Annotated in this window: 47 protein-coding genes and 1 tRNA gene; 21 read left to right on the forward strand and 27 right to left on the reverse strand. The window is 36.3% G+C overall.

The window, feature by feature from the left end; translation table 11 throughout:
• Positions 1-154: 154 nt before the first annotated feature.
• Positions 155-817: a CBS domain-containing protein gene (locus J0M08_09180; protein MBN8703227.1), complete on the reverse strand. Its 663-nt coding sequence runs from the start codon at positions 815-817 to the stop codon at positions 155-157.
• 121 nt (positions 818-938) lie between these two features.
• Here J0M08_09180 and J0M08_09185 point away from each other — a divergent pair, with 121 nt between their 5' ends.
• On the forward strand, positions 939-1,664 hold the full coding sequence (locus tag J0M08_09185) for a pyridoxine 5'-phosphate synthase (GenBank protein MBN8703228.1): 726 nt from the start codon (positions 939-941) through the stop codon (positions 1,662-1,664).
• Positions 1,665-1,704: 40 nt separating this feature from the next.
• Here the strand turns inward: J0M08_09185 and J0M08_09190 are convergent, their stop codons facing one another.
• The 9 genes from J0M08_09190 to J0M08_09230 form a co-directional block, all read right to left on the reverse strand.
• Positions 1,705-6,024 (reverse strand): gliding motility-associated C-terminal domain-containing protein, encoded by a 4,320-nt coding sequence (locus J0M08_09190; protein MBN8703229.1) that lies wholly within the window; start codon positions 6,022-6,024, stop codon positions 1,705-1,707.
• Positions 6,025-6,116: 92 nt separating this feature from the next.
• On the reverse strand, positions 6,117-7,241 hold the full coding sequence (locus J0M08_09195; GenBank protein ID MBN8703230.1) for a TlpA family protein disulfide reductase: 1,125 nt from the start codon (positions 7,239-7,241) through the stop codon (positions 6,117-6,119).
• Between the two features lie 16 nt (positions 7,242-7,257).
• Positions 7,258-8,718, reverse strand: a complete 1,461-nt coding sequence (gatB, locus tag J0M08_09200; protein MBN8703231.1) for an Asp-tRNA(Asn)/Glu-tRNA(Gln) amidotransferase subunit GatB — start codon at positions 8,716-8,718, stop codon at positions 7,258-7,260.
• A 37-nt stretch (positions 8,719-8,755) separates the two neighbouring features.
• Complete coding sequence (gene lpxK, locus J0M08_09205) at positions 8,756-9,781, reverse strand: tetraacyldisaccharide 4'-kinase (protein MBN8703232.1); 1,026 nt, start codon at positions 9,779-9,781, stop codon at positions 8,756-8,758.
• Between the two features lie 31 nt (positions 9,782-9,812).
• Positions 9,813-10,118: a nucleotidyltransferase domain-containing protein gene (locus J0M08_09210; GenBank protein ID MBN8703233.1), complete on the reverse strand. Its 306-nt coding sequence runs from the start codon at positions 10,116-10,118 to the stop codon at positions 9,813-9,815.
• On the reverse strand, positions 10,102-10,536 hold the full coding sequence (locus J0M08_09215; protein ID MBN8703234.1) for a nucleotidyltransferase substrate binding protein: 435 nt from the start codon (positions 10,534-10,536) through the stop codon (positions 10,102-10,104). Before J0M08_09215 ends, J0M08_09210 begins: the two co-directional genes overlap by 17 nt.
• Before the next feature lie 49 nt (positions 10,537-10,585).
• The gene (odhB, locus tag J0M08_09220) at positions 10,586-11,842 is read right to left on the reverse strand and encodes a 2-oxoglutarate dehydrogenase complex dihydrolipoyllysine-residue succinyltransferase (protein ID MBN8703235.1); all 1,257 of its coding nucleotides are present in this window, start codon (positions 11,840-11,842) and stop codon (positions 10,586-10,588) included.
• Between the two features lie 5 nt (positions 11,843-11,847).
• Positions 11,848-14,610, reverse strand: coding sequence for a 2-oxoglutarate dehydrogenase E1 component (locus J0M08_09225; protein ID MBN8703236.1), 2,763 nt, complete (start codon positions 14,608-14,610; stop codon positions 11,848-11,850).
• A 120-nt stretch (positions 14,611-14,730) separates the two neighbouring features.
• Positions 14,731-16,176 (reverse strand): hypothetical protein, encoded by a 1,446-nt coding sequence (locus J0M08_09230; protein ID MBN8703237.1) that lies wholly within the window; start codon positions 16,174-16,176, stop codon positions 14,731-14,733.
• Positions 16,177-16,273: 97 nt separating this feature from the next.
• On the opposite strand from J0M08_09230, the gene J0M08_09235 reads away from it, so the two are divergent.
• Together J0M08_09235 and J0M08_09240 are read left to right on the forward strand one after the other, a co-directional pair.
• Positions 16,274-17,647 (forward strand): redoxin domain-containing protein, encoded by a 1,374-nt coding sequence (locus J0M08_09235; protein MBN8703238.1) that lies wholly within the window; start codon positions 16,274-16,276, stop codon positions 17,645-17,647.
• Between the two features lie 3 nt (positions 17,648-17,650).
• Positions 17,651-17,965, forward strand: coding sequence for a (2Fe-2S) ferredoxin domain-containing protein (locus J0M08_09240; GenBank protein MBN8703239.1), 315 nt, complete (start codon positions 17,651-17,653; stop codon positions 17,963-17,965).
• 110 nt (positions 17,966-18,075) lie between these two features.
• Here the strand turns inward: J0M08_09240 and J0M08_09245 are convergent, their stop codons facing one another.
• Positions 18,076-18,945 carry a glycerophosphodiester phosphodiesterase gene (locus J0M08_09245; protein ID MBN8703240.1) on the reverse strand — a complete coding sequence of 290 codons (870 nt, stop codon included), beginning with the start codon at positions 18,943-18,945 and terminating at the stop codon, positions 18,076-18,078.
• 54 nt (positions 18,946-18,999) lie between these two features.
• On the opposite strand from J0M08_09245, the gene J0M08_09250 reads away from it, so the two are divergent.
• A complete protein-coding gene (locus tag J0M08_09250) occupies positions 19,000-19,356 on the forward strand; it encodes a hypothetical protein (GenBank protein MBN8703241.1) in 357 nt (118 codons plus the stop codon).
• 107 nt (positions 19,357-19,463) lie between these two features.
• Positions 19,464-19,928, forward strand: a complete 465-nt coding sequence (locus J0M08_09255; GenBank protein ID MBN8703242.1) for a hypothetical protein — start codon at positions 19,464-19,466, stop codon at positions 19,926-19,928.
• Positions 19,929-19,973: 45 nt separating this feature from the next.
• Here J0M08_09255 and J0M08_09260 read toward each other — a convergent pair whose 3' ends face one another.
• Together J0M08_09260 and J0M08_09265 are read right to left on the reverse strand one after the other, a co-directional pair.
• Positions 19,974-21,332, reverse strand: coding sequence for a hypothetical protein (locus tag J0M08_09260; protein ID MBN8703243.1), 1,359 nt, complete (start codon positions 21,330-21,332; stop codon positions 19,974-19,976).
• Complete coding sequence (locus J0M08_09265) at positions 21,329-21,916, reverse strand: thymidine kinase (protein MBN8703244.1); 588 nt, start codon at positions 21,914-21,916, stop codon at positions 21,329-21,331. The genes J0M08_09260 and J0M08_09265 overlap by 4 nt, the downstream gene beginning before the upstream one ends.
• A 238-nt stretch (positions 21,917-22,154) precedes the next feature.
• On the opposite strand from J0M08_09265, the gene J0M08_09270 reads away from it, so the two are divergent.
• The 3 genes from J0M08_09270 to corA are packed head-to-tail and all read left to right on the forward strand — an operon-like array spanning position 22,155 to position 24,389.
• Positions 22,155-22,661: a hypothetical protein gene (locus J0M08_09270; protein ID MBN8703245.1), complete on the forward strand. Its 507-nt coding sequence runs from the start codon at positions 22,155-22,157 to the stop codon at positions 22,659-22,661.
• 15 nt (positions 22,662-22,676) lie between these two features.
• Positions 22,677-23,351, forward strand: a complete 675-nt coding sequence (rsmI, locus tag J0M08_09275; GenBank protein MBN8703246.1) for a 16S rRNA (cytidine(1402)-2'-O)-methyltransferase — start codon at positions 22,677-22,679, stop codon at positions 23,349-23,351.
• Between the two features lie 3 nt (positions 23,352-23,354).
• A complete protein-coding gene (gene corA, locus J0M08_09280; protein MBN8703247.1) occupies positions 23,355-24,389 on the forward strand; it encodes a magnesium/cobalt transporter CorA in 1,035 nt (344 codons plus the stop codon).
• A 140-nt stretch (positions 24,390-24,529) separates the two neighbouring features.
• On the opposite strand, the gene J0M08_09285 is transcribed toward corA, so the two are convergent.
• On the reverse strand, positions 24,530-25,246 hold the full coding sequence (locus tag J0M08_09285) for a hypothetical protein (protein ID MBN8703248.1): 717 nt from the start codon (positions 25,244-25,246) through the stop codon (positions 24,530-24,532).
• 169 nt (positions 25,247-25,415) lie between these two features.
• Here J0M08_09285 and J0M08_09290 point away from each other — a divergent pair, with 169 nt between their 5' ends.
• Positions 25,416-26,921: a HAMP domain-containing histidine kinase gene (locus J0M08_09290; protein MBN8703249.1), complete on the forward strand. Its 1,506-nt coding sequence runs from the start codon at positions 25,416-25,418 to the stop codon at positions 26,919-26,921.
• A complete protein-coding gene (locus J0M08_09295; GenBank protein MBN8703250.1) occupies positions 26,922-27,608 on the forward strand; it encodes a response regulator transcription factor in 687 nt (228 codons plus the stop codon).
• A 31-nt stretch (positions 27,609-27,639) separates the two neighbouring features.
• Here J0M08_09295 and J0M08_09300 read toward each other — a convergent pair whose 3' ends face one another.
• Positions 27,640-29,718 (reverse strand): hypothetical protein, encoded by a 2,079-nt coding sequence (locus J0M08_09300; protein ID MBN8703251.1) that lies wholly within the window; start codon positions 29,716-29,718, stop codon positions 27,640-27,642.
• A 14-nt stretch (positions 29,719-29,732) separates the two neighbouring features.
• The gene (fabG, locus tag J0M08_09305; protein ID MBN8703252.1) at positions 29,733-30,479 is read right to left on the reverse strand and encodes a 3-oxoacyl-[acyl-carrier-protein] reductase; all 747 of its coding nucleotides are present in this window, start codon (positions 30,477-30,479) and stop codon (positions 29,733-29,735) included.
• Between the two features lie 92 nt (positions 30,480-30,571).
• Between fabG and J0M08_09310 the strand changes: the two genes are divergently transcribed.
• The gene (locus J0M08_09310) at positions 30,572-31,321 is read left to right on the forward strand and encodes a hypothetical protein (protein ID MBN8703253.1); all 750 of its coding nucleotides are present in this window, start codon (positions 30,572-30,574) and stop codon (positions 31,319-31,321) included.
• Here the strand turns inward: J0M08_09310 and J0M08_09315 are convergent.
• A complete protein-coding gene (locus J0M08_09315) occupies positions 31,310-31,912 on the reverse strand; it encodes a pseudouridine synthase (GenBank protein MBN8703254.1) in 603 nt (200 codons plus the stop codon). The two genes, J0M08_09310 and J0M08_09315, sit on opposite strands and share 12 nt — an antisense overlap.
• Before the next feature lie 30 nt (positions 31,913-31,942).
• On the opposite strand from J0M08_09315, the gene udk reads away from it, so the two are divergent.
• Genes udk through J0M08_09340 form a run of 5 tightly spaced genes read left to right on the forward strand, consistent with a single transcriptional unit; the run spans position 31,943 to position 35,413 of the window.
• A complete protein-coding gene (gene udk, locus J0M08_09320; protein ID MBN8703255.1) occupies positions 31,943-32,572 on the forward strand; it encodes a uridine kinase in 630 nt (209 codons plus the stop codon).
• Between the two features lie 5 nt (positions 32,573-32,577).
• Positions 32,578-33,792 (forward strand): DegT/DnrJ/EryC1/StrS aminotransferase family protein, encoded by a 1,215-nt coding sequence (locus J0M08_09325; GenBank protein ID MBN8703256.1) that lies wholly within the window; start codon positions 32,578-32,580, stop codon positions 33,790-33,792.
• A gap of 9 nt (positions 33,793-33,801) precedes the next feature.
• Positions 33,802-34,395 (forward strand): sugar transferase, encoded by a 594-nt coding sequence (locus J0M08_09330; GenBank protein MBN8703257.1) that lies wholly within the window; start codon positions 33,802-33,804, stop codon positions 34,393-34,395.
• On the forward strand, positions 34,392-34,904 hold the full coding sequence (locus tag J0M08_09335; protein ID MBN8703258.1) for a C40 family peptidase: 513 nt from the start codon (positions 34,392-34,394) through the stop codon (positions 34,902-34,904). The genes J0M08_09330 and J0M08_09335 overlap by 4 nt, the downstream gene beginning before the upstream one ends.
• Positions 34,905-34,909: 5 nt before the next feature.
• The gene (locus J0M08_09340; protein ID MBN8703259.1) at positions 34,910-35,413 is read left to right on the forward strand and encodes a phosphoribosyltransferase; all 504 of its coding nucleotides are present in this window, start codon (positions 34,910-34,912) and stop codon (positions 35,411-35,413) included.
• Positions 35,414-35,428: 15 nt separating this feature from the next.
• On the opposite strand, the gene J0M08_09345 is transcribed toward J0M08_09340, so the two are convergent.
• The 3 genes from J0M08_09345 to J0M08_09355 are packed head-to-tail and all read right to left on the reverse strand — an operon-like array spanning position 35,429 to position 37,433.
• The gene (locus J0M08_09345) at positions 35,429-36,487 is read right to left on the reverse strand and encodes a trypsin-like serine protease (protein MBN8703260.1); all 1,059 of its coding nucleotides are present in this window, start codon (positions 36,485-36,487) and stop codon (positions 35,429-35,431) included.
• Complete coding sequence (locus J0M08_09350) at positions 36,474-36,977, reverse strand: shikimate kinase (protein MBN8703261.1); 504 nt, start codon at positions 36,975-36,977, stop codon at positions 36,474-36,476. The genes J0M08_09345 and J0M08_09350 overlap by 14 nt, the downstream gene beginning before the upstream one ends.
• Positions 36,978-37,433, reverse strand: coding sequence for a hypothetical protein (locus J0M08_09355; GenBank protein ID MBN8703262.1), 456 nt, complete (start codon positions 37,431-37,433; stop codon positions 36,978-36,980).
• A 135-nt stretch (positions 37,434-37,568) separates the two neighbouring features.
• Between J0M08_09355 and J0M08_09360 the strand changes: the two genes are divergently transcribed.
• Positions 37,569-37,641 (forward strand) — tRNA-Lys (locus J0M08_09360).
• Between the two features lie 65 nt (positions 37,642-37,706).
• Here the strand turns inward: J0M08_09360 and J0M08_09365 are convergent.
• From J0M08_09365 to J0M08_09390, 6 genes are all read right to left on the reverse strand, one after another.
• On the reverse strand, positions 37,707-38,534 hold the full coding sequence (locus J0M08_09365) for a universal stress protein (GenBank protein MBN8703263.1): 828 nt from the start codon (positions 38,532-38,534) through the stop codon (positions 37,707-37,709).
• 60 nt (positions 38,535-38,594) lie between these two features.
• Positions 38,595-39,101: a histidine phosphatase family protein gene (locus J0M08_09370; GenBank protein MBN8703264.1), complete on the reverse strand. Its 507-nt coding sequence runs from the start codon at positions 39,099-39,101 to the stop codon at positions 38,595-38,597.
• Between the two features lie 9 nt (positions 39,102-39,110).
• Complete coding sequence (locus J0M08_09375; GenBank protein ID MBN8703265.1) at positions 39,111-40,610, reverse strand: transglycosylase SLT domain-containing protein; 1,500 nt, start codon at positions 40,608-40,610, stop codon at positions 39,111-39,113.
• A gap of 148 nt (positions 40,611-40,758) precedes the next feature.
• Positions 40,759-42,168 (reverse strand): Asp-tRNA(Asn)/Glu-tRNA(Gln) amidotransferase subunit GatA, encoded by a 1,410-nt coding sequence (gatA, locus tag J0M08_09380; protein MBN8703266.1) that lies wholly within the window; start codon positions 42,166-42,168, stop codon positions 40,759-40,761.
• A 26-nt stretch (positions 42,169-42,194) separates the two neighbouring features.
• Positions 42,195-42,389, reverse strand: a complete 195-nt coding sequence (gene tatA / locus J0M08_09385) for a twin-arginine translocase TatA/TatE family subunit (protein ID MBN8703267.1) — start codon at positions 42,387-42,389, stop codon at positions 42,195-42,197.
• Positions 42,390-42,864: 475 nt separating this feature from the next.
• Positions 42,865-43,917 carry a rhodanese-related sulfurtransferase gene (locus J0M08_09390; protein ID MBN8703268.1) on the reverse strand — a complete coding sequence of 351 codons (1,053 nt, stop codon included), beginning with the start codon at positions 43,915-43,917 and terminating at the stop codon, positions 42,865-42,867.
• A gap of 62 nt (positions 43,918-43,979) precedes the next feature.
• Here J0M08_09390 and J0M08_09395 point away from each other — a divergent pair, with 62 nt between their 5' ends.
• The 4 genes from J0M08_09395 to J0M08_09410 all read left to right on the forward strand — a co-directional run bounded on the left by J0M08_09395 (position 43,980) and on the right by J0M08_09410 (position 49,488).
• Positions 43,980-44,930 (forward strand): NAD-dependent epimerase/dehydratase family protein, encoded by a 951-nt coding sequence (locus J0M08_09395; protein MBN8703269.1) that lies wholly within the window; start codon positions 43,980-43,982, stop codon positions 44,928-44,930.
• 109 nt (positions 44,931-45,039) lie between these two features.
• Positions 45,040-45,876 carry a hypothetical protein gene (locus J0M08_09400; GenBank protein MBN8703270.1) on the forward strand — a complete coding sequence of 279 codons (837 nt, stop codon included), beginning with the start codon at positions 45,040-45,042 and terminating at the stop codon, positions 45,874-45,876.
• Positions 45,877-45,969: 93 nt separating this feature from the next.
• Positions 45,970-47,439, forward strand: coding sequence for a cysteine--tRNA ligase (locus J0M08_09405; GenBank protein MBN8703271.1), 1,470 nt, complete (start codon positions 45,970-45,972; stop codon positions 47,437-47,439).
• A gap of 78 nt (positions 47,440-47,517) precedes the next feature.
• A complete protein-coding gene (locus tag J0M08_09410; GenBank protein MBN8703272.1) occupies positions 47,518-49,488 on the forward strand; it encodes a DUF1736 domain-containing protein in 1,971 nt (656 codons plus the stop codon).
• 16 nt (positions 49,489-49,504) lie between these two features.
• On the opposite strand, the gene glmS is transcribed toward J0M08_09410, so the two are convergent.
• Positions 49,505-50,637 (reverse strand): glutamine--fructose-6-phosphate transaminase (isomerizing) (gene glmS / locus J0M08_09415; protein ID MBN8703273.1); only part of this gene is annotated, 1,133 nt, incomplete at its 5' end.

The following is a 50,637-nucleotide window of genomic DNA, read 5'->3' on the forward strand; positions in this document are numbered from 1 at the left end:
ATAGTGCGGTGCTCAGTGTAATAAATACACTAAGAATAGCCAATTTAAAGTATGTTGCCCTGGTAAACACGCACGGCAAAAATACAATCATTTTAAAAAACAAGAAGTGTTGGGGCTATTATTTCTTTACCTTAAAAAAAATAAAAAATCGGACTTACAACTTAATATAATTCATAAATAGCTCGTATCGCTTTTTAAGTTCTTCATCAAAATCGCTTTTATGAAATGTAGCGGTAACAGTATAATTGTACCTGTGAAAGGTTTGTACTACCGCAGAAAGATCTTCTTTATTTATTTTAAGCACCACATCTATTTGAGTAGAATTGGGATGTGCCCATAAAAAACACGACAACACCTTGGCATCGTTACCTTCAACTATCTGTGCTATTTGCGAGAGGCTATAATCATGTGCATTTATCTCCAACACTACCACCCCGCCAGGCTGCTGAACAGCATTTAGTTGCGTTAAATAATCTATCATTTGCTTATACGTAATTACCCCTAAATACTGATTATTCTCTGTAATTACAGGCAAAACAGAAACTCTAAAGTCTGCAATCGTTTTTAATACCTCGAAAATATGCTGTGTCTCGTACACAAAAGGACGTATCAACGAAATGCCTAAATGACCGATATCGCTTTGAATATCGTTCAAATCTAAAATTTCGTGATCGGAAATTAACCCTAAATATTCTTTCCCTTCTACAATAGGCAAATGCGTAACCTTAAACTCTTCCATCCAATTAAGAGCTTTCACTCCCAAATCGGATCTTTTGAGAGGAGGTATTTCATCTGTTATTAAAACTTTTGCTAGCATCTTATAAAGGTATCATCAAATTGCGTGCCCTAGTGCATAAATATAGTATTTCCAAGTAAAATATCTAAATTGTGCTTGTGTAACTACTAACAAAGAACGCTTTATTTTGTTTATTTAGTGTATGGCAACTCAATTAAGTGTAAATATTAATAAAATAGCTACTCTCCGAAATTCGAGAGGGGGCTCAACTCCCAATGTAGTGCAAGTGGCCCAAGATTGCGAACGATTTGGTGCGCAAGGCATTACGATACATCCTCGTCCGGATGAGCGACATATTAGATATCAGGATGCACACGATTTAAAACCACTACTCACAACCGAATTTAACATTGAAGGATACCCATCTAAAAAATTTATGGATTTGGTATTGGCTTTAAAACCCGCTCAAGCCACATTAGTGCCAGACCCACCGAATGTGCTTACCTCCAATGCCGGATGGGATACGTTTAAAAACGAGTCTTTTTTGAAAGAAATAATTTCGGAGCTAAAACGCAGTGGAATACGCACTTCTATTTTTATAGAAACGGATTTAAATAATATTGAGAATGCCGCAAAAACAGGAACAGACCGTATAGAACTATATACTGAGGCGTATGCAAAAGACTATCCTGTAAATAAAGAGAAAGCTGTAGCTCCTTATGTTGCAGCAGCAAAGATGGCTAAACGCGTGCATTTGGGCATTAATGCCGGGCACGATTTAAGTTTGCAGAATTTAGAATTTTTCGCAAAACAAATTCCCGATTTATTGGAAGTGTCCATTGGTCATGCACTTATATCGGACGCATTGTATTTTGGGCTAGAAAATACAATACAGATGTATTTAAGAAAACTCAAAGCTGCTCACTAAAATTGAGCACACACAATTTCAGAGAAACAACACAAAATGCTTATTTTAGAAGCGTTACGGTTCCTTTAAATGTATAATCGTTTCCTTGGTAATCTTTTGTGTTTATTACCCACACATATACATCTTGTTGTAATACATTGCTTCCGTTGTTTTCAAATGTTCCGTTCCACGCTCTAGTTGGCAATTGTGTATAGAACACTACAATTCCCCATCTGTCGTAAATTGTTATTTCGTAATTATTAGGATCTATACCCACTCCCATTGGAATAAACACATCATTTAATCCATCTCCGTTAGGAGTAAAAGCAAATGCAGTACCGTCAGCAGTAACTTGTAAGGCAAAATCAGGATTTACTGTAACAGTTTGCGAGGCAGTACTTGTGCAACCGTTATTATCAGTTGCCAGTAAGGTAATTACATAAGATCCGGTGTCAGTATAAACATAGCTTGGATTCACTTCCGTTGAGATTGATTTTACACCATCTCCAAAATTCCACAACCAAGTAGTAAAGGCTGTATTGTCTGGATTAGCCGTAACTGTAGCATCTACTAAAGTTGCTGGATTAGGCGTTGGAGCAAAGTTAACACTAGCACCCGCAGTGGCTACATTTATAGTAGCATTATACATTGCCGATGCAGTACCACAATTATCCGTAACAGAAACCGAATACGAAGTAGTACCGGTTACGCTAGTAGAAATCACCGCACCGCTTGTACTAAAAGGAGTCCAGCTGTATGTATAATTACCATCACCTCCGGAAGCAGTAGCAGTAAGTGTTACAACACCACCGCCACAAGGCGCATCGGATGCAAGTGCGCTAACTGTTAATGGCGCATTTACATGAATTAATACGGTTTGAATATTTGATGTGCAATTTTTTGAGTCAGTTACCGCTACCGAATAGGTTGTTGTTGTTGTTGGAGAAACCGCAACAGAATAGGAGTTCACAGAACCCGGATTCCAGGTGAAATTAGCCCCTCCATTTCCTCCGGTGGCAGATGCAGTAAGCGTAACACTTTGTCCTATACAGATAGTGCTACCAGCAACAGACGCAACAACCAATGGTGAAGGCTGTAATACTTGAACTGTTTTGCTAACCATACAACCCAACGAATCTGTAACTTGCAATGTATAGGTGTTGGCAATAAGTCCTGTGATACTATCGTTGGTTGATGTATTGTTCCACAAGTATTGATAGGTTGAGCCAACTCCACCTGTAATTGATGTCAGGTATGCTTTCCCGTTAATACCTCCGTTACACGAAACAGAATCGCTTGCGAGCGCAAATATAATTTGACTAGGTTGCGAGATTGTATCTGTAAAGGTTGCTGTACAAGCATTTCCATCTGTTATTACAACAGAATAGGTATTAGGCACAAGACCCGATAAAGATTGAGTTGTGTATGTTCCATTATTCCAGTTAAAGGTATAAGGCGCGCCATTGCTACCTGAAACAGAAAGTGCAATAGTACCATTGGCATCTCCAAAACAAGTAATATCAGCCACTACTGCGGTTACCGTATATTGCGTAGGCTCAACCAGCGTTTGAACATCTGTTGCAACACATCCATCGTCATCTGTTACGGTTGCGGAATAAACCCCTGCCGAAACACCAGTTAGTGCTTGAGCTGTAGCAGAAGTATTCCACGCGTAAATATAAGGGCTGTTTCCACCTGTTTCCACTACGTTTACCATTCCATCGCTGTATCCGTTGCAAGTAACAGATGTGGTTGCAATACTAATAGAAAAGCCTGAAGTATTAGTAACAGTTACCGTTTTTGTTACGGGGCAATTATTCAAATCTTTAACCGTAGCATTGTAATTGGCAGCTGTTAATCCAGTTGCTGTTGCAGTTGTTTGTCCTGTTGGAGACCAAGAATAGGTGTATCCACCCATGCCTCCGGACACATTAAAAATACTGGCTGTTCCGTCAGGACTAACACAAGTAGACGGAGAAATAGAATGGCTAAAAATTATTTCTGTAGGTCCAGTCAACGAAAAAGAATTTATTGCTTTGCAGCCTTTGCTATCAGTAAGTGTTACGGTGTAAACAGTATTCGTATCTAAACCTGTTCTGTTGGCTGTGGTAACAGCATCGTTCCAAAGGTAGGTGTAACCACCGTTTCCACCAACTGAACCCGAAGTTGCAGTTCCATTGGATGTGCCAAAACAAGTAACACTAGTAGTAGTAATGTTGTTTACCAATAAGGCAGGCTGCGTAACAGATGTAGTGGCTGTTTTCAAACAGCTGTTGCCATCAGTTACAGAAACAGTATAAACCGTACCATTTAAAAGCCCGGTAGCTGTGTTTGTTGCAGAACCAGTACTCCAAGAATAGCTATAGCTAGAATTATTACCTCCACTTGCAGCAACAGTAGATGTTCCATCAGACAAGCCAAAGCAGGATACATGGGTATTGGTAAGAGTTAGTGTTATTGCACTTGGTTGCGTTACGGAAATACCTGTAATTGTTTTAGTACAAGCATTTGCATCTGTAACCAACAATGAATAAGTTGTGGCCGCAACTCCAGATAAATCTTGTGTTGTTGCGCCATTGCTCCATGCATAGGTATAGTTTGTGGTTCCTCCGGATGGGGTAACGTCTATTGCTCCGGTTAAAGCACCATTACACAGAACATTGGTGCTTGCTGTTACCACGGCATTAAGCGCAGTTGGCTGAGTAATGGTAAATGTAGAAATAGTAGTGGTGCAACTGTTGGCATCTGTTACCAATAAAGAATAAGTATTTGCTACAATAGCGGTCAAATCTTCGGTGGTAGCTCCATTGCTCCATGCAAACGTATAGGTTGGAGTTCCCCCTACTGTAAGCACATTAACCGACCCCGTGGAGTTTCCGTTACATGCAACGTTTACACTACTGGTTACGGAAGCGCTTAAGGCTAATGCAGGCTCTGCAATCGTAATATTATTAATTACCGCAGTACAAGAGTTTCCGTCTGCAACCAACACTGCATAAGTTGAAGCTGGCAATCCGGTTAAATCCTCTGTGGTAGCAAAATTATTCCATAAAAAGCTATATGAACCAACCCCTCCGGAGGCAGTTATATTTATTGAACCTGTTGGAACTCCTTTACACAAAACATTTGTACTTGCTGTAACCACAGCACTAACAGCAGTTGGTTGTGTTAAAGAAATATTTGTTATGGTAGTTGTACAAAGATTTGCATCTGTTACAAGCAGCGAATACGTTCCTACCGGAATACCCGTTAAATCTTCGGTTGTAGCTCCATTACTCCAAGCATAAGTATAACCGGCTGTTCCTCCTGTTCGAGTAATATTTATTGCACCTGTCGACTGCCCATTACACAATACGTTGGTGCTAGCTGTTACCACTGCCGTTAAAGGCAGTGCCGGTTCTGTAATAGAAAAATTGGAAATAGTGGATGTACACAAATTTGCATCTGTTACAAGCAGCGAATATGTTCCTGCCGGAATACCCGTTAAATCTTCTGTTGTAGCTCCATGGCTCCAAGCAAATGTGTAGCTTCCAGTTCCTCCTGCTATAAGCACATCAACAGAACCTGTAGATTGTCCGTTACACAATACATTTACACTTGAAGTGACTGCAGAACTCAATGCCAAAGCAGGCTCTGAAATAGTAAAATCAGGAATACTTGCGGTACAACTATTCGCATCCATCACAAGCAACGAATATGTTCCTGCCGCCAAGCTGCCTAAATCTTCTGTAGTTGCAGAGTTGCTCCATCCAAATGTATAACTTCCCGTACCTCCTGAAACCGTAACATTCACGGCACCCGTAGATTGTCCATTACATGCAACATTGGTACTAGCCGTTACCACAGCAGTTAACGTTGCGGGTTCAGCAATAGTAAATGTTGGAATTGTTGCAGTACAAGCGTTTGCATCTGTAACAAGTAGTGAATAGGTTCCTGCCGGAATAGCGGCTAAATCTTCTGTAGTAGCGGAGTTGCTCCATGCAAATGTATAACTCCCCGTACCTCCTGATATCGTAACATCAACAGCACCTGTAGATTGTCCGTTACATGCTACATTAGTAGAAGCTGAAACCACTGCGCTTAATAGAGCCGGCTCGGCAACTGTAAAACTCTGAACAACAGAACCAGGAGACGAATCGGTAAGTGTAAGTGTATAAACACCCGCTGTCAGACCAGTAATATCTTCATCGGTAGAAGCATTATCCCACAAATATGTAAAGGGGGGTGTTCCACCCGGAGTAATATATATAGACCCAGTAGCTCCACCAAAACAAGACACCGGATTTACCGAATCTGTAGTAATTGATTGGGAATAAGAACCAAGAGAAAAAACGAAGGCTATAATAAATAGAAAAAATAATCTAGTGTACGTATTTTGCATGGCTATAGAAATATATTAATATCCTCAATATATAAAAAATAATATACTTTTTAATAATTGGAGCCTATTTTATTTCGATAGCAAACGAACGATTATTCCCCTAAAAGCTCTTTTACTTTGTTTTCCAAATCGGTATCGTGTAGATTTTTTGCAACTATCTTGCCATCCTTTCCAATAAGCACATTGTAAGGAATTGATTTAAAGTTGTATTGCTCAACAACTGCCGATTTCCACGATTTGAGCTCGCTCACATGCTTCCATGTCAACCTATCCTTTGCAATAGCTTCTATCCATTTGTCTTTATTTTCATCTAACGAAACAGCATAAATTTCAAAATCTTTATTTTTAAATTTGTCGTACAGTGCTACAACTTGCGGATTTGTTGCTCTACAAGGAGCACACCAAGAAGCCCAAAAATCGAGCAACACGACCTTCCCTCTCAAACTGCTTAATGCCAAAGGCTTACCGGACGGCTCGTTTAAAACTATCTCAGGAGCATCGGACCCGGCTCTTAATTTAGATGCCTTTTCAACAGACTCGGAAAAAAGTTTTATATACGAAGATGTAGGGTACTTATTTTTTAATGCTTGATTTACCTTTTCGAATTGCTCAAAATTATTATCGGAGCTTAATTGTTGAATGGCTGCAATAGCGCTTAACGATTGAGGATTTTTAGTAACAAAATCAATAAGATAATTGGTGTGTTTTTGCACGAGTCCATTAAACTCCTTATCAATTACATTACTCAACGAATCAATCATCGTTTGGGATGCTTTACCTCCATTTAAAAATGCTTGAAACACTTGTGTAAGCGAATCTCTGCTTCTGTAATTATTTTTTGAGGCTTCATTCATTTGCCAAAACAACTCAGCATCTAAAGAACCTTTTACACGATGGGTATTCCCAAGATCTTTTGCATTGCCGGTGATCTCTACCTGCTGCGCACTATCCAAAACGATGGTTGCAAAATTTTGTTCGGAGATGAACACTTGGTAAAACCCCACTCTATCAATTGGCTTAACGAATGAAAAGTTCCCATTTTCATCAATAGTTGTAATTTCAATAGTTTGTGGACCTTCCGGAGTTAGCGCATTTAGGGTGATTGACTCTCCACTGGAATTACTGAGTGTGCCATACACACTTTTGGTGGTAGTTTTTTTACTACATCCCCCAATCAACAAACTAACTACAACGAGTACACTAACAAGCCTTTTCATTATTCTACAATTTTGATTAAATACCATGATTATCCAACATCTCTTTTACCAATCCACTTGTAACCTTTGGATCGGCCTTACCTTTCGACAATTTCATTACTTCACCCATAAACAAGCTAAGTAAGCTCACTTTGCCATTTTTATATTCTGTAATTTTTTCGGGGTATTTTTGCAATGCCTGCTCTACCAATTGTTTCAGAGAATCTACATCACTTTCTTGAATTAGATTCTTCTCCTCGGCAATTTGCAAAGGAGATTTCGCAGAGCCGGCCACTAACTCAGGAAATATTTTTTGTGTTGCAACGGTATTACTCACTTTATTTGCATCTATAAGCGCAATAAGGTCTGCAAGCTGTTTCACTTTCACAGGAAAATTAGAAATATGTATGGCGTTTTCGTTCAAATAAGATTTAACAGCTCCCATAACCCAATTGGCAGCGGCTTTGTAATTTTTAGTTTGTTTGGTAAGTTCCTCGAAATAAAGAGCAATTTCTTTTGTCTCGGTAAGAACTAGTGCATCGTAGGCAGACAACCCTAATTGGGTTGTATATTTTTTTATCAAATCATTTGGCAGCGCAGGCAGCTTAGCTTTTATGCTTGCAATGTACTCTTCGGTTACAATAACAGGAGGCAAGTCCGGTTCCGGGAAATAGCGGTAATCGTGCGCCATTTCTTTACTTCGCATTATAAATGTTGTACCTGTGGTAGCATCAAAGCTGCGTGTATCCTGTGCTATGTGCTCTCCGTTTTCGGTGGCATCAATTTGTCTTTTTACTTCAAACTCAATAGCACGTTGCACATTACGAATAGAGTTCATGTTCTTAACCTCTACTCTTCTGCCAAATTTAGCATCCCCTTTTAAACGTACAGAAATGTTGGCATCACAGCGCAAGCTGCCTTCTTCCATGTTGCCATCGCAGATATCTAAATAGCGAACCAACTTTCTAACTTCGGTTAAGTACTTATATGCTTCCTCGCCACTACGAATATCAGGTTCGCTAACCATCTCTAACAAGGCTACTCCGGCTCTATTCAAATCAACAAGTGTGTCGTAGGCATCTTGGTCGTGTATGCTTTTCCCTGCATCTTCTTCCATGTGAATACGGATAAGCTGAATGTGTTTCTCGGAACCATCGTCTTGCTTTATAGTAATAAAGCCACCTGTACAAATAGGTGTTTTATCTTGTGTTATTTGATAGCCTTTTGGCAAATCGGCATAAAAATAATTTTTTCGTGCATACTGATTTTCCTTTGTTATAGCACAATTGCAAGCCAAGCCCAATTTTACAGCATACTCAATTACTTTTTTGTTGGTTCTAGGCAATGTGCCCGGATGCCCTAGTGTAAGGGGAGAAATTTGTGTGTTGGGCAATCCTCCATATTCAGTAGCATCAGACGAATATGCTTTACTTTTTGTAAGCAATTGCATGTGTACTTCCAACCCAATAACTGCTTCGTATTTATCGTAAACACTCATATTTTAATTAATAATGGAGTTAAAGTTAATTAATTAATCACACTTTCTTTAAGAAGTATGAATCGAATTCTTTGTCAATAAAACTTACCTCTATTGGAACATAGTAAACAGGAATATCTGCAAGCTGTTTATTAAACTTTCTTAACCGCATGGCATCTTTCTCTGTAGTTACAATAGCCAATTCCTCCGCTTTATTCATCTTGTAAAAAGAAACGATTGAAACAATATCACGCTCAGAAAAGTCATAGTGGTCGGAGTAAACAAAAGACTTGATTAAATTCCCTTTCTGGCGGAGGTGCTCCAAAAACACTTCCGGATGCGCTATTCCGGACACTGAAATTATTTTAGAAGGTAACGCCTTTAGAATAGTACCATTTGCAAGGCTTACTAATTCGCCATATTTTATGTGTGAAAAGAAAATCCTTTGGGTGTTTGTTTTCTTTATCTTTTGTGTTATCAGCGTCATCTCTTTAGCAGAAATATTCATAGGACACTTAGTAACAACAACTGCTGCTGCTCTAGCCGCAACACTTCTTGGTTCTCGAAGATTCCCTGCGGGCAAAATAAAATCATTGCAATACAAATTAGCATAATCAGTTAGAAGTATAGAAAAACTTGGAGTTACAGCTCTGTGCTGAAAGGCATCGTCTAATAATACAATATCGAGCTTAGGATTGAATGCAAGCAATTGATTGATACCTGCTACACGATCTTCGCAAACGGCAACATCAATCGCAGGAAATTTATTTTTTAATTGCAACGGTTCGTCTCCCACAAGCGCAGCAGAATCATTTTCAGCCACCAGTCTAAAGCCATTGGTATTTCTGCCATACCCACGACTGAGTGTTGCAATTTTTTTATTTGTTTCTTGCAATAAACGAATTAAATACTCTGTATGGGGTGTTTTTCCTGTACCACCAGTGGAAAGATTGCCTATACAAACAACAGGAATGGAAAACTTTGTTGACTTTAAAATTCTATACTCATACAGTTTATTTCGTATCCAGATTGCCAGATAAAATAGTATAGATAAGGGGAATAAAAGTGTTCGAAGGAGCTTCATGGGGAGGCTTTGGTAAATTTATTTTCAAGCATTACATGTTACTGAATAACACAATGTGTTTAGCAATTATATTTTTCTGGAAATACTCCGGAAGCCTTGACCAGTCGAATACTTCAACTACAATAGGAATATTACTTTCTTTTATTTTTTCTTTTATTGCTAGCAACACATCCATTGGAAGTTGCTCAAGATTTTTTGTTCTAACAACTAAGTCCAAATCACTTCCTTCGTGCGCTGTTCCATCAACACGGCTTCCGTGCGCCCATACTTCTATAGGTATTTCTACACTCGAAAAGATTGTTTCTAAATGTTGCCTGTATTTATCCTTTAGCACCATTGTTCGATAGATTAATAGCTTCAGAAAGATGTGTAGCGTCTTCTATGAATTTAGGTAACAACTTGATAGTTTCTTCCGCAAAGTTAACTCCGTAATCGTGCGCGGTATTATTTCTATTATCTCTGTATTGGAGCCAACGTTCGCAGGTTTCATCGCTAATGATGCTTCTCAAAACAGCTTGTCTGAACAAATCTTTAAAGTATAACTTATCCACTTCCCTTGATGAATGAAAGTAGGGTTTTAATATTTTTTTTAGAAGCTTTCCACTTTGCTCTAATATTATTTCAAACTCTTTTATGCAGGCCGATCGGTATATCTCGTAGTCAATTGTTGTAGGATTTGTTGTAATAAGCGCAGCATAAGCCTTGTTCAAAGTAGCAATACATCTGTTGTAATAAGTAGTATCTATTGTGTGCATTAAACTATTTTGAGCTTATTTTACTATTTAAACATTCGTACTATGTTTTCTACATCCCCAACAACACGTCATTCGGGTCTTTCCCGCCAAATAACATTTTCGAAGGATTCTCGCACATCTCTTTTACTTTTACTAAAAAGCCTACCGACTCACGCCCATCAATGATTCGATGATCGTATGACAATGCAACGTACATCATCGGACGAATAACTACCTGACCATTCACAGCTATTGGACGCTCTACAACATTATGCATACCTAAAATAGCACTTTGTGGAGGATTTATAATTGGTGTTGACATCAACGAGCCAAACACACCACCATTGGTAATGGTAAAGGTTCCACCTTCCATGTCTTTTAATTCTATTTTATTATCGCGTGCTTTAATTGCCAAATTTTTTATCTCTGTTTCAATTTGCGCCAAAGACATTCCTTCTGCATTTCTCAATACCGGAACTACTAAGCCTTTTGGAGCACTCACGGCAATACCTACATCACAATATTTATGATATACTATTTCTTCCCCATCAATCATGGCATTCACGGCAGGGAAATGATACAACGCCTCACAAACGGCTTTGGCAAAGAAACTCATGAACCCTAAATTGGTTCCATATTTTTCTTTGAATTTATCTTTATACTTAGCACGCAACGCATAAATATTGCTCATGTCCACCTCATTAAATGTGGTGAGCATAGCTGTTTGATTTTTAACAGCCACTAATCGTTGTGCTAACTTTTTACGAAGCGGTGTCATTTTCTGACGATCCGTATCACGCGATCCAGCCCAACCTACTAGTGCTTTGGTATCAAAACCTTTGCTCATAGCGGCAAGCACATCTTGCTTAGTAATTCTACCATCCTTACCATTTGCAGGCACTTGAGAGGAAGCTATTTTATTCTCTTCCATCATTTTCTTGGCAGCGGGAGATGGCGTTCCACTCGCGTAAGATGAATTTTGCACGCTGGATGATACTTGTTGAGCAGCTTCAGAAGTCTTACTTTCCGTTTTTACAGCTTCCTGCTTTGTACTTTGTACATTAGACTTTGTACTTTTCTCCCCTTTTACACTAGTATCAATCTTACAAACTACATCGCCAACCTTTACGGTATCTCCTTCTTTAGCTAATAACTTTACAGCACCACTTTCCTCTGCATTAATGGTTAATGTAGCTTTATCAGAATCTATTTCTGCCAGCTCTTGGTCTTTTTCTACATACTCACCATCTTTTACAATCCAACGAGCTATATTCACTTCCGTTATTGATTCTCCCGGGCTTGGTACTTTTATTTCGATTAATGACATATTTTCTATTTATTTTTTTTAGTACTTGTTTTCTTACTTTTTTCAGCAACAGGGCTCACTTCAAATATTTTAGTCATAATTGCTTTATCTTGTTCGGCATGAATTTTTGCAAATCCTGTTGCAGGGCTTGCATTTTCTACTCGTCCAACATATTGCAAATTTAAGTGTTTAAGCATACGCAGTACAAAAGTCCATGCGCCCATATTTTCAGGCTCTTCTTGTGCCCAAATATACTCTTTGGCATTCTTATACTTTGCTACCACTTCATTTATCTGCTTATGAGGCACAGGATACAACTGCTCTACACGAACAATGGCTATATCGTTGTTTTTATATTTCTCGCGCTGTTCGTATAATTCGTAATAAATTTTTCCGGAGCAAAACACAATACGTTTCACATCTTTTACTTTCGCTTTAGAGTCATCTATTACTTCTTGGAAATTACTTTTCGTAAAGTCTGCAACGCCTGAAACACATAACGGATAACGCAATAACTTTTTAGGAGTAAAGCATATCAAAGGCTTTCTGAAATCACGCTTCAGCTGTCTTCGGATGGCATGAAACTGGTTTGCAGGTGTAGTGCAATTCAGTATTTGAATGTTGTTTTCGGCACATTGCTGTAAAAAGCGTTCCATACGTGCGCTGGAATGTTCCGGTCCTTGGCCCTCGTATCCGTGTGGCAGCAACATTACCAAGCCATTCATTCGTCTCCATTTATCTTCAGAGGATGTAATAAACTGGTCGATAATAATTTGAGCCCCGTTAAAAAAATCGCCAAATTGAGCTTCCCAAATAGTAAGTGCATTAGGCGAAGCCATGGCATAGCCATATTCAAAGCCCAGTACACCATATTCAGAAAGCAACGAATTGTAAATATTTAATTTTGCTTGTGTGTCGGAAATATTATTCAGTGGAATATATTCTTCTTCAGAATCCTCTACTTTAACCACTGCATGACGATGAGAGAAGGTTCCTCGCTCTACATCTTGCCCACTAAAGCGCACAGGATGTCCTTCGTTAAGTAAAGACGCATACGCTAGTAGCTCTGCCATTGCCCAGTCGTAAGAGTCTTTCGAAATCATAGACTGGCGGTCTTTAAAGAGGTTTTCTATTTTAGTAAAGAATTTTTTATCTGTCGGTAGTTGTGTTGTTTTTTTTGCAAGAAATAGAAATACCTTTTCATCAATAGCTGTTTTAGGCGATTGCTCAAAATCCTTGTCGGTAGCCATTCTTACACCTTTCCATTGCCCTTCTAAGAACGATGTTATTCGAGCTTTTTCTGTTTGCTTAGCTTCGTCTAATTTATCTTGCAAATGTTTCTTAAAGCTCAGCTCTTGCTCTTTAGCATACTCCGCTTCTATCGCCCCTTGCGCAAGCAATTGCTGAACATACACTTCTCTTGGGTTTGGATGCTTTGCGATTGCTTTATATAACAATGGCTGTGTAAAGCGAGGTTCATCACCTTCGTTATGCCCGTATTTGCGGTAACACAACACATCAATAAATACATCTCTATTAAATTTTTGTCGGAATTCCAATGCTAATTTTACTGTAAACACCAACGCCTCTACATCATCACCATTTACATGAAACACAGGAGATAAAACTACTTTAGCCACATCCGTACAATATGTGCTAGAGCGTGCATCTAAGTAATTGGTTGTAAATCCGACTTGGTTATTTATCACTACATGCACCGTTCCGCCTGTTTTGTAGCCATCTAATGTGGACATTTGGATTACCTCGTACACAATTCCTTGTCCTGCCAATGCTGCATCTCCATGAATTAATACAGGACAAACTTTACTTACATCTCCATTGTGTCTATTGTCAATCTTTGCACGCACAATGCCCTCTACCACAGGATCTACAGCCTCTAAGTGGGATGGATTAGGAGTTAAACTCAAATGTATTTTTTTCCCGTTATCTGTTACCCAATCGGACGAATAGCCCATGTGGTACTTTACATCTCCATCAAACAGAGAATCTTCGGAGGGGCGACCTTCGAATTCGGTAAAAATATCCTTGTATGTTTTATGTAAAATATTTGCAAGTACATTCAAACGCCCTCTGTGCGCCATTCCTATCACAAAATCCTGAATACCCATGTCGGCACCTTTCTCGCAAACTGCTGCCAAGGCGGGAATTACAGCTTCTGCACCTTCTAGCGAAAAACGCTTTTGTCCAACAAATTTAGTGTGTAAAAAATTTTCGAAAATTACTGCATGCCCTAGGTCTTCTAAAATTTTCTTTTTTTCATCTAACGAAAAATTGGGCGTATTGCGGCTTCCTTCCATTTTATCCTGAAGCCATTTTATAACATCCGGATTTCGAATGTACATATACTCTGCACCAATCGATTGACAATAGGTTTGTGTTAAATGCGCTACAATATCTTTCAATTTTGCAGGCCCAATACCTATTTGCGAACCGGCTTGAAATACAGTTTCTAAATCGGTCTTAGTTAAACCGAAGTTTTCAATATCTAATGTGGGAGAATACTTTCTTCGCTCACGTACCGGATTGGTGCGTGTAAACAAGTGTCCTCGAGTTCTATAATTATTTATAAGATTAACAACATTAAACTCCTTTGAAACGTTCTCCGGAATAATGCCTCCGTTATCCTCAAAATTTTTCTGAGCAAATTCAAAACCCTCGAAAAATTTTTGCCAAGAAACATCAACAGATGAATTGTCTTTTATGTATTGCTCATATAAGCTATCTACCATTGCAACCTCTGCGCTACCTAAATATGCCAGTTTATCCATAAAATATAACTATTTACAACCAACTTGTCTGCAAATCAACAAAAAGTGGTTAACCATAAATTTAAAAAAAAGGTTGGATAAATAGGGATATTAAACGTAATATTTTAAATGGCACTATTACTATTCTACTCGCTTAAAAACATATAACTCAAAAAGTTCTTTATCCTTGGGGCGCGGGGCATTTCCGGAATTAAAATAATTTACTTGTTCAAATTGTTTAGACTCCAACAACACTTGTAGTCTGAAATGCCCTTCAGCCGGTGAATAATGGCTATCCCAAATAAATAATTCGCCTACTTTAATTTTTTGAAGGAAATCATTTTCACGTACACTCCAAATATTTTGAGTTGCATCAAAAGGGTCTTTATTTGTAAAATAGCTCCAATAGGGATGTATGTAGTAACTTCTGGCATGAATAAGCTCTGTTTTCTTAAACCAATCAGCAGCCTGCTTAACCACTTGGTCTTCGTAGTTCAATTGTTTGGGGAAATTATGTTGTTTGAAAGGCATCCAAAGGGTTGTGCAGATAACTACAAAAAGCAGTAAGTAGTAAAATCCTCTCTCTACCCCTCTCTTCTTAAGAAAGGAGAGCGGAGTAATTATAAAATTAAATCCTTGTAGAGCAGCAAGACTTAGCAAAGGAGTTACACCAGCAATTACACGAATAAGTCCAAGTGAGCTATGAATTCCCTTCCACCAAAACACAGAATGTGCAATAAAATATACTAAGAAACATGCGTAAATTAATCGATGGTGATTATAGATTGGGGAGGTTACCACTTGTTTGAAACTCAAAAAAAACATAGAAACGACTCCTGCTACAATTAGCACTACTTGGGGTGTTCCAAAAATAAATTCATTTTTTGAAATAAAATGAGTGAGTGTCCCACTACCATAAATATCGGCTGCGCCTTTGTAGGGATTGCTATTTAAAATCCAGAAAATATCGTGGTAGTGATACAAAAACCCGGCTAGAGAAAACAACAGTGTTCCCAAAGGCAATAAAAACAAGGACTTCCATTTTTTGTGGAAAACAAAATAGATTGCAAAAATAGGAATAAGCAAAAACCCCTCGGAGCGCACAAAAGGAAGGAAGGAAACAAGAATTGCCGAAGTGTTCGGTCTTTGTTTGATTACAAAATAAATGCTTACAACAAGTAGAAAAGCAAAAAGCATTTCTGTAAGTCCGGAAATAATTGACACAAAGTAAATGGGCGCACACAGCGAAAACAGCGGCACTAAAAACGCATTTGCTAATTTTAATTGCACTGCAATTAAATAACAAAACCAAGCGGTTGCAATGGCGCAGGCAATGTTAAATATATTAATGCCAACAAATCCGAATTGTGCCAATGGCGCTGAAAGTATTGTAAATAAAGGCTTTCCCCAATGATGCAAAAAAAGTTCGGGATGCTGAAACGAATATTTTGAAATCAAAAAATGTTGAATACTGTCGCCACTTTCATAGGTGCCTTCTGATAAAAAACTAAATACAACTAGTAAAATAGTGCATGCAAGTAAAAATAATTTTACTGCTTTTTGTTCGGTATGTGGGTTGGGGAGCAATTTTTTTCGAATTTCTTTTCTCTAAATAGGTACAGCTTCTTTAACCATCATAATTTATTTACATTTATAAATCTATTAAAATAATTTTAAGAAACAGATGAAACAATTACTATACACCTCTATGCTTTTATCTATGGTATTTGCAGCCTGCTCTACTAAAGAAATAAAAGATCCTTATCATTTTACTTTAAAGGGCAAGATAAAGGGAAGTAAAAACGACACATTGTATTTAGAGCAGATTAAGTTTGGATACAATACCCGAATTGATACTGCAATAACAAACGAAAATGGAGAATTTGGGTTTAGTGGCAAAATAAAAGAGTTGGCAGCGTACAATCTATTTACCCCTTTTGATGAAGATGTTTCGTTCCCTTTAGATACTTGTACAAATGGCTTTATATCTTTTGCCAAGGATAGCATTTTTGAAAGCCTAAGATTAAACGGTTTTGTTGATAATGATTTGTTAGAAAGGTATTACAAGGATAAATCGAAAATCAAAAAGTTTGAATTGAATGAAAAAATTATGAATAATCAATTTTTAAATTTTGATTCGATTAAGAATGAAATAGAAATGAAACTTCTTGATAAATTAAGGGGTAATGAAGAGGAAGTGGATAAGTCAAAAGCGATGAAAGTTTTTAGGAGTGGTTTTCTTGTGCAGTTATTCGATGAGTTCTATCAAAAATTTGAGGACCTCAACTCTGAACATAATGGAAATGAAGACACTACTATTTTTTATGATGGAGTTGCTTATCATTCTACGGAAGACTTTATTAGAAAAGTTAAAGCTGGATATGATAGCTCTTTCGTAAAAATAATAGATTACTTAAATTACAATCCTTTTACTAGAAAGGAGAATGAAATAAATTTTGATGTGGGTAAAGGGGTAAATAATGTAAGTCATGACATTTCTGTATTAAATACAATCTTGTATTTATCAACTAAAAACGAGAAAAATAGTTATTTAAGTGAGTTAAAGGAGAATGTTCAAAAGCTAGAAGACATTATAGAAAAAGACTCCAAAGTTAAAGATTTTAGCTTACTTGATGATAAAGAAAATGAGTTTAAATTAAATACAATTAAAACGGAATATGTTATTTTATATTTTTGGACATCAGATATCAGCTGCACCTCTGTGCAATTTAAACATATAAAGCAATTTGTTAGTCAATATGCTGACTATGATTTGTCGGTTATAACCATTTCGTTAGACAAAAAAAAAGCAGATTGGATAGCTGCATTAGAAAAATATGATCTTGGTAAGTATATTAATCTTATTGACACTAAGGGACCTGATGGGTCTATGGTGGCAAAGGCCTATGATGCAAATATAATTTTGCCTCATTTTGTGCTACTATATAAAAATAAAATAATTGCTAAAGATTTTTCATTTTTTTCAATTAAAGAAAAATTAAAAGAAAATGAAAAAAATATAAAAGCCGAAAAGATGAAACAGAATAATAAAATGTAAAAAATGCTATACGACAAACACATATTTATCTGCACTAACCAACGTGCAGCAGGCGCAGCAAGAAAAAGCTGTGGAGAAGCTCACGGATTGGAGATTGTAGATGCTTTCAAAAAGAAGCTAAAAGAAAAAAACTTGCCAATAAAATTAAGAGCCCAAAAAGCCGGCTGCTTGGACATTTGCGACTTTGGTCAAACTATTGCTATTTATCCAGAAGGTGTATTTTATGTGGGTGTTGAATTAAGTGATGTAGATGAAATAATTGAACAGCACATCATTAATAACAAACCTGTCGAAAGACTTGTATTTAAGAGAAAATAGTGTAATTAGTATTAGTGCGTTTTTTGGTCACCCTGAGCGAAGTCGAAGGGCATGGGCTGGCAAACGCACACCCTTCGACTCCGCACAGGGTGACGACCCGATTTAAGTTGCTAGCTCTTGTTCACTACCTCATTCAATCTATTTGGATAATCAGTAATAATTCCATCTACTTTAAAGCGTATCAGTTTTTTCATTTTACTTTTTTTGTTTACTGTCCACGGAATAACTTGAATGCCTTGTGCATGGGCATGCTTAACCGTTTTTCTTCTTACCAATCTATAGTAAGGGCTGTATATGGTTGGTTTAAAAGAAAGTGTGTGCAAATTCTTTTTTAGCGAATTTTTATTGAGCACCAAAAACGCAGTTTTAATTTCCGGGTCCATTTTATGGATAGCTTCTAATGTGCCTATATCAAAGGATTGTAGAGTAGTTCTGTTTTTAATATTATTTTCGGACAACACATCCACTACTTTTTTTACAAAAACATCTGTAGGCGGAGTAAATAAATTTTCCCATCCCGGGCTTTGTTTAATTTCTATATTGTAATTTACAGACTTGCATTTCCCGCTCCTAATAAGCGCTTCAACTGTATCTAGCACTTGAATAAGTAAAGGTTTAACAGTACTTACTTTCTTTTGCTCCGGATACTTTTTATTGAATTTACTGCCGCAATCAAAACTCAAAACCTCTGCATACGTAAGTTGATAGATGTTGTGTTGCATGCCAACAATTGCCTCTTTCTTTTTATTCTCACAAATAGCGCCTGAAACCCATGGCTCGTGTGACACCACCAATTGTCCATCTTTTGAAACAACCACATCCAACTCCAGCGTTGTTACTCCATGCTTCAGCGCCTCTACAAATGCAGGAATTGTATTCTCCGGCATCAATCCTCTACACCCTCGGTGGCCTTGCAAATCGAACGGTTGAGAAAATGCAGAAACTCTAGAAACAAGAAACAGCGCTAAGAATATTCTCATTTGGGTATTTATTTTTAATTTACGTGTTTCAAATTACACAAATAATACATCAAAATGAACATCACGAACCCTGCTATTTATTTGTCGCAGCAAGAAATAGTTGATGCCCTCATTTTGCAATTAAATAAAGACTTTGAATTAACGGACAATTTATTTATCGTTTCTAATTACGCTACAACTTATATAGAATTACTTTCTCAAATCAGACATTTTATTAAAACCTGCAATCCCGAAAAATTAGCATCTATTTTATATCGAGTGGATGTTTCTGAGCAATCTTTCCTGAAAAACTTTGGATTGATGGTGGATGGGAAAGAAGAAAACGAAGCTTTAGCCCGTCAAATCATTTTTCGTGAATTATACAAAGTCTTACTGCGGAAAGATGTTCTCAGAGCAAATACAAACACCTAAAAATCAACAATTTATACCGAATCGTTTTTTTTCTTAAGAATAATCGTAAAAAATGTTGACTTCCGCTCTTAAATGAGGTATTTTTGCAACCTAAACTTAACCTAGTAATGAAAGCAAAAAAAAATCTCTTAGTAAGAGGCATTGTGCCTTTTATGTTCCTGTTTGTGGCAGTATTTAGTTCTTTTACAGGCCCTACCACAAATTCAAAAACAACAACTCCTCCTTCATTAGGTCCTGATGTAAGTAAATTTCTTATTGGAGAATGGGCGTTAGACTCAAAAGCCATCATCAATGGAGAACGAAATAAAACTGTTACAGTATATAACTTTAGAGGCGACCAAACCTTATCAATTGATGTTGATGGTGTGGTAACAAACGGAGATTATATCGTATCAAGCAACAGTATCGTAATGATATTACCTCAAAAAGATAACAAGTTGGTTTTTCAGCACAGCAAAACACTTCAATCTATTACCAATGAAAAGATTGAATGGTATTATTTTTTGTGTGGTAAAAAAGTTACAGAAACATTATATAAAAAAGGTACAAGAGCTTATTTATCCTCATTTTAATTTTTCAAACGATAAAAGAAAGCTTGTTTAGGAAGCTCCTTTTATTTAATTAGGCTGCAACGAAATGTTTTCGTCTCCTTTTTGATAGGGCAAGTATGTTACAATAAACTGAAACATCTCGTCTGTTGTACGCATACTGCCATCTCGTTCGGCAACAGTACGAGGAGGGCTAAACGGATTGTTGGGATTCTTTGTTGTGTTATCAAAAGTCCCGATTGCCCAAACAACACTACCGGCAGGAATTTTAAGCATTTGGGGAAATGTATAAAAGTACTGCCAATTAAAGTCCCATTTAGGAATAGAAATAAGAGGAATGGTATCTCCTGAAGGCTTTATGGCATAAGCTTTGTAAGACTTTCCCAACAAATGCATGTGCGGATTAATGGTAAGCACCGAAATATCAATAGGTATTTTTAAATGTGTAGAGAATGTTTTTTCTTGATTTGGAGGAATTACCAATTTCGGCTCAATAGCTGAAACGCCAAGGGTTCCAAGCTGAAATTCCAATGTTCTGCGCTTAGGTGGTTTCGAGTCGAAATACACTGCAAAGTAGGATGAATCGAATTGATTAATACGAGATGGTCCGTAATGAATATCTTTTAAAAAAATTGCACCCGAACGTTTTATACTAAAACCTCCTATTCCATTGGGATACATAACACCTTCTACTCCCGGTAAATAGTTGCAAACAGAAGGTGTAAGCATTGGATAAGTTCCATCATCATTTGCCAGCTTTAATATTTCATAGCCGGTTTTCACATCCACAGAATCGGTATCTACATACCAATCCCCATCAAAAACATTTTTCTTCTTGCCCTCGTCATACTGAATAATAAAGCCATTTACATGGTGCACCAATTTTCTGTTCCCCGGAACAAACACAATAGATTTTATGAATGTATCGCGATCCAATTCGTACGGAAATTTCATTAAATAAAATTTATCCTTGCTGTTTCCCTTTAACAAAAAAGGATGGGGCATTTTTAATATCAAATCAGGTTTGCCCAAATTAGAAAACACTGCATCGGCAGTTGGCGTGTAATGCAGTGTTGATGTATCTCCCGGCAAACAACCACCTTCAATCCATTTTGTAACTACCTCTATCTCTTGCGCAGTAAGTGTTTTTTCGGACAAAAAATGCGAATAACTAGGGTTTGCGGGCCATGGCGGCATCATTTTAGCATTTACCACAAACTTAATAGCATCGGCTCTTTTTACAACCTGTTGATAGGTAGTGAGTGGAAAGGGACCCGCATGGTCTAACCGATGGCAGGTAGCACATTTTGTAAAAACAATTGGAGATACGTGCTCTGTAAATGTGTATGTTTCGGTAGATGTAGAGCATGCGCTAAAAAAAAGGCATCCGACATTAAAAAGAAGATATTTGCTTACTCTTAATTTCAACAGTACTCATTATTGTTAGATAGCGCAAAGCAGCTTCTACAAAGAGGTTCGTAGCTTTCTTTTTCTCCCAATAAAACTTGTCCTTGCTCTTCAATTATACGATGAGAGTGGTTTGCTAAATTTCCGCAACGCATACAGATAGCGTGCACTTTTGTAATATACTCCGCAACTGCCATCAAATTTGGAATTGGACCAAATGGTTCTCCTAAATAATCCATATCCAATCCGGCAACGATAACACGCATTCCTTGATTTGCCAACTGATTACAAACATTTACCAATTCCATGTCAAAAAACTGTGCCTCGTCAATTCCAATAACATCAACATCTGTAGCCAACAATAAAATATTGGATGATGTAGGAACCGGAGTAGAGCGAATAGCATTGGAATCATGCGACACCACATCACTTTCATGATAACGAGTGTCTATCTGCGGTTTAAAAATTTCTACCTTCTGTTTGGCAAACTGTGCACGTTTTAATCTTCGAATAAGCTCTTCTGTTTTGCCCGAAAACATAGATCCACAGATTACTTCGATGTAACCTGAGCGCTTCTTATAATTTATAGTGTTTTCGAGAAACATTTTATTCGTATTAAAAATAGGTGCGTTACAGTCTTCTTACTAAAACAATCTTGAAAATGTAAACCATGAATTTGCATTTTAAAAAATACTATTCTGTAAACACATCAAGAATTGTTATATTAGAAAGCACAACAAAACTAGCAAAATTTGCGTTTGATATTTAATAAACTAATTCACAAACAATGTTGGTAGTTGTTAACTAAAAACAACGTTAATTCCATCAGCTAAAAAATGCCACATGCCTACAAAAACAACACTTGAAATAGAACAAAGTATTGAACGTATTAAGGAACTTTGGAGCAACTACTCTGTTACCCCAACAAGCGAGGGACTGCGGTTGCTAATAGAAAAATCAAATCACCTGCACAGCACATTTATATACCTAAATGCGTATTTGTCGATAAACGCACAAAACCAAAATACACCTACAGAAGCCCCTAAAGTAGCTACCAATAGTGGGATTACCGAAGACTTGAAAAATACGGAAACCGCAGCTGCTGCAGAATTTGTGGCAAGAGATATCCGAAACTACATTGGCATAAACGAAAAATTTATGTTTATCAATCAACTATTTAATGGCAACTCCCACGAATATACCATTGCATTGAATCAAATAAATAATATTTTATCGGAAGATGAGCTAGAAACCTATTTGGACAACTTAAAAAGTATTTATTCATGGAATGACGAGAAAAAGGATACCGTAGAATCTTTCTATCAATCTGCATATAGGCTATTCACTTAATTTTAAAATTTAGAAATGGCAAAACTTATTGTAGTACCCACCCCTATTGGTAATTTGGCAGACATTACACTTCGTGCGCTAGAGACTCTTAAAACGGTTGATTTTATTCTTGCCGAAGACACTCGCACAAGTTCTCATTTACTAAAACATTATGCCATTGATAAAAAAATAAGCGCGTACCATATGCACAACGAACATGCAATGGTAGAATCGTTGACGGAGCGCATTGCAGAAGTAGCCTCTGTAGCGCTTGTTACCGATGCCGGCACACCAGGAATTTCAGACCCGGGCTTTTTATTAATACGCGAATGCCTGAAAAAAGGAATTGCTGTTGAGTGTTTGCCGGGGCCAACCGCATTTGTGCCCGCACTCGTAAATAGCGGATTGCCTTGTGAACGATTTTGTTTCGAAGGATTTTTGCCGGTAAAAAAAGGACGCCAAACACGCTTGCAAGAAATAAAAGAAGAAACACGAACAATGGTATTTTACGAATCTCCGTATCGTGTGGTAAAAACACTTGAACAATTTTGCGAATTATTTGGAAACGACCGAGAAGCAAGCATTTCAAGAGAACTAACAAAATTTTATGAGGAAAATAAAAAAGGTACTTTATTTGAACTGGTAGAGCACTTTAAGAAGAAGGAACCCAAAGGAGAATTTGTAATTGTAGTAGCAGGTAAAAAAGAATAACACATGACAAAAAAAGGACTCCCTCCGGGAACGCTTGTATATCAAGGAGAAAAGCGCACAGAACCTGTTAAAATTACTCTTATCGAATACAATGAAAAAGAATTTATCGAAAAACAATTCGATGATATAAATGACTGTTTCTCGGCATCTCATCCCGATATGGTTAAATGGATAAACGTAGATGGAATCCATAACACCGCAATCATTGATAAAATTGGGTCGCTGTTTAATATACATCCGCTTACGCTGGAAGACATTGTAAATACAGACCAACGCCCCAAGTTTGAGGATTACGACCATTATGTGGTATGCATCATGAAAATGCCCTACTACGACAAAGATGTAAATGCCGAACAGCTGTGTATTGTATTAATGGACAACTTGGTTATTTCGTTTCAAGAGGCACAAGGAGGAGATGCATTTGATTTAATCAGAACAAGAATACGACAAGGAAAAGGAAGAATACGAAAATGTGGTGCTGATTATTTAGCCTATTGCTTAATTGATGCTGTAGTAGATTGTTATTTTGGGATTCTTGAAAAAATTGACGACCGCATTGAAACACTGGAAGAATCAATGGTTGGGGACCCGTCAAGAGAAATATTACACCAACTGCACCATTTAAAACGAGAAATGATTTTTTTACGCAAAGCTGTTTGGCCTATGCGCGAATTGATAAACAACATTGAACGAAGTGAAACCACGCTGATAAAACAAACCACAGGAATTTATTTGCGAGATGTACACGATCACACCATTCGAATTATTGATACCGTAGAAACCTTTAGAGACTTGCTTTCCGGGATGATGGATATTTATTTATCCAGTGTAAGTAATAAAATGAATGAAGTAATGAAAGTGTTAACTATTATTTCTACCATATTTATTCCTGTAACATTTATTGCCGGTGTATATGGCATGAACTTTGACAACATGCCCGAACTACATTCCAAATGGGGATATGCAGCTACTTGGGTTGTAATGCTTACTATTATGGGATCATTGGTGTATTACTTTAGAAAGAAGAAGTGGTTGTAATTATCGAATGTAGACTTAATCCGTTTTCTCAGTAAGATGCTCAAAAGATATTCTCTTTTCATTAAGAGCAGTTGTAACATACTAAAAAAAGCTGCCTCAGTTTTAAGGCAGCTTTAAAAAACATTTAAATATTTTTTGTTTTATTGAATCGCCTCTCTATTTAAAAGTCTAGGAGTACAGCCACTTTCATGTATAACCTCTACTTTTAATGCAGCACCCTGGTTCAACTTTAACTGCTTCAGATCAAGCTCAAACGCGGAGAAATTCATATCACTTTTTGATTTTTTACCATTTACTAGTATTTCTTTCACACAAAAGCCTTGACCCCCTGGACCAAAAGGATTATTAAAATATAAATTCTTCCCTTTGTAAATACCTGCATAAACTTGGGTTGTATCAGAAGTTTGCGCATTTGGAAATGATTGTGATTTGGATGTTTGAGTATTTGGTTTGTACTCCGTTTTTATCAATATTGCCTCGGGGTTTAATAACTTGCAAGTGGAGCCTATAAGATGTTTTACCTCCACATTAACGGCATCTCCTATTTTCAAATTTAAAGGTTTAAGATCTAGTTCAAAAGCAGAAGCATCAACGTTATTGAACACAAAATTAGCAGATGAACCACTTGCTACTATCTCCTTTATACTAAACCCAACACCATTTGGAGCAAATGAATTATTGAAATACAAGTTCTTACCTTGATACGTGCCTTTATAAACAGTAACTGCAAGAGAATCCTGTTTTACATTATTCTTTCTATTTTCATTTGAGCTCATTGTTTTAGATACAGATTGAGCACTAATACCGCTTATTACTAATAGAAAAAAAACGGCTGTTTTGATTTTTGAAGCTTTCATAATTTTTAGATTTTAAGTTTAGTTATTTTTATAATACAAAGATACCCCTCATTCTAAGCCACTATGGTTAAGACTTATTTAATAAGTGTTAATGAAGTGTTAAAATTTCCAGCATACAACTTGCGAATATATTTCATATTAAGTACGATAAATCAATATCTTTAGTTTAATGATGAAGTTTAATTACTTTAAAATACTTATTGTTATAATGTGTCTTGCCTTGTTTGGTATTGTGCTATTTCAAATAAATTGGCTAACCAAAGCAGTTACTCTAAAAAAAGAAGAATTAAGAAAAGATATAAATTTTGTGTTGAACAATGTGGTTCGTGAATTAGAAAATCAAGAGACAGAAAAAATTGGGACTATAAATTTATTAGACACCTCCAATATAAGGCTTAGTATAATAAATACAGAAACATATATTTATAATTTGGGGGCAAAAAACAGCCTAATTAATAATGTTAGGTTAATTAAAAGCAATGTATCAAGCCACTCAAATTATTACTCCAAAAATCTTAAAATGAATTTGGTTGATTCAAACCTTCAACCTTTGAAAACAGGTGAAAATGTAGATTTCCTGAATGCCGTTGTTGGGGACATAATGCTTCAATACATACAGAAAGGAGGAGCTGCAATAACTAGAATAGATACCAGCGCTTCATTGAAAAAAACTATTGAATCGGCACTCAACAAAAATGGAATTACTGCCGAATTCAACTTTGGAATATACGACACCTTGGCTCACCAATGGACTTATGTATCGGACCAGACGATGTCTAAATCACCTGCGGATTTCTCCTATCAAGTTCAGCTTTTTCCTAATGACTTTAACCCCAACTCAGAGTTTATAAAGTTTCAGTTTAAAGAAGAGAACAATTATGTCTACCAATCCTTACTAATCCAGTTTTTATTTTCCTTTCTTTTTGTATTAATTATTATAGGAATTTTTTTTACTACTGTTAAAACAATCTACAATCAGAAAAAATTATCAGATATTAAAAATGACTTTGTCAATAACATGACGCATGAACTCAAAACTCCAATTGCCACCATCTCTCTTGCGGCTGACACTATCATAAATGATGCTATTGTTTGTAACCCCGAAAAGGTAAAACAGTACATACGTGTCATTAAACAGGAAAACAAACGTATGAATGAGCACATGGAAAACATTTTAAAATCTGCTCTTGTTGAAAAAAAAGAATTTGAAATCCAGTCAACACGCACAAACATTCATGAATTTATTGAAGACACAATACCCCATATTCGCCTACAAGTAGAATCTAAGGGGGGCAAAATTAGTACAGATTTCAAGGCAAGTAAAGTGGATGTATTATTAGATACGTTTCATTTCAAAAATGCATTACTGAATTTACTTGAAAATGCTACCAAATATTCAACAAGCCCACCTATCATTAAAATTGAAACGTACACGAAAGACGATAAGCTAATTTTAGAAATATCTGACAATGGAATAGGAATAAGTCGTGAAGATTTATCAAGAATATTTGAAAAATTCTATCGAGTTTCAACAGGTAATATCCACAATGTAAAAGGGTTTGGACTAGGGCTGAGCTATGTGAAAAGTATAGTCGAAGCTCACCAAGGAAAGATTACTGTACAAAGTGAATTAGGAAAAGGCAGTACTTTTCAAATCAAACTAAATTATATATAAATGATAAAAATATTATTAGCCGAAGACGACATTAACTTTGGGTCTGTTTTGAAAGATTATTTAACAATTAGCGGATACGCTGTTGTACACTGCCTTGATGGAGAGATTGCATTGCGCGAGTTCGGAAAAAACGAATTTGATTTGTGTGTATTAGACGTGATGCTACCTTTGAAAGATGGATTTACCTTAGCAAAGGAAATAAAACAAATAAATAATACCACTCCATTTATTTTTTTAACGGCTAAAACATTGAAAGAAGATATAGTGAAGGGATATGAAATTGGAGCAAACGATTACATTACAAAGCCCTTTGATTCTGAATTGTTGCTTCTAAAAATAAAAGCTTTACTAAATAGGAGGCAATTAGAAAAGCCAACGAAAGCAACAGAATATAACATCGGAAAATATCAATACAACAGCGACTCTAGAACAATTACTTCTAATACAAAAAAACAAAAGCTCTCTCCTAAAGAAGCTGCTCTCTTGCATTTACTATTCGAAAATAAAAATCATGTTTTAACAAGTGAGTATGTATTAAAACAAATTTGGGGAGATAGTAATTACTTTTCAGGCAGAAGTATGAATGTTTACATTACAAAATTAAGGAACTTCTTAAAAGATGATCCAAATATTGAAATCGAAAACATACACGGAACAGGTTACAAGTTAAACCTAAAAGGAGAATAAAAAGCTTGAAAAATGATTTTCTATTGCCTTCTTAATACGAACCATTATATTTTCGAATAAACCACTCTATAGAAACAAGTAATAATAAAATAAAAAAGATAAATTTCTTATTTATTAGATCTTCCAGCTTTGTTTCGTTATGGATGATGCTTTTAATGGATGTGTCCTTTAGCAACTCATCTTGCAATTTATCCAACTGATTAGGGTAATACATTGCACCTCCGGTTTTAGCTGCCAGTTGATACAACAATTGATGGTCGGCTGTAGTATTAGTATTTTCAACTAATAGAGGGCTTGTGCTAATTACTCCAGTAACTTTTTCTTTCTTACCATTAATAACGGCTTCCGCTTCGTACTTATATTCCCCTACCGGGAAATAGCCGGCATTTAAACTATACGACTTGCCCGTTTTGGCAAACAAAAAAGGATATTTATTCCCTTGTTCATTAGTAATCGTAAAGGAAACATCCGCATCATTTACCAATTCATAACTACTGTTATAAATCTCCGCTTGTATTTCTATCGGTTCGTTTTCAAAATTATTTTTTGGTGCCTGCACCCTAAAAAAACTCTTATCTTCCTTTACAGATAAATACTGTACAAATTTTTGAATTAATTCATTAAATAGATTAGAATTGTTTCTATCTGCATATTCACGCAACTTCCATCGCCACAAGCCTTCTCCTAAAACAACTCCTACTTTTTGTGCATTCAACTCAAAAAAGCCTATTGCCGGCTGTTGGGTTTCTACAGAGCCGATTTTCTGATAAAACAACGTATTAAATCCATTCGACACCTCATACGTACCAAATGGGCAGCTCAATGCAGGAAAATTTTTTGCATACTTAGTAAACTCTTCGGTTAAGGTAAACAACGAAAAGTTTTTATTTAATACAGGCTCTACTTCATTGTACCTATTGCTTGTTTTAGAAATTTTCACCCCTATGTTAGCCGACAACACACCTGGATTTCCAACTAGGAGCATCGGTACTAATTGCTCAGAAGCTTCCGTCAAAAGCTTTTCCGAGGCAGCCTTATTGGATGCTGCATTAACAAAACAATAAATAATCAAATTGTATTTCTTTACATTCTCGTAGGAAGCTAAATCGGCTACCGTAATTTCATAATTTTGATTCGCATCAATTGCACTCTTTATTGCAGTAACATCTGGATGTGGCGCATCGTACACCAATAGCACCTTCTGTCGAGAATCTAAAACCTCTATAAAAAAATCTGTTTGATTATTTACATAACTACTTTCTTCTTTTAAATTAGTAAGTACAACCTTATACCGTTGCAAACCGACTGTTTTCGCTTCCAACTGAATAGGAATGGTGGTTGAAAAATTAGAATTCGAAACAATATAGGTTGTAGAATAAACTTTTTCATTGCCCCTAAACACAGATAGTTCAGCACTTTCTCCAGTCAACAGTTTTGCATTTACGAGCACCTCCACAGGAAATATATTACCTAAATATGCCAATCGATTGTGCGACACTTTCGTAATTGCCATGTCTTTTCTAATGGCGGTATCGCCCAATGCAATGGTATAAACAGGTGCTTTTACTGATTTTAAACTATACAACGGATTACTACCATTGTTATAAATACCGTCAGAGGCAAGTAATACAGCACCAATATTTACATTCGAAAAAACGGTTTGTGCTTCCTCAAAAAAATCAGACAAGTTGGTCTGTTTATCAGTAAAATCAATTGCCTTATTCTGCTCTAGCGAATTGCCTACACTATATCTTCTTACATCATATTTTTCAGATAATTTTTCAGACAAACTATGTAAGTTATTTAAATAAGTTGTTTTGTAAAAAGTAGAATCTTTCGTAAGAACGATAGAAGCTGAATTGTCTTGAACAATAGCAACAATAGGCTTCTCTACTGTTCTAGATACATTTTTACTAATTGGAGATAGTAATAAAAAACAAAGAATACTAACCAACACAAAACGTAAACTTGCAGCAATAATCCTATAAACGGAGGCGATGTTGTTAAGCGAGCGTTCTCTGAAATAAAGTGCAAATGCATAAATAGCTCCACACAATACGCACAAAAAAATAAATAAATTTGAGTATTCTGTTGAGAACGAAAGATTCACGATAACATTTTTATTTAAGTAAGCATTCCACCGCAAACGGTAATTACTTGTCCTGTAATATAACCGGACATGTCTGAGCCAAGGAATACAGCCAAATTAGCAACATCGTCTACCGTTCCTCCACGTTTAAGTGGAATAGACTCCTTCCATTGCTCTATTACTTTTGGGTCTAGCGCATGTGTCATTTCTGTTTCAATAAAACCCGGAGCAATTGCATTGCAGCGAATATTTCTAGAACCTAGTTCCAGTGCCACAGATTTAGAAAATCCAATAATACCTGCCTTTGACGCAGCATAGTTAGCCTGTCCGGCATTGCCTTTTATACCAACTACAGAGCTCATATTAATAATGCTTCCCTTGCGTTGCTTAAGCATAGGGCGTTGTATAGCTTTTGTAAGATTAAATATAGATTTCAAATTTGCATTCATTACTTCGTCCCACTGCTGCTCACTCATACGCATCAATAGTGTATCTCGTGTAATACCGGCATTGTTCACCAACACATCTACAGTACCAAAATCAGCTACAACATTAGTCACCAACTCGTCTGCTGCCTTAAAATCTGCGGCATCCGATTTATACCCTTTTGCTTTAACTCCGTACTTTGCCAAATCAGCTTCCAATGCTAATGCCTGCTCTACAGACGACAAATATGTAAACGCAACATTTGCACCTTGTTCGGCAAATTTAATTGCAATTCCTTTTCCAATTCCTCTGGATGCTCCTGTTATAAGCGCTGTTTTTCCTTGTAATAATTTCATTGTATTAATTTATTAACTCTGTAAACTTATGAAAATAACTTTATATTTTCTTTACCAATGATATTGTTTAAATTCGCACACATTTTTTAGGTATGATACAAAAATTAACAATCGCTATTTTACTAACCACAATTACAATAAGCTCTGCGCAAAAAAAAATATGGTTTGATGTTGGTGTAAAAGGTGGCTATGGCGTAACACTGATTACAAATGGAAATATTTGGAACGATAGAAACATTGGCAATGAGATAACTCCCGGCTATTGTTATGGCGGAAAAATTGGGATTAATTTTAACGAAAGTCATGAAGTTACCATAGATATCATGAGTAGCTCATTAAATCAATTGTACAAAATTAAAACAGACTCTTTGTCGTATAATAAAACAGTAGCCATTTCTACATTGAATTTTTTACTGTTATACAGACACCATGCTGCAAACGGAAGCTATGCCGAAATTGGGCCACAGCTTTCTTTAATTCAAAAAACAAGTGAAAAAAACTCTATCGCTACCGCTTTTACCGCAAGCCCGAAAAATTATTACACCTCCAATTATTATGCTGCGGTTTTTGGCTTCGGAGGAAGTATATTAGGCACTGACAATGCAACATTATTGCTAGGTTGTAGATTTACGTACGCTTTATCGGATATACTAACAAGTGCAGGAGGCAAAAGTACAAACACCTCCTACCCTTTTAATGACGGTACGTATATAACTACCTTCAAATCCTACAAGCCCCTAAAACCACTCACAGCAATGCTGGTAATGGAGTTTAACTTCGATTTAGGATATTTTTCTAAATCGAGCTGTAAAAGAGGACGACATAAATTTTTACTTTTTTAATAGCAGCTTAGCATAGGCTTCTTCTTGAGTTAGCTCAAGCACCTGCTCTACTGCCAATCCTTCAACTAGTAATTTCTCAATCGAATAACGCACCAACCGCAAGGTAGGATACCCAATTTTTGCTGTCATTTTTCTTACCTGATGGTATTTGCCCTCTGTAATTGTGATTGAGAGCCATGTAGTGGGAATAGTATTTCTAAATCGAATTGGTGGATTGCGCTCCGGTAACACAGGTTCCTTTATAATTGAGGCGCTACAAGGTGCTGTTGTATGCATCTTTCCTTTAATATTCAACACCAAGCCTTTTCGCAATTCTTCTAACTTCTCTTCCTCTACATTGCCTTCTACTTGGGCAAAATATGTTCGCTTGTGTTTAAATACTGGATCTAACAGTTGGTAATTAATCTTAGTATCATTCGTTAACAACAATAATCCTTCACTATCGCTATCTAATCGACCCACCGGATAAACATCTTTTGGAAACGGGAACTTCACTGTTTCAATACCTCTGTTTGCCCCTTCGGACTTGAATTGCGAGAGCATTCCGTAAGGTTTGTAGAGAATAAAATATTTTAGACTATTTTTGTGCATGTTTTTACAAGTTAATCAAAAATTATAGCCATGCAAAAGCCCTATATAATTGGAATTACAGGTGGTAGCGGATCCGGAAAAACTACTTTTATTCGTGAGTTAATGAAATTTTTTAACGACAAAGAAGTAAGCCTTGTTTCGCAAGACAATTACTACAAAGAAAGACACTTACAACCGTTAGATGACGATGGAATAGAAAATTTTGATTCAGAAAAATCGATTGACATTGATTTGTTTATTGATGACATGACAAAATTGATGAATGGAAAAAATATAGAAAAAACGGAATACAACTTTAACAACCCGAATAAAGACCCTAAAAAAATAATCATATACCCATCACCGGTAATTATAATGGAAGGCGTGCTTCTATTTTACTTTCCGCAAGTGCGAAACATGATTGATTTGAAAATATTTATTGATGTAAAAGAACACGTCCGCTTTAAAAGACGGATCTTACGAGACACTGCAGAAAGAGGCTATCCGTTAGAAGAAATATTAATGCGTGTAGAAAAACATGTAGAGCCTGCTTACAAAAAATACATACAACCGTTTAGAGACTCCGCAGATATTATTATACCCAACAACCACAGTTTTGATAAGGCATTGGAGGTAATTAACAACCAAATTAAATTTAAAACGCAGCCGCAAAAAGTTTAAGCAGTATGATTCCATTTTCGCCACCACGTATTGATGAAAAAATAATAAACGAAGTTATTGATACGCTTAAGTCAGGTTGGATTACTACCGGACCAAAAACAAAATTGCTGGAAGTAAAACTTACCGAATACACCGGTGCAAAAGCAAGTCTATGCTTAAACTCCGCAACAGCAGGGCTAGAAATTATGTTGCGTTGGTTTGGTGTGAAAGCAGGAGATGAAGTAATTTTGCCGGCTTATACATACAGCGCTACCGCCAATGTAATTGTGCATTGTGGAGCTACTCCCGTTTTTGTAGATGTAAATGCAACAGATTTCAACATTTCGGTTGATGCCATCAAAAAAGCACTTACACCAAAAACAAAAGTAATTATGCCGGTTGATTTTGCAGGACTACCGTGTGATTACGAAGAAATAAATGCATTGGTTTTAAGTACTGATGTGAGAAATAAATTTACAGCTCAGACGGAGGAACAAAAAACATTAGGACGTATTTTAATTCTGTCGGATGCGGCACATTCAGTAGGTGCTTATTACAAAGGAAAAAGAGCAGGTGCTCTTACCGATGTTTCTGTTTTTTCTTTTCATGCAGTAAAAAACTTGACTACAGCGGAAGGCGGAGCAATTATACTTAATCTTCCTGAACCATTTGACAACACAGAGCTATACAAAAAGTTGTGTATTAAAATTTTACATGGCCAAAACAAAGATGCTCTTGCTAAAACACAAAAGGGAGCATGGAAATATGATATCATAGAAGCCGGCTACAAATACAATATGACAGACATTTGTGCTGCTATTGGATTAGTAGAGTTGGCCAGATACGACAACGATATGCTGGTAAGAAGAAAAGAGATTTTCGATTTATACACATCTATCTTATCTCAGCATGCATGGGCCGAACTTCCTATCTACCAAACCACGGAAAAAACTTCTTGCTACCACTTATATCCGTTGCGAATTAAAAACTGCACAGAGGCGCAAAGAGATGCTATGATAAAAATTATTTCAGAAAAAGATATTGCCGTAAATGTTCATTTTATCCCGGTTCCAATGATGAGCTTTTATAAATCATTGGGGTATGATATAAAAAACTACCCTACTACTTATTCTAATTATTCAAGAGAAATTTCATTGCCCGTTTATTATGATTTAACAAACGAGCAAGCAAAACTAGTTGCTAATACTGTAATTGAAGCCTACACGAGTATCTGCAAATAAAAAAAGCATATGAAAAGAGTGTTTGATGTTTTTGTTTCATGCATTATTCTTTTACTGTTATTCCCTTTTTTCTTACTTATCGCCCTCTTTATTTTTATTGACTCAGGCTCTCCCATATTTTACAGACAAACCAGAGTTGGGTTAAATAATATTGATTTTCAATTATTCAAATTCCGTACCATGCACACGCATGCAGATAAGCTTGGATTGCTTACTGTTGGAGGAAGAGACCCCCGCATTACAAAAGTTGGCTATTTTTTACGCAAGTACAAATTAGATGAACTGCCCCAATTTATGAATGTTTTGCAAGGCAATATGAGCATTGTTGGGCCCCGACCAGAAGTGAGGAAATATGTAAACATGTATTCTTCAGAACAATTAAAAGTACTTTCGGTAAAACCAGGAATAACAGACGAGTCGTCTATCAAATTCTCAAATGAAAGCGATTTGTTGGCAAGTGCCGAAAACCCGGAAGAATATTACATTCAAGTACTACTACCCCAAAAAGTTGAACAAGGAATAAATTACTCAAAGAATGCAACCATACGCAACGATATTCGAATAATTATCTATACGTTCTTAAAAATAATTAAACAACGATGAGGTTTTTATTTGTAGTAATTATTTGTCACATTTATTTTACAAGCGTTGGATTAACCATCGCAAAAGCGGATTCAACAAGCGAAACAGCAATCAGCAAAGTACATTCCTATTTTGAGTCGAAGCAATTAAATTTAGATTCAGCAGAAACAGAATATTTATATTATAAAATATTCGACTGGATTGGCACTAAATACAAGTATTCCGGTGAAACAAAAAAAGGAATCGACTGCTCCGGATTCGTAACTATGCTTTACGAAAACATATACTGTATGGCACTTTCAGGAGGATCTAAAGATATTTACAAACGAACAGTCCCTGTTGATAAAAACTCCATAAAAGAAGGCGATTTAGTTTTTTTTAAGATACGAAAGGGACAAATATCGCATGTTGGTATTTACCTACAAAACAATAAATTTGCACATGCCACCGTACATGGTGGCGTTATGATAAGTGATTTAAACGAGCCGTACTACAAAAAATATTTTTTTAGTTGCGGCAGAATAAACTAAACAGCATGTCCAAAAAACTAGTAATTCTTAATAAAGAACAAATACAACAAAAAATTATTCGTATTGCATTTGAGATATACGAAGAGCATTACAATGAAAAAGAAATAATCCTTGCTGCGCTCATGCCTAATGGAAGCAAGGTTACACATAGAATTGCAGAGGAGTTAAAAAAAATATCTCCACTAAAAATTAAACTGCTAACAGTAGATGTGAATAAAAAAAATATTTTAGATAATGAAAAGCCAATAGATATAGCAGTTGTGGCAAACAATAAAGTTGTAATTGTAGTGGACGATGTACTTAACTCCGGCACTACCATGATGTATGGAGTTGGATTATTTCTTAGCGCCAAACTTAAAGCGCTGCAAACAGCAGTACTTGTAAATAGAGACCACACCAAATTCCCTATAAAAACAAATTATGTAGGTATGTCGTTATCTACAACATTGCAAGAACACATTTCGGTACTGTTAAACGGTAAAAAGGAAGAAGCTGTTTACTTGTCCTAGCGAGCTATTGCGGATTTATTTGAAAAATTTAGCTACAAAAACGCCTTTATCCGTTGCTACTTTTACTACATACAAACCCGATTGAACATTAGAAATAGGAAGTTCTATTATTTCTTGATTTGTATGCCTTTCATTCAACGTAAGTACGATTCGTCCGCTCACATCAAGAACATCAATCCTATCAATTAAATAATCCTGTTCTGTTTCAAGAACTACCTTGTTGTCTGCGTGATATACTTTAAACGGATTTACAACACTAGCGGATGCAATGCCGGAATGAATGCTCATTTGGTTTTGTATCCAATTTAAAAATTGCGACACATTAGTATATACACCCGGATAGTTTGTGGCAGCACATCCATTACCCCAACTCACAATTCCTGTTAAAACCCAATTGCCATTCTCATCGGTAAATAAAGGCCCCCCACTATCCCCCCAACAAACATCTTTACCGCCTGCCATATAGCCTGCACAAAGCATGTTAGATGTTACAAAACCATTATAGGAATTAGCCCCATTGCATATCCATGACCCTACAATTGGAATATCAACCTCTAATAAATCATTAGAGCCATTACCTGTTAATGTATCTATTGCCCCCCACCCTATAGAACGTTGCATCCGACCATCAATTACTAAGGAAGTATCATTTGCAGGAGGTAGTAAAATAGGTGTTATTGTGGAAGAAACTGGAGTTGTTAGTTTTACAAGCGCAATATCGTAATCTTGAGTAACCATACTATACAAGCTATGCGTATAGATTGCACTTACACTATAAGTAGAAAACCCGGGCTGTGGATTCTGTAAATTATATGCATTCAAAAAAGCAATAAAACTGGAAGGAGATTCCCCTGTCATACAATGTGCAGCAGTTAAAACCCATTGCGGTGCAATAAGCACTCCCCCACAAAATTGAGTAACTAAATTTGAATTGCTTGCTAGCCCAACCATCCAAGGATAGCTTCCCACGGCAGATACAGAGCCTCCAATAATTGATTGCGCCCGAAACTTAGTATTAAAATTGAGCAAAAAAAACACTATGACTATTTTAAATATATAATTAGATGCTTTCATCAAAAATCATTTTTTTTAGTTGCAAAACAGATTCTACAATTGTTAGGTTGTTGGTAGATAACGTTTTAGAAAATTTATTATAACAAGGCTCTCTTAATGCATACAGTCTTTGAAAGTGGGCATAATCTGCCGACAACAAGGGGCGCATTGAATCTCCCTTTATTCTATCATATAGTATTGATACATCTGTTCTTAGATACACGCACAACCCTGAATTTTTCATTAATTCTGCACTATCATAAAAACAAGGAGTACCACCACCTGTGGCAACTATACAGTCCTGTTTATTCAGTATATTTTTGAGTGTATTGTACTCCAATTCTCTAAAAAAATGCTCTCCGTGAGTTTCAAAAAGATTGGCAATACTCATTCCGGATTGTTGTTCTACCAAAACATCGGTATCAATAAATGTGCAGTTTAATTGTTTTGCCAAGGCAGCGCCAATACTCGATTTTCCGCACCCCATAAATCCTACCAAAAAAACTAGCATTTAGTTTGGCAAAATTAGTATTCTATTGCTCTCAATATATACTCCATAGTTTACGGACATCAATGAGCCTTCTTCAAAATAACAATCAACGAATGCTTCATCAAAGCTAATTCGCTTTTCGCCCCATTCGTGCTCCTCGGTTTCAAAATTGGCATATCCTTTGGATTTGAAAAGCTCAATAATTTCATCTTCATTCAAATCAAACAAATTCTGCCCCCACAAAACAGCATTCTTATTGTCTATTTCGGCACAGGTAAAAATGTGATTATTCTCGGGGCTAAAAAAAATGGAAAAACCTTGATCCCAATAGTGCCAAACAAGTGTTTCAAAACCTTGATCCTCATTAAAGTCTTCTATTTCTTCGGGCTCGCCCAATGCTTTTTTTACATCGTGCGTATTTGCTCCGAATGAAAGATTTCCGAGTCCTACTTTGGGTTTTATTTCAATTTTATCCATTACAAAAAGAGAGTTACTTAATATACTAAATAAAGGTGGTCTTTGGATATAAAATAATTCAAAAAAGATGTAAATAGATTTTGCAAAATAGATTATTGAATATATATTTGCAGCCACTTAAAACAAAAGTGACTGGATTCCGTAGCTCAGTTGGTAGAGCAATACACTTTTAATGTATGGGTCCTGGGTTCGAGTCCCAGCGGGATCACAAAAGAAAAAGCCCTTGATAGCTAATCACTATCAAGGGCTTTTTCTTTGTTATAAAAACTTGTATTAAAATGGAGATACAAAACTAGTTGTATCTTTTCTTTCCATCGGAGGTATTGTCAAGACAGGAACAGTAGAGATGCTTATAATCTTTTGTGCTTCGGTGCCCGTAAAATATTCTTTAAAACTCAGCTCTTTTTTGTTGGTAATCAAAATCAAATCGACATCTTCTTTGTTAGCATATTCCATCACAGACTTAATAATGTTTTTAGTCATTATTGTTTTTATCGTGTTGGGCACAAATTTCTCTTTCATGAATTTTCGCACTTGATGGGCATATGCAATAAGCTTATTTTCCATGCTGCGCTGACTAGGCGTAAACAGAGTGAGAATTCTAATTGTTGCGCCAAAATATTTTGCAAATTCAATTGCTTTACCTGCCTTTTCCCTTGTTTCCTTACTTATATCCATTGGAAACAAAATATTATTGCACCCTTTTCTATGCTGCTTACCTTTTATGGTTATAACCGGAAAAGTACACTCCCTTACAAATCGAAATACATTCTGACCAAATGCTTTTCTAAAACTAATGTTGGTATTTATTCCCATCATTATTAAAGCGGGGTTTAAATCTGCAGCAACTTTGTGTATTTCTGCATACCGCTCTCCCTTGGCAACCATTGTTGTTACTTCAATACTAGCCTCGGCCGACACTTTTTCTGCGCGCTTATCAAGCATCTCCTTCGCATTTGCAGGCGATTGCTCGTTTTCAACATGTAGCAAAACTATTTTTGCGTTTAAAAATTTTGCCAAGTTATATGCTTGCCCCAACGCAATAAAAGATTGATCGGAAAAATCAGTGGGAATTAGAATACAGTTTTTAGTCTCAGGCATCGATTGAATTATTTCGCCAAAAGTACTGTTTTTAGTCGAATAAATCCCCTATTTAATGTATTATTTAGTTTGATTTATCGCATTTTTAGGAGCGCTATAAAAAACAACCTCCGCCTTAGCATGCTTTATTTCAGCCCAGCTGGCTATATTAAATTTCAAAACGGCACAGCCACAAGTGGGCATATTGAGTATGCTTTCCGAAGCTAACTCATTAAACAATTCTGTAAAAGAAGGATTATGACCAAACAACATACATGTGCTATCTGTATTGTCAAATCTACTTACTAGCTGTACTAATTTTTGCGCACTACTTTCGTATATCGTTTCCTCTATATGAAAATTGGACGTTTTTAATTTAAATGTTCGTTTAAAAATTAATGCTGTTGTAATTGCCCTTACTGCAGGACTTGTGTAAATAGCATCTAGAAATATTTTTTGCTTTTGCAGCAAGGTACTCATCAAATAGGCCGACTGATAGCCTCTTTCATTCAAAGGTCTGTCGATATCATTTAATGCAGGAATACTCCAATCTGATTTTGCGTGTCGAACAAGAATAAGGTATTTCATCAGAATCAACTACCCGCCTTTCCCTACTTTTATCTTATCTCCAGGAAGCAACTTGTAATAGGAGCCAAAATTATTCATTTTTTTAAGCTCATCCAACGTAAGATTATACTCTTTAGAAATGCTCCAAAGATTGTCTCCGGCTTTAAGTATATGGTACTTATACTCTCCGGCAACAACAACCTCCGCAGCTTTTGTTGTAACAGGCTTTGTTGCTGTAGTAGAAGCAACGGCTTTTATTGGAGCACTAATTGGATTTTGTGTCAATGATTTATTTGCAGGCATATAAATAGTCAACTTCTGTCCCGGCTTTATATAGGCCGATTTAAGGCTATTCCAACTTTTAATATCTGCTACAGAACATCTGTACTTATTGGCGATGGTGGTTATTTTTTCTCCCTTTCTAACTGTATGGGTTTTCATTTGCTCCTGAGATGCAAGAATAGCTTTGCTAGTAACGGTGTCTCGCTTTAAATAGTCGTAAATAGCTTGTTCATTGGTAATAAACGATCCTATTTTGGCAGACGGCAAACAAAGCGTGTATGGCTCGCCATTTGAAGGAGGAGAGGGAATAAAATTTTTCTTGTAACAAGGATTTAAATACTGAATCTCGTCAATAGGCATATTCAATACAGAAGAAAGTTGCCCAAATGTAATTGCCTGCTTTACTGCAACAGTATCCACCTGAAAAAATATTTTCTTTGGAATTGCAGAGTAAATATTGTGTTCTGCAGTATAATTCATTACATAGTTGGCAGCAATAAAAGCCGGCGCGTAACCTTGCGTTTCTTTTTGCAAAAAAGGCCTTATTTCCCAATACGTTTTTTTTCCTCCAGATCTACGAATAGCTTTGTTTACTGTTCCAGGACCTCCATTGTATGCGGCTAATACCATTTGCCAATCACCAAACAAGCCGTACAAGTATTTTAAATATTGACATGCAGCTTCGGTAGATTTATATACATCACTACGTTCGTCAACATAGGACGTTACATTCAAATTGTACATTTTTCCTGTATAGTACATGAATTGCCAAAGTCCACATGCTGCAGCTCTTGATTTTGCTACAGGATTTAATGCAGATTCAATAACAGCCAAGTGTTTCAATTCTAAAGGCATATTGTGTCTATCTAATGCTTGCTCAAAAATTGGATAATATAGTTGAGAAAGAGCCATTATTCTAGATACTAATTCTCGCTTTCGTACAGTATAAAGTTCAATATATCCCTTTACAGCAGGGTTATATTGCAAGTCAAACGGAGATTGTGCGTCTAGCTTGGCAAGTCTGGCTTCATATACAAACTCATCGTATCTAGGCACTGAATCCTCTGAAAAATGGTACTTGTTGTATCTAGGAAAAGGGGGCTTCGCTAAACTGCGGTCTAAATAATTTACTGCATCTAGGCTGTCTAACATCTCTGCAATTGGATCGTCCTTAAAGCTGGGAGTTACCTCAAAAGTAGAGTATTGAGCTTGTAAACCTGTATTTACAGCCAACAGAATATACAGCATGTGTATATAGAATTTACCTAAAAAATTGAATCGTACCATAAGCTACTTTTAATATAACGAAATTTATGGAAATATGTTACAAAATCCTGTATCAACAAGATGCAAAAATAGTAGGCTTCTTTAGAGTTGTGTAGCTACTAGTTATTAACTAGTAATTGTTAATGAGATAGTTGGAGAAGGCAAGCAGACCTCGCTCGTCAAATTTTTTGCCAATTACCTGAATCCCAAAAGGCAAGCCATTGCTGTGCTTTCCCATAGGTATCGAAATAGCAGGCATTCCGGTATGATTAGCCAATACGGTAAAAATATCTTCTAAATACATGGCAATCGGATCTTGCGTATTCTGACCAATTTTAAATGCCGTGCCGGGAGTAGAAGGTAAAATAATATAATCCGAAGTTTCAAAAACCTTGTTCAATGAGTCTGTTAAAACCCTACGTACTTTTTGTGCTTGCGCATAATAGGCATCGTAATAGCCGGCACTCAGCACAAATGTACCCAACATAATTCTGCGTTTTACTTCTTTGCCAAATCCTTCGGTGCGCGACTTTTTATAAGTGCTATCTAAATCCGTTGCTTGCTTACTTCTGTATCCATAATGTATACCATCGTAACGCGCTAAGTTAGAAGAGGCTTCCGCAGTAGTCAATACGTTATAAGTTGGAACTAGATAATCTAAATAAGGAAAATCAACAGAAGATACGCTATGATTAGCTTGTTTTAATTTAGCTAAAACATCTTCGATACGCTTTTTTATTTCAGGGTTTAAACCACTGCTATTTAAGCAATCTGCCAAATAAGCCACCTTTACCTTCGAACAGTCGTCAGCGATATGAGTACTGTACTCTTCCACTTTTTTTTGAGATGCAGTACTGTCATACTCATCTGCCCCGGAAATAACTTCCATTATTAAAGCAGCGTCTTCTACACTTTTTGTAATAGGTCCAATTTGGTCGTAGGAAGATGCATATGCAATTGCTCCATATCTTGAAACTCTCCCGTAGGTGGGCTTTAAGCCAACTACTCCACAAAATGATGCAGGTTGTCTTATTGAACCTCCTGTATCTGTTCCCAGCGAGGCATGACATAGATCCGCAGCTACTGCCACAGCCGACCCTCCAGACGATCCACCTGGAACTCGTTCTAAATCATGCGGATTTAATACATTTCCATAGGCAGAATTTTCGTTTGAACTGCCCATTGCAAATTCATCGCAATTACAACGACCAATAATAATCGCATCTTCTTTTAAAAGACGTTCGGTAACAGTAGCGCTATAAAGAGAGGTGAACCCCTCCAATATTTTAGAAGATGCCGATAACTTGTGATTCTTGTAACAAATATTGTCTTTGATTGATATAACAAGACCGGCAAGCTTTCCGGCTGTTTTTGATTTAATTTTTTCATCAACAATAGAAGCCGCTTGTATTGCTTCGTCAGCAAATACTTCTAAGTATGCATTCAGTTTTTGTTGAGATTCAATGTTCTTTAGGTAATAACTTACCAACTCGGCACACGAAGTTTTTCCGGAGTATAAGTCTTTTTGTATTTGTATTATGGATTGGTATTTACCCGACACACGTATTAGTTTTTTTTATCGGTAGTTGAATCCCCATCTACACCTTTAGATGCATCCTTAAATTCTTTAATTCCTTTGCCAAAACCTTTCATCAACTCAGGTATTTTTCGTCCACCGAATAATACCAAAATAATGATTAAAATAATGATTATTTCTTGTCCACCTAACCCAAACATGCCCAATAAAATTGAAGTTAACATAGTAGTTTATTTTATGTAAATGTATGAAAAAAAAGTACAATATGAGTGGGGTTAGGCATAAAAAGGCAAGAGGGTTAAATTCCGTAGAACTTAACCCTCTTGCAACTTAACCCATGAAAGCAAATCGTTTATATATGGTGTTATATAAGTCAGTATGTCAAATAATCATTAACAATGATTACGATACAAATATACACCTTTTTTTATTCAAGTCAAGAGTATTTAAAATAAAAATATTCTTTTTGACTTGGAGGGGTATAAAAAGGCAAGAGGGTTAAATTCCGTAGAACTTAACCCTCTTGCAACTTAACCCATGAAAGCATCGTATATATAATGGTGTTATATAAGTCAGTATGTCAAATAATCATTAACAATGATTACGATACAAATATACACACATTTTCTTATTTGTCAAGTAATTATTTTAATTTTTTCGAATAAATGTCGTAATATATTGATAATGAGACTAAAAAAATTATATGTTCTTTTGCTCCAAAATCATTTCTCTTAAATTTGGACGTAAACGACTCTTGTAAACCGACAAACAATCTTGCTTTGCTCTTCCTTTTCTAATTTTTCGTTGTTCTTCAATTGGCAATTGGCTAATCTCCATACACTTTGGCGTACAACAGCCTTTCATTTTCTCTTTGCAGTTTTCACACTGAATAAATAGCAAATGGCAATCGTCATTTGCGCAATTGGTGTGTTCATCGCACGGAGCATTGCATTGATGGCATGTGCTTATGATATCGTTTGTAATTCGCTCGCCCAATCGTTCATCAAACACAAAATTTTTACCTATAAATTTAGATGGTAAGTTTTCTTCCTTAATTTGTTTAGCGTAATCAATTATTCCACCATGCAACTGGTTTACATCTGTAAATCCAACATGCTTAAAGTAGGCGCTTGCTTTTTCGCAACGTATTCCGCCTGTGCAATACAGCAATACTTTTTTATCTTTTTTGTCTTTTAGTTTTTCAACTACCAAAGGCAATTCCTCTCTAAATGTATCTGCATCAGGGCAAATAGCGTTTTGAAAGTGCCCTACTTCGCTTTCATAATGATTGCGCATATCTACAACAATGGTGTCGGGCTGTTCCATTGCTTCGTTAAATTCTTTTGCGGTTAAGTGTTTCCCAACGTTCGTTACGTCAAATGTGCTATCATTTAACCCATCAGCCACTATTTTGTTTCTAACCTTTATTGCCAATTTGTAAAACGATTTTCCATCATCTTCTACAGCAAGTTTAAATGGGATATTCTCAAACTCTTTGTGGACGAAAAGTTGTTGTTTAAATAATTCAAGATGTTCTGACGGAACACTCATTTGTGCATTTACGCCTTCGTTGGCTAAGTAAATTCTTCCTAATGCACCCAATGCGCTCCATTCCTTAAACAACTCATCTCGCATCTTTTTAGGGTCGTTAATAATAACGTATCTGTAAAAAGAAAAAGTAGTTCGTTTAACAGTATCTTTTGCTAAACGTTCTTTTAATTCGTTTTTATTTACTCTATTATACAAAAACATGTTGCAAAAGTAAGGAGTTATTTTAAACTTTAACTGATTTTTGTCATCCTTAAAATTTTTTTATGTCAGATAAAATATTGGTAATAGGCTCTTCCGGGCAGATTGGTACAGAGTTAGTAGATAATTTACGTATTAGCTATGGCGCAGAAAATGTTATAGCATCGGATGTTAAGTCTGCGGACACTAACACAGATGGGCTTTACGAGCAATTAGATGTATTGGACAAAGTACGAATGTTGGATGTTGTAAAAAAACATGGAGTTACTGAAATATATGTATTGGCCGCACTATTATCGGCTACTGCCGAAAAAAATCCGATGTTTGCTTGGAAATTAAACATGGATGGCCTATTTAACGTGTTAGATCTGGCAAAAGAGGGACACATTAAAAAAATATATTGGCCTAGCTCTATTGCGGTTTTTGGCCCTAACACCCCTAAACAAAATACGCCTCAATTTACCATCATGGAACCAAGCACTGTGTATGGAGTAAGCAAACAAGCGGGTGAACGCTGGTGCGAATATTATTTTACGAAGTACAATGTAGACGTGCGCAGTTTGCGCTATCCAGGCTTAATAGGCTGGAAATCGGCTCCGGGGGGAGGAACTACAGACTACGCTGTTCATATTTATCATGAAGCGCTTAAAAACAATACGTACGAATGTTTTTTGAGCGAAAATACAGCCTTACCAATGATGTATATGCCCGATGCCATTCGTGCAACCATTAGCCTGATGCAGGCAGATGCAAGCAACGTAAAAATTCGGTCGGCTTACAACTTGTCAGGAATAAGCTTTACTCCTAAGCAAATTGCACTAGAAATTACAAAACATATTCCAAATTTTACCATAACCTACAAGCCTGATTTTAGACAGGCAATAGCAGAGAGCTGGCCACAAAGCATTGATGATGTAAGAGCCAGAGAGGATTGGGGCTGGAAACCGGCTTTTGATTTAACTTCTATGACAGCCGAAATGATTAGTTGTTTAAAAAAACTGTTAATAACTCATTGACAGCAACAACTTTCCTTTAAATTATTCGTATAAATTTGTCCAATATTGTATTTTTATGCCAATGTGTAAACGGCTTATTCTATTATTTGTAATACTATCTAATCTTGTTATGGCTCAATCATTTGAGATCTACAAGAAAGATACTATTAACAAATTAGACTCAGAAGGCAAAAAACACGGATTTTGGATATTTTTTGGCAGAATGAAAAAGCTACCCGGCTATGCAGATGATCAAAAAGTAGAAGAAGGGAAATTTTCTGAAAGCAAAAAAATAGGATTGTGGAAGGAGTATTTTGCTAACGGAAATATAAAAAATAAGATTCCTTACGAAAATGGTCGTCCTAGCGGATATGCGGTAATTTACCATGAAAACGGAAAAATTTATGAAGAAGGATTGTGGAAGAATAATAGATGGATAGGCGATTATAAGTTGTATTACGATAATGGGCAAGTAGCGCAAGAGTTTAAGTTTAACACCTCCGGAAAGCGCGAAGGACCACAAAAATATTATTACGAAAATGGTCAGGTAATGATTGAGGGTAGTTGGCAAGAAGGAAAGGAAGCCGGGCTATTAAAGGAATATCACGAAAACGGGGATATTAAAGCAGAGAAGTATTTTAATGGCGGTGCTATAGATCCAGCAAAAACAAAAACATACGAACCTAAAAAACCTATTGTAAAAGAAGATCCACCACCTCCTGCAGAGTCGCCAAAGGTGGTTCCAAAGCCGGAAGAGAAACCAAATTTACCAAATCAAATATTTACAGGCGAGGGTCAGTGGACATTATACAATAAGAATAAACAAATATCTAAGGATGGCTTTTTCCATAAGGGAAGATTGGTTAATGGTAAGGTTTATTTTTATAGCGAAGACGGAATTTTAATTCGTATAGCTGTGTATAAGGATGGCGGATATGTTGGAGATGCCGTAATCGAGGATAAATAGACTCCTCTGTCTATTTTATTTTTTCAGTTAAAAATTTTTTGAGTAATACAGATTTGAAGATAATTTGTATTTTAACCTACAATCAATTATTGTATGAGTCAACCACTTTATATTTACAACACACTTACACGAAAAAAAGAAGAGTTTAAGCCAATTACACCCCCATTTGTAGGGATGTATGTGTGCGGGCCAACAGTATATAGCGATGTGCATTTAGGTAATTGCCGCACATTTATTTCGTTCGATTTAATTTACAGATACCTATTGCACTTAGGTTATAAAGTACGCTATGTGCGTAATATAACCGATGCAGGGCATTTGGAAGGCGATAGAGATGAAGGAGATGATAAATTTGCAAAAAAGGCTAGGTTAGAGCAATTAGAGCCTATGGAGATTGTACAACGCTACACGGTTGGATTTCATAAAGTAATGGCTCAGTTTAACACCATGCCTCCTAGCATTGAACCAACCGCAACAGGGCATATTGTAGAGCAAATTGAAATGACAAAAAAAATAATTGCGAATGGATATGCCTATGAAGTAAATGGCACGGTTTATTTTGATGTGGAGAAATTTGCAAAAGAACAAGATTATGGAATACTAACAAATAGAAAGTTAGAGGATTTGCTTTCGGGCACAAGAGCATTGGATGGCCAAGATGAAAAGCGTGGAGCATTGGACTTTGCATTGTGGATAAAAGCAAAGCCCGAACATATTATGCGCTGGCCATCGCCATGGGGCGAAGGATTCCCGGGGTGGCACATTGAATGCAGCGCTATGAGTAAAAAATATTTGGGCAACACCTTTGATATACACGGAGGAGGGATGGATTTAGCAGCAACGCATCATACCAATGAAATTGCACAATCGCACGGTTGTAATCAATGCGCCCCTGTTAATTATTGGATGCATACCAATATGCTTACTGTGAATGGTGCAAGAATGGGAAAATCTGCGGGAAATAGTTTTTTGCCGGACGAATTATTTGCAGGTACACACCCCCTGCTAGATAAAGGCTATTCGCCAATGGCAGTTAAATTTTTTATGCTACAAACACATTACCGCAGCACCTTGGATTTCTCTAATCAAGCACTGCAAGCTTCAGAGAAAGGATTTGAGCGATTAATGGCAAGTGTGGAAACATTAAAAAATTTAAAAGCGGCTGCATCGTCATCGGTTGATGTTAAAAAGTTGAAAGCAGCTTGTTACGAAGCTATGAACGATGATTTTAACAGCCCCGTTTTAATTGCTAATTTATTTGATGGAGTTAAAATGATTAATTCCGTTCAAGCCGGTACAGAAACCATATCACATGCGGATTTGGAAGAGATAAAAAAACTATACAATGATTTTATATTTTCTATTTTAGGTTTGTATCAAGAAGATAAAAAACAAAATACAAAACTTGCAGATGATTTGATGCATGTAGTGCTGGAGATACGGCAGACTGCAAAAAACAAGAAAGATTTTGCTACATCTGATTTTATTCGTGATGAATTAGCAAAGCTTTCTATTTCGATAAAAGATACGAAGGAAGGTGCTAAATGGAGTGTAGAGGGTTGAAATTATTGAAATCTTTACTCAAATTGTAATTCTTGTTTTCACAAGAATCACAAAAAAAAGTTTTTATATTTTTCTAATTTGAAATCAAAAACTAAAATAGTAGAACCCAAAAACATTATAGAAGAATCCAGTAATTGGCCTGTTTATATTTTCCTTTTTCTTTTTGGATTTTTGTTGTATGCCAATACCATACCTAATGAGTATGCACTGGATGATGTAGCAGTCATACAACAAAATAAATTTACAAAGCAGGGTATTGCTGGCATTCCGGAAATGCTTACCACCTTTTATTGGCAGGGATTTTGGGATTTGAATGCCGGATTGTATCGCCCTTTATCGCTTATTACATTTGCACTTGATTATCAATTTTTTGGTGAAAATCCCCACGTGAGTCATTTTGTAAATGTAGTATTGTATGCATTTACATTGGTTTTACTTTTTGTTTTCCTGAATAAATTTTTCAAGGGCAATAAATTTTTGTTGAGTTTATTTACTACAGTATTATTTGCAGCACACCCGATACATACCGAGGTTATTGCCAATATTAAAAGTAGAGACGAGCTATTGTGTTTTCTATTTTTCTTGCTGAGTGCAATTCAGTTTTTTGTGTACTTAGACAATTTGAAAACAAAGCAACTTGTTTACTCGTTGATTTTTTATTTTTTAGCGCTGTTCTCAAAGGAAGGCGCAATAGTCTTTTTAGGCATTTTCCCTTTGTTGATGTACTATTATTCAAGTACAAATGCGAAGCAAATACTTGTTAAGGTTTTACCCTATGCTTTTATAGCACTTGTATTTATTGCTATTCACGAGGTTGTAATCAAGAGCGCTGCTACTCCTAAAATAACGTATTCGTTCTTAGATAATGGGTTGGTGGCGGCTCCCAATTACATAAGCAGGATGGCAACTGCAATTTATATGATGGGAAAATATTTATTGTTATTGATTTTTCCGCATCCATTATCGTACGATTATTCATTCAATGAAATTCCAGCCACTTCATTTTCAAATCTGAAAGTGCTTGTAACTGTTGTATTGTATGGCTTTTTTATTTTTTATGCACTAAAAAACATGCAACGGAAAGGTATTGTTGCTTTTGCAATTCTATTCTTTTTAATAACCATTTCACTTACGTCAAATATTTTTATGCTGATTGGAGCAACTATGGGAGAGCGTTTTTTGTATGTGCCCTCCTTGAGCTTTTGTTTGCTAATAGCAATGGGTATTATAAGCGCATTCAAATTAAAAGAAACACAATCTTTGTCGGATGTACTTAAATTAAATAAAGCAGCACTGGCTCTCATTGTTTTACTGTTGGTGGGCTACTCAAGCAAAACTATTTCCAGAAATTTTGATTGGAAGGATAATTATACATTATTTACAAAAGATGTTTTTGCAACTCCGGGGAGCTCCAGAACTCAATACAATTACGGAACAGTATTATTAAATACCAAAGCAGCAAATGAGCAGGACACTCTAAAAAAGAATTTGATACTAGATGCAGCAATTAAGGCATTACTTCGTTCGACTAAAATTGATTCACTTTCGCCTGGTGCATTTTTAAATTTAGCAAGTGCGTATTATACTCGAAAAAAATATGCAGATGCTGCTAATGCTGCGATTATGTGTCTTCAAAGGGACGCTAATGAAGTAAAAGCAAATTCTATTTTAGGGAATGCACAGTACAGATTAGGTAATTTTGATGAGGCTATTAAAAATTTGAATATCTGTATTGATAAAAAATTTGTTTCAGATGAGACTTATAATTTTTTAGGTGGCTCCTATTTTAGCAAACAAGATTTCCCGAATGCAATTGTTGCTTTTAAAAAAGGGTTGGAATACAATTCAAAAAATACAGGCGTGATTCTTAATTTGGGTGCGGCCTATGGGATGATAAGAGATTTTGACAATGCAATAGCAACCTTTAAATTAGGAATAAAAATAGACCCAAAAAACAAACAGTTTTATACTTACACAGCACTTACCTATCAAAATATGGGGATGCTAGATAGTGCAGTTGTATATCAAAATAAAACAGTACTGCGATAAAAGCCCAAAATAAAATTTACTCGACAGTAACCGACTTCGCCAAATTCCTTGGTTGGTCTACATTACAGCCACGCATTACGGCAATGTGGTATGATAACAATTGAAGCGGAACTACAGAAATTAAAGGAACCAATATTTCGTCTGTCTCCGGAATTTCAATGGTGTAATCCGCTAACTCTTTTACAATTTTATCGCCTTCGGTAACAACTGCTATTAATCTGCCTTTGCGTGCTTTTACTTCTTGTATGTTGCTCACTACCTTTTCGTAGGATGCTCCTTTTGTAGCAATAACAACCACCGGCATTTCCTCGTCTATCAAGGCTATTGGACCATGTTTCATTTCGGCAGCAGGATAGCCTTCTGCATGTATGTAAGATATTTCTTTTAATTTTAAAGCGCCTTCTAATGCAACAGGGAAGCTGTATCCACGACCCAAGTACAAGAAGTTGCGGGCATCTTTAAATATATCGGAAATATATTTTATCAAATCGTTTGTCTTAAGCACTTTCTCTACTTTTTCCGGAATAGATTCTAACTCGCTTATTAACTGGCGGTATCTTGATTCGGAGATTGTGCCTTTCTTGTAGCCTATTCGCAGCGACATTAACGTAAGTACTGTCACTTGCGCTGTAAATGCTTTGGTTGATGCCACACCAATTTCCGGACCGGCATGTGTGTACGAGCCGGCATGAGTTGTACGTGCAATAGAAGATCCTACTACATTACAAATTCCAATGATTGTTGCTCCTTTTGATTTTGCCAATTCTAATGCCGCCAAGGTATCTGCAGTCTCTCCAGATTGTGATATCGCAATAACAACATCGTCTTCGTATATAACAGGGTTTCTGTATCTAAACTCTGATGCGTACTCTACCTCAACAGGTATTCGCGCCAAATCTTCTATTAAATACTCTGCCACCAAACCCGCATGCCAAGAGGTTCCGCAGGCAACTATCAAAATTCTTTTTGCGTTTATTATTTTTTGCTCATACTCTGCAATACCACCCAAGGTTACAACACCTTGCTGAGAGCTCAATCTCCCTCTCATGCTATCTTTAATAGAACGGGGCTGCTCGTATATCTCCTTTAACATAAAGTGAGGAAAGCCACCCTTTTCTATGGCTTCGAGTTGTACTTCTAACTCATGTA

The organism is Bacteroidota bacterium (assembly GCA_017303975.1).
Taxonomy (GTDB): domain Bacteria; phylum Bacteroidota; class Bacteroidia; order JAFLBG01; family JAFLBG01; genus JAFLBG01.

Bases quoted from the DNA above. Each gene is read 5' to 3' on its own strand.
- J0M08_09180 (MBN8703227.1), bottom strand. From the start codon at position 817: ATGCTAGCAAAAGTTTTAATAACAGATGAAATACCTCCTCTCAAAAGA.
- J0M08_09185 (MBN8703228.1), top strand. From the start codon at position 939: ATGGCAACTCAATTAAGTGTAAATATTAATAAAATAGCTACTCTCCGA.
- J0M08_09190 (MBN8703229.1), bottom strand. From the start codon at position 6,024: ATGCAAAATACGTACACTAGATTATTTTTTCTATTTATTATAGCCTTC.
- J0M08_09195 (MBN8703230.1), bottom strand. From the start codon at position 7,241: ATGAAAAGGCTTGTTAGTGTACTCGTTGTAGTTAGTTTGTTGATTGGG.
- gatB (MBN8703231.1), bottom strand. From the start codon at position 8,718: ATGAGTGTTTACGATAAATACGAAGCAGTTATTGGGTTGGAAGTACAC.
- lpxK (MBN8703232.1), bottom strand. From the start codon at position 9,781: ATGAAGCTCCTTCGAACACTTTTATTCCCCTTATCTATACTATTTTAT.
- J0M08_09210 (MBN8703233.1), bottom strand. From the start codon at position 10,118: ATGGTGCTAAAGGATAAATACAGGCAACATTTAGAAACAATCTTTTCG.
- J0M08_09215 (MBN8703234.1), bottom strand. From the start codon at position 10,536: ATGCACACAATAGATACTACTTATTACAACAGATGTATTGCTACTTTG.
- odhB (MBN8703235.1), bottom strand. From the start codon at position 11,842: ATGTCATTAATCGAAATAAAAGTACCAAGCCCGGGAGAATCAATAACG.
- J0M08_09225 (MBN8703236.1), bottom strand. From the start codon at position 14,610: ATGGATAAACTGGCATATTTAGGTAGCGCAGAGGTTGCAATGGTAGAT.
- J0M08_09235 (MBN8703238.1), top strand. From the start codon at position 16,274: ATGAAACAATTACTATACACCTCTATGCTTTTATCTATGGTATTTGCA.
- J0M08_09240 (MBN8703239.1), top strand. From the start codon at position 17,651: ATGCTATACGACAAACACATATTTATCTGCACTAACCAACGTGCAGCA.
- J0M08_09245 (MBN8703240.1), bottom strand. From the start codon at position 18,945: ATGAGAATATTCTTAGCGCTGTTTCTTGTTTCTAGAGTTTCTGCATTT.
- J0M08_09250 (MBN8703241.1), top strand. From the start codon at position 19,000: ATGAACATCACGAACCCTGCTATTTATTTGTCGCAGCAAGAAATAGTT.
- J0M08_09255 (MBN8703242.1), top strand. From the start codon at position 19,464: ATGAAAGCAAAAAAAAATCTCTTAGTAAGAGGCATTGTGCCTTTTATG.
- J0M08_09265 (MBN8703244.1), bottom strand. From the start codon at position 21,916: ATGTTTCTCGAAAACACTATAAATTATAAGAAGCGCTCAGGTTACATC.
- J0M08_09270 (MBN8703245.1), top strand. From the start codon at position 22,155: ATGCCTACAAAAACAACACTTGAAATAGAACAAAGTATTGAACGTATT.
- rsmI (MBN8703246.1), top strand. From the start codon at position 22,677: ATGGCAAAACTTATTGTAGTACCCACCCCTATTGGTAATTTGGCAGAC.
- corA (MBN8703247.1), top strand. From the start codon at position 23,355: ATGACAAAAAAAGGACTCCCTCCGGGAACGCTTGTATATCAAGGAGAA.
- J0M08_09285 (MBN8703248.1), bottom strand. From the start codon at position 25,246: ATGAAAGCTTCAAAAATCAAAACAGCCGTTTTTTTTCTATTAGTAATA.
- J0M08_09290 (MBN8703249.1), top strand. From the start codon at position 25,416: ATGATGAAGTTTAATTACTTTAAAATACTTATTGTTATAATGTGTCTT.
- J0M08_09295 (MBN8703250.1), top strand. From the start codon at position 26,922: ATGATAAAAATATTATTAGCCGAAGACGACATTAACTTTGGGTCTGTT.
- fabG (MBN8703252.1), bottom strand. From the start codon at position 30,479: ATGAAATTATTACAAGGAAAAACAGCGCTTATAACAGGAGCATCCAGA.
- J0M08_09310 (MBN8703253.1), top strand. From the start codon at position 30,572: ATGATACAAAAATTAACAATCGCTATTTTACTAACCACAATTACAATA.
- J0M08_09315 (MBN8703254.1), bottom strand. From the start codon at position 31,912: ATGCACAAAAATAGTCTAAAATATTTTATTCTCTACAAACCTTACGGA.
- udk (MBN8703255.1), top strand. From the start codon at position 31,943: ATGCAAAAGCCCTATATAATTGGAATTACAGGTGGTAGCGGATCCGGA.
- J0M08_09325 (MBN8703256.1), top strand. From the start codon at position 32,578: ATGATTCCATTTTCGCCACCACGTATTGATGAAAAAATAATAAACGAA.
- J0M08_09330 (MBN8703257.1), top strand. From the start codon at position 33,802: ATGAAAAGAGTGTTTGATGTTTTTGTTTCATGCATTATTCTTTTACTG.
- J0M08_09335 (MBN8703258.1), top strand. From the start codon at position 34,392: ATGAGGTTTTTATTTGTAGTAATTATTTGTCACATTTATTTTACAAGC.
- J0M08_09340 (MBN8703259.1), top strand. From the start codon at position 34,910: ATGTCCAAAAAACTAGTAATTCTTAATAAAGAACAAATACAACAAAAA.
- J0M08_09345 (MBN8703260.1), bottom strand. From the start codon at position 36,487: ATGAAAGCATCTAATTATATATTTAAAATAGTCATAGTGTTTTTTTTG.
- J0M08_09350 (MBN8703261.1), bottom strand. From the start codon at position 36,977: ATGCTAGTTTTTTTGGTAGGATTTATGGGGTGCGGAAAATCGAGTATT.
- J0M08_09355 (MBN8703262.1), bottom strand. From the start codon at position 37,433: ATGGATAAAATTGAAATAAAACCCAAAGTAGGACTCGGAAATCTTTCA.
- J0M08_09365 (MBN8703263.1), bottom strand. From the start codon at position 38,534: ATGCCTGAGACTAAAAACTGTATTCTAATTCCCACTGATTTTTCCGAT.
- J0M08_09370 (MBN8703264.1), bottom strand. From the start codon at position 39,101: ATGAAATACCTTATTCTTGTTCGACACGCAAAATCAGATTGGAGTATT.
- J0M08_09375 (MBN8703265.1), bottom strand. From the start codon at position 40,610: ATGCTGTATATTCTGTTGGCTGTAAATACAGGTTTACAAGCTCAATAC.
- tatA (MBN8703267.1), bottom strand. From the start codon at position 42,389: ATGTTAACTTCAATTTTATTGGGCATGTTTGGGTTAGGTGGACAAGAA.
- J0M08_09390 (MBN8703268.1), bottom strand. From the start codon at position 43,917: ATGTTTTTGTATAATAGAGTAAATAAAAACGAATTAAAAGAACGTTTA.
- J0M08_09395 (MBN8703269.1), top strand. From the start codon at position 43,980: ATGTCAGATAAAATATTGGTAATAGGCTCTTCCGGGCAGATTGGTACA.
- J0M08_09400 (MBN8703270.1), top strand. From the start codon at position 45,040: ATGGCTCAATCATTTGAGATCTACAAGAAAGATACTATTAACAAATTA.
- J0M08_09405 (MBN8703271.1), top strand. From the start codon at position 45,970: ATGAGTCAACCACTTTATATTTACAACACACTTACACGAAAAAAAGAA.